The sequence below is a fragment of the Corynebacterium sp. HMSC072D12 genome, from assembly GCF_001813925.1.
GTDB lineage: Bacteria > Actinomycetota > Actinomycetes > Mycobacteriales > Mycobacteriaceae > Corynebacterium > Corynebacterium aurimucosum.
In genome coordinates this window covers 1-54,193 of record NZ_KV814416.1, presented here as the reverse complement: position 1 = coordinate 54,193, position 54,193 = coordinate 1, and the positions used below count along the sequence as shown (strand labels likewise).

60 protein-coding genes and 1 tRNA gene (1 of these 61 cut by a window edge) are annotated in these 54,193 nt (G+C 61.1%); 29 read left to right on the top strand and 32 right to left on the bottom strand.

What is annotated here, in order from left to right:
- Positions 1–656 carry the 3' end of an ATP-dependent Clp protease ATP-binding subunit gene (locus tag HMPREF2943_RS10675; protein WP_070711566.1) on the top strand. 2,122 nt of this gene lie to the left of the window's left edge, so only the last 656 of its 2,778 coding nucleotides appear in the window; the start codon falls outside the window, past its left edge; it ends in the stop codon at positions 654–656.
- A 126-nt stretch (positions 657–782) separates the two neighbouring features.
- Here the strand turns inward: HMPREF2943_RS10675 and HMPREF2943_RS10670 are convergent, their stop codons facing one another.
- The 3 genes from HMPREF2943_RS10670 to HMPREF2943_RS10660 form a co-directional block, all read right to left on the bottom strand.
- Positions 783–1,673 (bottom strand): cation diffusion facilitator family transporter, encoded by an 891-nt coding sequence (locus HMPREF2943_RS10670; protein WP_070711565.1) that lies wholly within the window; start codon positions 1,671–1,673, stop codon positions 783–785.
- An 80-nt stretch (positions 1,674–1,753) separates the two neighbouring features.
- On the bottom strand, positions 1,754–2,617 hold the full coding sequence (locus HMPREF2943_RS10665; protein WP_070711564.1) for a hypothetical protein: 864 nt from the start codon (positions 2,615–2,617) through the stop codon (positions 1,754–1,756).
- Positions 2,617–3,177 (bottom strand): hypothetical protein, encoded by a 561-nt coding sequence (locus tag HMPREF2943_RS10660; RefSeq protein WP_070711563.1) that lies wholly within the window; start codon positions 3,175–3,177, stop codon positions 2,617–2,619. The genes HMPREF2943_RS10665 and HMPREF2943_RS10660 overlap by 1 nt, the downstream gene beginning before the upstream one ends.
- A gap of 133 nt (positions 3,178–3,310) precedes the next feature.
- Here HMPREF2943_RS10660 and HMPREF2943_RS10655 point away from each other — a divergent pair, with 133 nt between their 5' ends.
- The 3 genes from HMPREF2943_RS10655 to HMPREF2943_RS10650 all read left to right on the top strand — a co-directional run bounded on the left by HMPREF2943_RS10655 (position 3,311) and on the right by HMPREF2943_RS10650 (position 5,792).
- Positions 3,311–4,144: a DUF1266 domain-containing protein gene (locus HMPREF2943_RS10655; protein WP_070711562.1), complete on the top strand. Its 834-nt coding sequence runs from the start codon at positions 3,311–3,313 to the stop codon at positions 4,142–4,144.
- 161 nt (positions 4,145–4,305) lie between these two features.
- Positions 4,306–4,476, top strand: a complete 171-nt coding sequence (locus HMPREF2943_RS12285) for a DUF4236 domain-containing protein (RefSeq protein WP_010188861.1) — start codon at positions 4,306–4,308, stop codon at positions 4,474–4,476.
- Positions 4,476–5,792, top strand: a complete 1,317-nt coding sequence (locus HMPREF2943_RS10650; RefSeq protein ID WP_070711561.1) for a threonine/serine exporter family protein — start codon at positions 4,476–4,478, stop codon at positions 5,790–5,792. The genes HMPREF2943_RS12285 and HMPREF2943_RS10650 overlap by 1 nt, the downstream gene beginning before the upstream one ends.
- Here the strand turns inward: HMPREF2943_RS10650 and HMPREF2943_RS10645 are convergent.
- The gene (locus tag HMPREF2943_RS10645) at positions 5,758–6,618 is read right to left on the bottom strand and encodes an HhH-GPD family protein (RefSeq protein ID WP_070711560.1); all 861 of its coding nucleotides are present in this window, start codon (positions 6,616–6,618) and stop codon (positions 5,758–5,760) included. The two genes, HMPREF2943_RS10650 and HMPREF2943_RS10645, sit on opposite strands and share 35 nt — an antisense overlap.
- Positions 6,619–6,659: 41 nt before the next feature.
- Here HMPREF2943_RS10645 and HMPREF2943_RS10640 point away from each other — a divergent pair, with 41 nt between their 5' ends.
- Both HMPREF2943_RS10640 and HMPREF2943_RS10635 read left to right on the top strand, forming a co-directional pair.
- Positions 6,660–7,283, top strand: coding sequence for a carbonic anhydrase (locus HMPREF2943_RS10640; protein ID WP_070711559.1), 624 nt, complete (start codon positions 6,660–6,662; stop codon positions 7,281–7,283).
- A 107-nt stretch (positions 7,284–7,390) separates the two neighbouring features.
- The gene (locus HMPREF2943_RS10635; protein ID WP_070711558.1) at positions 7,391–8,131 is read left to right on the top strand and encodes a hypothetical protein; all 741 of its coding nucleotides are present in this window, start codon (positions 7,391–7,393) and stop codon (positions 8,129–8,131) included.
- Here HMPREF2943_RS10635 and radA read toward each other — a convergent pair.
- Positions 8,118–9,500, bottom strand: coding sequence for a DNA repair protein RadA (gene radA / locus HMPREF2943_RS10630; protein ID WP_070711557.1), 1,383 nt, complete (start codon positions 9,498–9,500; stop codon positions 8,118–8,120). The two genes, HMPREF2943_RS10635 and radA, sit on opposite strands and share 14 nt — an antisense overlap.
- A gap of 208 nt (positions 9,501–9,708) precedes the next feature.
- Here radA and HMPREF2943_RS10625 point away from each other — a divergent pair, with 208 nt between their 5' ends.
- Positions 9,709–9,921, top strand: coding sequence for a hypothetical protein (locus HMPREF2943_RS10625; RefSeq protein ID WP_070711556.1), 213 nt, complete (start codon positions 9,709–9,711; stop codon positions 9,919–9,921).
- A gap of 39 nt (positions 9,922–9,960) precedes the next feature.
- Positions 9,961–10,197: a hypothetical protein gene (locus HMPREF2943_RS10620; RefSeq protein ID WP_070711555.1), complete on the top strand. Its 237-nt coding sequence runs from the start codon at positions 9,961–9,963 to the stop codon at positions 10,195–10,197.
- Positions 10,198–10,375: 178 nt separating this feature from the next.
- Here the strand turns inward: HMPREF2943_RS10620 and HMPREF2943_RS10615 are convergent, their stop codons facing one another.
- On the bottom strand, positions 10,376–10,951 hold the full coding sequence (locus HMPREF2943_RS10615; protein ID WP_070445962.1) for a hypothetical protein: 576 nt from the start codon (positions 10,949–10,951) through the stop codon (positions 10,376–10,378).
- Between the two features lie 288 nt (positions 10,952–11,239).
- Between HMPREF2943_RS10615 and HMPREF2943_RS10610 the strand changes: the two genes are divergently transcribed.
- The 8 genes from HMPREF2943_RS10610 (at position 11,240) to HMPREF2943_RS12280 (ending at position 17,482) form a co-directional block, all read left to right on the top strand.
- Positions 11,240–11,824: a CarD family transcriptional regulator gene (locus HMPREF2943_RS10610; RefSeq protein WP_010188874.1), complete on the top strand. Its 585-nt coding sequence runs from the start codon at positions 11,240–11,242 to the stop codon at positions 11,822–11,824.
- Positions 11,796–12,557: a 2-C-methyl-D-erythritol 4-phosphate cytidylyltransferase gene (gene ispD, locus HMPREF2943_RS10605; RefSeq protein WP_070445965.1), complete on the top strand. Its 762-nt coding sequence runs from the start codon at positions 11,796–11,798 to the stop codon at positions 12,555–12,557. The genes HMPREF2943_RS10610 and ispD overlap by 29 nt, the downstream gene beginning before the upstream one ends.
- The gene (gene ispF / locus HMPREF2943_RS10600) at positions 12,550–13,032 is read left to right on the top strand and encodes a 2-C-methyl-D-erythritol 2,4-cyclodiphosphate synthase (protein ID WP_070445968.1); all 483 of its coding nucleotides are present in this window, start codon (positions 12,550–12,552) and stop codon (positions 13,030–13,032) included. Before ispD ends, ispF begins: the two co-directional genes overlap by 8 nt.
- Positions 13,033–13,078: 46 nt before the next feature.
- Positions 13,079–14,485, top strand: coding sequence for a cysteine--tRNA ligase (gene cysS, locus HMPREF2943_RS10595; RefSeq protein ID WP_070711554.1), 1,407 nt, complete (start codon positions 13,079–13,081; stop codon positions 14,483–14,485).
- 59 nt (positions 14,486–14,544) lie between these two features.
- Positions 14,545–15,495 (top strand): 23S rRNA (guanosine(2251)-2'-O)-methyltransferase RlmB, encoded by a 951-nt coding sequence (gene rlmB, locus HMPREF2943_RS10590; RefSeq protein ID WP_070445974.1) that lies wholly within the window; start codon positions 14,545–14,547, stop codon positions 15,493–15,495.
- 18 nt (positions 15,496–15,513) lie between these two features.
- Positions 15,514–16,248 (top strand): AAA family ATPase, encoded by a 735-nt coding sequence (locus HMPREF2943_RS10585; protein ID WP_070711553.1) that lies wholly within the window; start codon positions 15,514–15,516, stop codon positions 16,246–16,248.
- Positions 16,245–16,895, top strand: a complete 651-nt coding sequence (locus HMPREF2943_RS10580) for an AAA family ATPase (protein ID WP_010188886.1) — start codon at positions 16,245–16,247, stop codon at positions 16,893–16,895. The genes HMPREF2943_RS10585 and HMPREF2943_RS10580 overlap by 4 nt, the downstream gene beginning before the upstream one ends.
- A gap of 305 nt (positions 16,896–17,200) precedes the next feature.
- The gene (locus HMPREF2943_RS12280; RefSeq protein WP_080550367.1) at positions 17,201–17,482 is read left to right on the top strand and encodes an ATP-binding cassette domain-containing protein; all 282 of its coding nucleotides are present in this window, start codon (positions 17,201–17,203) and stop codon (positions 17,480–17,482) included.
- Between the two features lie 33 nt (positions 17,483–17,515).
- Here the strand turns inward: HMPREF2943_RS12280 and HMPREF2943_RS10575 are convergent, their stop codons facing one another.
- From HMPREF2943_RS10575 to HMPREF2943_RS10560, 4 genes are read right to left on the bottom strand one after another with little or no spacing between them, the layout of a single operon-like run.
- Positions 17,516–18,355 carry a CE1 family esterase gene (locus tag HMPREF2943_RS10575; RefSeq protein WP_070524571.1) on the bottom strand — a complete coding sequence of 280 codons (840 nt, stop codon included), beginning with the start codon at positions 18,353–18,355 and terminating at the stop codon, positions 17,516–17,518.
- 9 nt (positions 18,356–18,364) lie between these two features.
- Positions 18,365–19,327, bottom strand: coding sequence for a metal ABC transporter permease (locus tag HMPREF2943_RS10570; RefSeq protein WP_198531109.1), 963 nt, complete (start codon positions 19,325–19,327; stop codon positions 18,365–18,367).
- Positions 19,305–20,006, bottom strand: coding sequence for a metal ABC transporter ATP-binding protein (locus HMPREF2943_RS10565; RefSeq protein WP_070711552.1), 702 nt, complete (start codon positions 20,004–20,006; stop codon positions 19,305–19,307). The genes HMPREF2943_RS10570 and HMPREF2943_RS10565 overlap by 23 nt, the downstream gene beginning before the upstream one ends.
- Positions 20,007–21,074: a metal ABC transporter solute-binding protein, Zn/Mn family gene (locus HMPREF2943_RS10560; protein WP_070711551.1), complete on the bottom strand. Its 1,068-nt coding sequence runs from the start codon at positions 21,072–21,074 to the stop codon at positions 20,007–20,009.
- A gap of 72 nt (positions 21,075–21,146) precedes the next feature.
- Here HMPREF2943_RS10560 and HMPREF2943_RS10555 point away from each other — a divergent pair, with 72 nt between their 5' ends.
- On the top strand, positions 21,147–22,232 hold the full coding sequence (locus HMPREF2943_RS10555) for a LacI family DNA-binding transcriptional regulator (RefSeq protein WP_070711550.1): 1,086 nt from the start codon (positions 21,147–21,149) through the stop codon (positions 22,230–22,232).
- Here the strand turns inward: HMPREF2943_RS10555 and otsB are convergent.
- Genes otsB through HMPREF2943_RS10530 form a run of 5 tightly spaced genes read right to left on the bottom strand, consistent with a single transcriptional unit; the run spans position 22,229 to position 27,023 of the window.
- Positions 22,229–22,972 (bottom strand): trehalose-phosphatase, encoded by a 744-nt coding sequence (gene otsB, locus HMPREF2943_RS10550; protein WP_070445997.1) that lies wholly within the window; start codon positions 22,970–22,972, stop codon positions 22,229–22,231. The genes HMPREF2943_RS10555 and otsB overlap by 4 nt on opposite strands.
- Before the next feature lie 31 nt (positions 22,973–23,003).
- Positions 23,004–23,528, bottom strand: a complete 525-nt coding sequence (locus HMPREF2943_RS10545) for a hypothetical protein (protein ID WP_070446002.1) — start codon at positions 23,526–23,528, stop codon at positions 23,004–23,006.
- Positions 23,525–24,946 (bottom strand): alpha,alpha-trehalose-phosphate synthase (UDP-forming), encoded by a 1,422-nt coding sequence (locus HMPREF2943_RS10540; protein ID WP_070711549.1) that lies wholly within the window; start codon positions 24,944–24,946, stop codon positions 23,525–23,527. Before HMPREF2943_RS10540 ends, HMPREF2943_RS10545 begins: the two co-directional genes overlap by 4 nt.
- A 2-nt stretch (positions 24,947–24,948) precedes the next feature.
- Positions 24,949–25,296: a hypothetical protein gene (locus HMPREF2943_RS10535; RefSeq protein WP_070711548.1), complete on the bottom strand. Its 348-nt coding sequence runs from the start codon at positions 25,294–25,296 to the stop codon at positions 24,949–24,951.
- 50 nt (positions 25,297–25,346) lie between these two features.
- On the bottom strand, positions 25,347–27,023 hold the full coding sequence (locus tag HMPREF2943_RS10530) for a threonine/serine exporter ThrE (RefSeq protein ID WP_070446073.1): 1,677 nt from the start codon (positions 27,021–27,023) through the stop codon (positions 25,347–25,349).
- Positions 27,024–27,208: 185 nt separating this feature from the next.
- On the opposite strand from HMPREF2943_RS10530, the gene HMPREF2943_RS10525 reads away from it, so the two are divergent.
- A tRNA-Thr gene (locus HMPREF2943_RS10525) sits at positions 27,209–27,281 on the top strand.
- 626 nt (positions 27,282–27,907) lie between these two features.
- Here HMPREF2943_RS10525 and HMPREF2943_RS10520 read toward each other — a convergent pair.
- From HMPREF2943_RS10520 to HMPREF2943_RS10460, 12 genes are all read right to left on the bottom strand, one after another.
- Entirely contained in the window at positions 27,908–29,038 is a 1,131-nt protein-coding gene (locus HMPREF2943_RS10520; RefSeq protein WP_070711547.1) for a head maturation protease, ClpP-related, read from the bottom strand.
- Positions 29,039–29,059: 21 nt separating this feature from the next.
- Entirely contained in the window at positions 29,060–29,440 is a 381-nt protein-coding gene (locus HMPREF2943_RS10515; RefSeq protein ID WP_070711546.1) for a capsid cement protein, read from the bottom strand.
- A 9-nt stretch (positions 29,441–29,449) separates the two neighbouring features.
- Positions 29,450–30,343: a major capsid protein gene (locus HMPREF2943_RS10510; protein ID WP_070711545.1), complete on the bottom strand. Its 894-nt coding sequence runs from the start codon at positions 30,341–30,343 to the stop codon at positions 29,450–29,452.
- Positions 30,344–30,577 (bottom strand): hypothetical protein, encoded by a 234-nt coding sequence (locus tag HMPREF2943_RS10505; protein WP_039673396.1) that lies wholly within the window; start codon positions 30,575–30,577, stop codon positions 30,344–30,346.
- A 37-nt stretch (positions 30,578–30,614) separates the two neighbouring features.
- Entirely contained in the window at positions 30,615–30,983 is a 369-nt protein-coding gene (locus HMPREF2943_RS10500) for a helix-turn-helix domain-containing protein (RefSeq protein ID WP_070711544.1), read from the bottom strand.
- On the bottom strand, positions 30,980–31,204 hold the full coding sequence (locus tag HMPREF2943_RS10495) for a hypothetical protein (protein ID WP_070711543.1): 225 nt from the start codon (positions 31,202–31,204) through the stop codon (positions 30,980–30,982). The genes HMPREF2943_RS10500 and HMPREF2943_RS10495 overlap by 4 nt, the downstream gene beginning before the upstream one ends.
- Positions 31,201–33,252, bottom strand: a complete 2,052-nt coding sequence (locus tag HMPREF2943_RS10490; RefSeq protein WP_083315677.1) for an AAA family ATPase — start codon at positions 33,250–33,252, stop codon at positions 31,201–31,203. Before HMPREF2943_RS10490 ends, HMPREF2943_RS10495 begins: the two co-directional genes overlap by 4 nt.
- 151 nt (positions 33,253–33,403) lie before the next feature.
- Positions 33,404–33,730, bottom strand: a complete 327-nt coding sequence (locus HMPREF2943_RS10480; RefSeq protein WP_039673388.1) for a hypothetical protein — start codon at positions 33,728–33,730, stop codon at positions 33,404–33,406.
- Between the two features lie 114 nt (positions 33,731–33,844).
- Entirely contained in the window at positions 33,845–34,396 is a 552-nt protein-coding gene (locus HMPREF2943_RS10475) for a hypothetical protein (RefSeq protein ID WP_070711540.1), read from the bottom strand.
- Between the two features lie 14 nt (positions 34,397–34,410).
- Positions 34,411–34,779, bottom strand: a complete 369-nt coding sequence (locus HMPREF2943_RS10470) for a hypothetical protein (RefSeq protein ID WP_070711539.1) — start codon at positions 34,777–34,779, stop codon at positions 34,411–34,413.
- Positions 34,780–34,790: 11 nt separating this feature from the next.
- Positions 34,791–35,126: a hypothetical protein gene (locus HMPREF2943_RS10465; RefSeq protein ID WP_070711538.1), complete on the bottom strand. Its 336-nt coding sequence runs from the start codon at positions 35,124–35,126 to the stop codon at positions 34,791–34,793.
- A complete protein-coding gene (locus tag HMPREF2943_RS10460; RefSeq protein WP_070711537.1) occupies positions 35,123–35,362 on the bottom strand; it encodes a hypothetical protein in 240 nt (79 codons plus the stop codon). Before HMPREF2943_RS10460 ends, HMPREF2943_RS10465 begins: the two co-directional genes overlap by 4 nt.
- A gap of 141 nt (positions 35,363–35,503) precedes the next feature.
- Between HMPREF2943_RS10460 and HMPREF2943_RS10455 the strand changes: the two genes are divergently transcribed.
- Entirely contained in the window at positions 35,504–36,037 is a 534-nt protein-coding gene (locus HMPREF2943_RS10455) for a helix-turn-helix domain-containing protein (protein WP_070711536.1), read from the top strand.
- Entirely contained in the window at positions 35,985–37,133 is a 1,149-nt protein-coding gene (locus HMPREF2943_RS10450) for a tyrosine-type recombinase/integrase (protein ID WP_168166190.1), read from the top strand. Before HMPREF2943_RS10455 ends, HMPREF2943_RS10450 begins: the two co-directional genes overlap by 53 nt.
- 209 nt (positions 37,134–37,342) lie before the next feature.
- Here HMPREF2943_RS10450 and HMPREF2943_RS10445 read toward each other — a convergent pair whose 3' ends face one another.
- Entirely contained in the window at positions 37,343–37,870 is a 528-nt protein-coding gene (locus HMPREF2943_RS10445; RefSeq protein ID WP_070446013.1) for a TetR/AcrR family transcriptional regulator, read from the bottom strand.
- Positions 37,857–39,356 carry an MFS transporter gene (locus HMPREF2943_RS10440; protein WP_070711534.1) on the bottom strand — a complete coding sequence of 500 codons (1,500 nt, stop codon included), beginning with the start codon at positions 39,354–39,356 and terminating at the stop codon, positions 37,857–37,859. Before HMPREF2943_RS10440 ends, HMPREF2943_RS10445 begins: the two co-directional genes overlap by 14 nt.
- A 168-nt stretch (positions 39,357–39,524) precedes the next feature.
- Between HMPREF2943_RS10440 and HMPREF2943_RS10435 the strand changes: the two genes are divergently transcribed.
- Positions 39,525–41,270 (top strand): pyruvate dehydrogenase, encoded by a 1,746-nt coding sequence (locus tag HMPREF2943_RS10435; protein ID WP_070711533.1) that lies wholly within the window; start codon positions 39,525–39,527, stop codon positions 41,268–41,270.
- An 81-nt stretch (positions 41,271–41,351) separates the two neighbouring features.
- On the opposite strand, the gene HMPREF2943_RS10430 is transcribed toward HMPREF2943_RS10435, so the two are convergent.
- Positions 41,352–42,641 (bottom strand): MFS transporter, encoded by a 1,290-nt coding sequence (locus HMPREF2943_RS10430; protein ID WP_070711532.1) that lies wholly within the window; start codon positions 42,639–42,641, stop codon positions 41,352–41,354.
- 80 nt (positions 42,642–42,721) lie between these two features.
- Here HMPREF2943_RS10430 and HMPREF2943_RS10425 point away from each other — a divergent pair, with 80 nt between their 5' ends.
- The 3 genes from HMPREF2943_RS10425 (at position 42,722) to HMPREF2943_RS10415 (ending at position 45,797) form a co-directional block, all read left to right on the top strand.
- A complete protein-coding gene (locus HMPREF2943_RS10425; RefSeq protein ID WP_070711531.1) occupies positions 42,722–43,495 on the top strand; it encodes a MerR family transcriptional regulator in 774 nt (257 codons plus the stop codon).
- A 131-nt stretch (positions 43,496–43,626) separates the two neighbouring features.
- Positions 43,627–44,331, top strand: coding sequence for a response regulator transcription factor (locus HMPREF2943_RS10420; RefSeq protein WP_070711530.1), 705 nt, complete (start codon positions 43,627–43,629; stop codon positions 44,329–44,331).
- A gap of 11 nt (positions 44,332–44,342) precedes the next feature.
- Positions 44,343–45,797 (top strand): sensor histidine kinase, encoded by a 1,455-nt coding sequence (locus HMPREF2943_RS10415; RefSeq protein ID WP_070711529.1) that lies wholly within the window; start codon positions 44,343–44,345, stop codon positions 45,795–45,797.
- Between the two features lie 3 nt (positions 45,798–45,800).
- Here HMPREF2943_RS10415 and HMPREF2943_RS10410 read toward each other — a convergent pair whose 3' ends face one another.
- Positions 45,801–46,229, bottom strand: a complete 429-nt coding sequence (locus HMPREF2943_RS10410; protein WP_070645602.1) for an HIT family protein — start codon at positions 46,227–46,229, stop codon at positions 45,801–45,803.
- 34 nt (positions 46,230–46,263) lie between these two features.
- On the opposite strand from HMPREF2943_RS10410, the gene purD reads away from it, so the two are divergent.
- Together purD and purB are read left to right on the top strand one after the other, a co-directional pair.
- Positions 46,264–47,538 carry a phosphoribosylamine--glycine ligase gene (gene purD, locus HMPREF2943_RS10405; protein WP_070711528.1) on the top strand — a complete coding sequence of 425 codons (1,275 nt, stop codon included), beginning with the start codon at positions 46,264–46,266 and terminating at the stop codon, positions 47,536–47,538.
- A 39-nt stretch (positions 47,539–47,577) separates the two neighbouring features.
- On the top strand, positions 47,578–49,017 hold the full coding sequence (purB, locus tag HMPREF2943_RS10400) for an adenylosuccinate lyase (RefSeq protein WP_070446043.1): 1,440 nt from the start codon (positions 47,578–47,580) through the stop codon (positions 49,015–49,017).
- A 221-nt stretch (positions 49,018–49,238) separates the two neighbouring features.
- Here the strand turns inward: purB and HMPREF2943_RS10395 are convergent, their stop codons facing one another.
- Positions 49,239–50,045, bottom strand: coding sequence for a serine/threonine protein kinase (locus HMPREF2943_RS10395; protein ID WP_246817307.1), 807 nt, complete (start codon positions 50,043–50,045; stop codon positions 49,239–49,241).
- A gap of 64 nt (positions 50,046–50,109) precedes the next feature.
- Here HMPREF2943_RS10395 and HMPREF2943_RS10390 point away from each other — a divergent pair, with 64 nt between their 5' ends.
- The 3 genes from HMPREF2943_RS10390 to HMPREF2943_RS10380 all read left to right on the top strand — a co-directional run bounded on the left by HMPREF2943_RS10390 (position 50,110) and on the right by HMPREF2943_RS10380 (position 53,886).
- Complete coding sequence (locus tag HMPREF2943_RS10390; protein WP_070645608.1) at positions 50,110–50,967, top strand: phosphoribosylaminoimidazolesuccinocarboxamide synthase; 858 nt, start codon at positions 50,110–50,112, stop codon at positions 50,965–50,967.
- A 9-nt stretch (positions 50,968–50,976) separates the two neighbouring features.
- A complete protein-coding gene (locus tag HMPREF2943_RS10385; protein ID WP_070711526.1) occupies positions 50,977–53,085 on the top strand; it encodes a S9 family peptidase in 2,109 nt (702 codons plus the stop codon).
- A 117-nt stretch (positions 53,086–53,202) separates the two neighbouring features.
- A complete protein-coding gene (locus HMPREF2943_RS10380) occupies positions 53,203–53,886 on the top strand; it encodes a DUF2334 domain-containing protein (protein ID WP_070446055.1) in 684 nt (227 codons plus the stop codon).
- The last annotated feature ends 307 nt before the right edge of the window (positions 53,887–54,193 follow it).

Here is a 54,193-nt window from a genome sequence, read left to right as displayed (position 1 = left end):
CGCAGTACGAGCGCATGAAGAACAAGGTCAACGACGAGCTGAAGAAGCACTTCCGCCCTGAGTTCCTGAACCGTATTGATGAGATTGTGGTCTTCCACCAGCTCACGCAGGAGCAGATTGTCGAGATGGTGGAGCTGCTCATCGCCCGCGTGGAGAAGCAGCTTTCCGAGCGTGACATGGGCATTGAGCTCACCCAGAAGGCCAAGGATCTGCTGGCTCAGCGCGGCTTCGACCCGGTCTTGGGTGCTCGTCCGCTGCGCCGCACCATCCAGCGCGAGATTGAGGATCAGCTCTCCGAGAAGATCCTCTTCGGCGAAATCGGTGCGGGCGAAATCATCACCGTGGACGTTGAAGGCTGGGACGGCGAGTCCAAGGACAACTCTTCTGCCACCTTCACCTTCACCCCGCGTCCGCGCCCACTGCCGGAGGACACCTTCGACAAGGATCTCGAGGAGACCGCCGTGCGTGAGGCCGATGAGGAACTGGCCACCGAAATCGACGCCGAAACTCACGGCCCAGACTCCGATGGCCCCGACACTGTCACCCCGGACGTCCTCGACGAGTCAGGTAGCGACTCCGCTGAGGAATCCCACAACGATGATGGTGATGACGGCAACCCGCCGCCGGCAGGTGCCGGTGCTGGCCAGCCGCTCTAAGCACTGACTCGGGACCCACACTGGGCCCATAAGGAATAGCCCCGAACCGCATGTGAACTTCGTGCGGATCGGGGCTTTCTTTGTGTGACCGGTGGGTGGGCTATCCCACCGACTAATTAAAAGGAATCAGCACACGGTCTCGTGGGATTCGTGCTCCGGGTGTTCGATCTGGATGGTGGAGTGCTCGATGCCGTGTTCACGCAGAGCCTGCTGGGCGGCATCCAACAGTGGGCCGGTGTCGACGGTGCCGTCGCGCACGATGTGCACGGTCGTGAGCACGTTTACACCATCCAGGCTCCACAGGTGCAGGTCATGGATATCGGCAACGCCCTCGACCTGCCGCAGCGCGGGCTCGATCACGCTGGCGTCGAAGCCCCCCGGAACCTGCTCGAGCAGCACGCTCGCCGACAACCGCATGAGCTGCCAGGCGCGCGGCAGCACCATCGCCGCGATCACGAGGGAGGCGATCACGTCCGCCGCCACAAACCCCGTGGTCAGCACCACGATGCCCGCCACAATCACGGCGACCGAGCCGAGCAAATCCACCAGCACGTGCAAGAACGCGCCCTCCACGTTAATTGAGGATTCGCGGTGCCGGTGGAGCACCCACGCCGACAGTGCATTCGCCACGAGACCGATGCCCGCGATGATCAGCATTGCCTCGCCCTGCACCTCGGCCGGGTTCTGTAGGCGACGCACAGCTTCGACGACAATCCATACCGAGATCGCCAGCACCATCACCGCATTTGCCAGCGCCGCAAGCACCTCCACTCGCCGGTAGCCGTATGTGGCCTGGGCTGATGCTTGTCGACGCCCAATCAACACCGCAATCACCGCAATGATGAGCCCGGCGGCGTCGGAAAGCATGTGCATCGCATCGGCCATCAGCGCCATTGAGCCCGCCAACCAGCCGCCGATCAGCTCCGCGAAGAAGACGGTGCCGGTAATGCTCAGCGCTATGAGGAGTGCGCGTAGCGGTGTGCCGGAGTGATCGTGGTCGTGGTGCTCGTGTGCCATGCACTCAGCTTATCACCACCGACTCTTATTGACAATAAAATGAAAACAGAAGGCGGCGGGTAGAAGTGCGCGTTCTAGCTCTACTTGGCCACGCCGAGGTCTACCAGAGCTTTCTTTGCCACCTCAGGGTCATTATTTTTGATCATGTACTCAACGATTCCCTTATCATCTGGGAGGATTTCCTGAACAGTGATGAGGGACTCGACTCGCTGTGCTTTGAATGTGGAGCCACGCGTTGATTCTGCCGGAATCTCAATGCCGTCTAGGACGGGCTTGCCGTCACGAACGGCGGCGGTGGCGGCAGGGTCATCGGTGAAGACCACGTAACCAACCTCAGGTGCTTTCGTCGTATCCACGGAGCAGTTGGTGCCCATTGCTTCTGGGGCAGGGGAGTTATCCGCGCCGTAGTAGCTGAACACCACTTCATAATCCGTGCAAGCCTCCACGAAGTCAGTAATCGGCTCGGGTGCTTGGTCAGCAGGGGTGAGGCCACTTTGAGTGTCGCCAGTGGTTGCTCCACCGGTCGCGCCGGTAGCGCCACCGTTGGAAGCCCCAGAATCGGCAGGTGTCTCAGCGGCCGGTTGTTCGGGAGCAGCCGAATCCTCTGATTTATCACCAAAGAGCGCGTCTTTAAGTGCAACGTAGCCAATCGCTACCACCACGATGACCGCGATCACGAGCGGAAGGAGCAACAGCTGCTTCTTAACGCTGAGACCCTGCTTTGAGTCATTGGAGTGGGTGCCTGTGGTTCCCGCGGTGGGGTTCGACGAGGGTGAGGCGGTGCCCGAGGCGCTCTTCGGAGACGTGCCGGCGTCTAGTGGTGAGCCGTGCTTGATGAAATGGCGGTAGCCATTATCCGCAATTACCTGGCCTTCTTCGATGTGTGAGGTGTCTTCTGCCCCGTTAAAGTGGTCGGGCGAACCCGGGTATGCAAGTCTGCTCATTATTCAGTCCACCACCGTGAATCAATGTCGGAATACAGGGAGTGCATCGACGCAACGCGCTCTTCCACGCTGTTGCGATTGAGACGGTGCTTGTTTTCTTTCCATCGCTTAAAAAGTTCTTCCGAAGACACCGCGCGCGAGGCCTCCGTTCGTGCCTCCCGGCCTGCGGTCAGGGCCCACTGGGCGGCAAACTGCACGCGACGCGCGGCCTTCTCCGTGAACCCGCTCCACACTTTGTAGGTGCTGTAGAGCTGAGCCACGACGGCCCAGCCACCCTTGTAGGGCAGAACTGTGACGTTGCCGAGGCTGTCCAGTTCAAGGAACTCAAAATGAGATGGATCCTTCTTATCGGCGGTCACGAGGATCCTACGGTTGGTGACAAACGCGGCACCATCCACCCCGCTTGCTTTCGTGGGGGCGGCTTCCAAGACAATCTCGTCGACACCAAGGCCTTCCACAACGGCTGCGGCGGCAGTGTGCACAATCTCGGAATCACCAGCACGTTTAAGCGCGGCGCCGAGATCTGGCCGGTCTGTCAATGCAATTTGGGGTCCTGTCATGCACACGAGACTAACAACACATCAAAAATGATGACTGTGTGTGCTGCGATATGGCGTCCGTCACTCCCCAACATAGGGGTGACGGAGGGGGCGCCACGGATCCACGTTGGGAACCTCGGTACTTTGTGAAGATATGAGCTCAACGTTCACGCCAGCAAAGTTTGATGATACTTGGATCTACCGCCTTACAAAGTTCCCGTGGCCGGAACCGGCGCCGAGCAAAGATGAAGTGCGCCGCCACTCTTGGGGAATGATATACAAGAGCAATAAGGCGTTTGCGACTCCGCTAGGGGTTGAGGACATCAATGCAAGGACGGCCAAGTACTACAAAGCATCTCTCGAGCAAAACTGGGGGGTCACTGGTGCACAGGAAGCGCACCAGGCTATTGACGTGTTGCTCGAAGGCAGTCAGCACGTGGAAAATGACTTTATTTTACCGCTCGCATACGCCGTGAAGGACGTCCCCGAGCGCGAGCTAGATGCGGAAGTGGAGGAAAAGGTCGAGTTCCTTAAAGACTTCTTTGTTGCCCAAGGCGCGGATCCGCGTCGTGGAGAACATAAGTTCCGCTACCTCGTAAGGATGTTGCGTTCGGAGGGCTTTGCCAAAGCAGCAGCCCCGGCATTGCCCGCCACGACTCGCGCATGGGACATCATCCGAATTCACAACGTTGGTGGGCCGGCAACGGAGCTGGGGTGGATCTCTCCAGAAGAGTTCCTTCAGATTTCCGATAAGGCCGTGGCGGCCCTGCAGCGCTACTTCGTGTCGTGGGCTGACGTAGCCGCAAGCTTCTGGTGGGGTCGAATGATCTGGGCAAGTGACGGTGAGCCCGACGTCGCCGCTGCGATGAAGGATCAATCGCAACGGCTCACCGAGTTGCTCGCACACAGTGATTCGCCTTGGGTACGCGTGCCCCTGCATGACATCGAGGCAGAGGAGCTCTTTTCATCCTTGGGCGGTCTGCACTAAGTCTTAGGAAGCCTGGCAGTTGGTGGGCGCCGCTGATGCCACTGCGGTAGCCGCGAGCGCGAGGGCCGCCACGAGTGCGCGAGGAGAGATCAGATTCGTGCCGTAAGGGTAATCGCTCTGTCGCCGGTGCGCAGCGACTTCGCTGCGCTAAGCTAGCGCGCATGGGAATCTATTTTCGCAAGCGCAAGAAGACCGGAAAGAATAGCTGGATCAACGTTTCCGGTTCCGGTGCGTCGATGTCGACGAAGGTTGGCCCCGTGACCTTTAACTCCCGTGGCGGCATGTGGGTCAACCTGCCCGGCGGACTGAATTTCCGGGGACGCTGGCGCTAATGACTTCTCACCCCAACAGCGACTATGTCCGCATGGGGTACGAGGCCGACGTCGTCTTGCGCTTAGGCATGATGCTCATGGGGGCGGGAACGTCCGGCTACCGCGTGCTACGCGGCATGAAACGTACCGCCCGCGCGCTCGGCTTTGATCGGCTCGACGCCAACGTTGGCGTCACCCAGATAACATGCACGTTTCACCGTGGCCGCGAGTTTCGTACCGTGGTGGCCCAGCAGCATTCGCCGGCAGTTGACGCCTCCCGCATTGAGGCGCTGGAGGACCTTACCCACCACAGGCTGTACGCGGGCATTACGGCCGAAGATCTTACAGAGATGCTTGATTCCATCGAGTCGACGGTGGTTAAGCGGTGGAATCGTTGGTTCTTGGCAGCCGCGGCGGCGATAGCGTGCGCCTCATTCGCGGTCCTGAACTTCTTCACGCCGCTGGCTATTCTGCTGGTGGCCCTCGCCGCCTTTTGCGGCCAGCTCACCCGCGCGGTCCTACACGGCAAGCACGTTCATCAGCTGGGCTGCATCGTGGCGGCCGGAACGGTGGCTAGCCTCGTGTACTTCTTCACCACCGAGGCCGTAGCCGTCGCCGGGGTGGCGGATCCGTCGGAGTTTTCCTCGGGCTACGTGGCCGCGGTGCTCTTCCTTATTCCCGGCTTCCCGTTGTTCTCCGCACTCATTGACCTCGCGCGCTTCGACTTCGAGGCTGGGCTATCCCGACTAACCTACGCACTGACAGTGATCACCGCTGCGACCTTCACCGTAGCCCTGGTCAGCTGGACCACGGAGCTCACTCCGGAACCGGGAATCCCAGACTATGCGCCCGTGTGGTACCTGGCTGCTGCTGCGGCCAGCTTCCTGGGCATTTCTGGATTCGCGTTCCTTTTTAACTCCTCGCGCCGCATGGTCCTCGTGGCGGCCGCGGTGGGAACGGTGGCCAACCTCGTACGCCTGCTCCTCATCGGGGTCGGGGCCACGGCCTACGTCGGCGCTTTCGCCGGCGGTGTCATCGTCGGGCTCTTGGGCGCGGTGGCCTCCACACGCGCACACCTGCCGCGCATCACCACGACGGTGCCCGCGTCCGTCATCATGATCCCGGGCACCTCCATGTTCCGCACCGTCTATCACCTCAACGTGGGCAACATGGACCAAGCGTTGAGCAACTTCGCTACCGCCTCGATGGCCGTGGCGGCCATCGGCTGCGGGCTTATCCTCGCCCGCTTGTTGACCGACCGCGATTGGACCTTCGGCCACCTCATCGACTTCTCACACGTGCCTAGTGCGGCAGGTGGAACAAACCCTCGTCGTTGACATCCATCAACCCGTCCTCGAGCAGTGAGGCTTGTGCGCGCGAGCGCTGTGCCGCGTCTGGCCATACCGCATCCAGGTCGGCTTGGGCAACTGGGTGGGGCGAGCCTCGGAGGACGTCGAGAAGCAGCCCCCGCACCTGCCGGTCCGTGCCGGTGAACTTTTGCACGCGTTTCCTAGCCCGCGCGGTCTCCTCCGCACTAGGTTCTGGGCAGCCCGCGAGCTGCCAGGCGCACGAGGCCTTAATGGGGCAGGCGGCACAGTCCGGGTTCTTGGCCGTGCACACCAAGGCACCGAGTTCCATGAGTGCGGCCGAAAAACGCGGGCCGTTCTCTTCCGGAAGCAAAGCTTCTACCTGTGCTAATTCGCGTTTCGCGGGCGTCGGGGCGAAGAAGCGCCCCTCCTCGGCGCGGGCATACACGCGGCGGACGTTGGTATCCACCACCGGAACGTTGTGGCCAAAATGGAAACAGGCCACAGCACGGGCGGTGTACTCACCAATCCCCGGTAACGCCAAAAGCTTGTCGACGTCCCCCGGGACCTCCCCCTCACCAATCTTCTTCGCGCACTCCCATAAGCGCAATGCGCGGCGCGGGTAGCCCAGCTTGCCCCACGCGCGCAGGACATCCGCCTTGGAGGCCGCCGCAAGGTCCTGTGGGGTAGGCCAGCGGCGCATCCACTCCTCCCACTGCGGGGCGACGCGCGCGACGGGTGTTTGCTGGCTCATGACCTCGCTTAAGAGCACGCCCCATGCCGAGGTACCCGGCCGGCGCCACGGCAGGGGGCGCTCATGAGCATCGAACCATTCCACGACAGCTTGGGTATCCATAGGCACCTCAGTGTAGGGCTCTGAGGACTAAGCTAAGAAACATGCCTCTAGCTAAAGTTCCTCAAAATCCACAGAAAGTGTGGGAAGCCCTCCAGAAAGGTAATCAGCGCCTCGTAACGGGCAACCTCATTGCCGTCAACCAGGATGCGAAGCTGCGCGCTGGCCTGACCCAAGGCCAAGACCCGCGCGTGATCGTGCTGGCCTGTTCCGATTCCCGCGCGCCCATTGAGCACGTGTTCAACATTGGTTTCGGCGATGCCTTCGTCATCCGCACCGCCGGTCACATCCTGGACAGCGCGGTGATGGCCTCGCTGGACTACGCCCTGGAAAACCTTAAGGCCAACCTGCTCGTGGTCATGGGCCATCAGTCCTGCGGCGCGGTGGGTGCAGCCTCAGACTTCCTGGCGGGCGGCGATCTGCCGACAGGCCTGCAGCGTCCAATCATCGAGCAAGTTGCCGCGGCCTCGATGGTGGCCAAGCGCGATGGCCGCGAAGACCGCGCTGACTTCGAGCGCGAAAACACCGCGCAGGTAGTCTCCCAGATCATCTCTGATATCCCGGCTGCACGCCAGCTTCTCGACGCCGGAACGCTCGGCATCGTCGGCCTGCGCTATCTCCTAGAGGATTCCAGCGTGGAGACCGTCGTCCTACACGGCGTTGAATAACCCGTGTGCTCAGCCGGTTCCTCGGGTGAGCACATAGAAGCCGCTGCTCAAGACACGCGGCTCCGGGCTGGCCCGGGTTGGGCTCTAGTCCCCTTAAACTAAGAGCTGTGACTGAGCCATCCCGTACCCCGAAGCAGCTGCCGCGAGAGATCTATGTTCGCCGTCGCGTCGCTGCGCTCGTGGCGATCTTGGTACTCGTGATCGTTCTTATTTGGGCTGCCACCGCGCTCTTTAGCGGTTCGGAGAAACCGGGAGCGGAATCACAGCAAGCAGCGGCTTCGGATACCTTGGCCCCGTCGGAGGAAGCAACCTCGGCGGTGGAGACAACCGAGTCCACTGCGGCCGAGGGCTCCGCTGAAGCCTCGGAATCGGCTGAGCCGAAGGAAGGTGAGCAGGACAAGGAAGCGCCATCCTCTGAGGCGAAGCCCGACGAGTTGACCGTTGATCCCACCAAGACGACGTGTTCCCTCCAAGACCTCAAGGTGCTGGCCAAGACCAACGAGGACAGTGTTCCGGCTGATAAGATGCCGACCTTCTACTTGGAGGTCTTTAACCCGACAACGGCAGATTGCTCCATAGATCTGGATGAGGAACAGCTGCGCTTCGAGGTCTACAAGATGGGCTCTAACGAGCGCGTGTGGGCCGATACCGATTGCTATGCCTCGGTGGAAACCGGCAAGCAGACCTTCAAATCCGGTGAGACCCGCTACTTCCAGGCGGATTGGTCCCGCAAGCGCTCCGAACCAGGCAAGTGCACCGAGCGCGAGGAAGCCGAGCCGGGTGCTTACTTCCTACACTCCGTCATCGGTGAGAATTACTCCCCAGCGCTCCCGTTTAATCTGCTTTAAGAGCAGCAATTGCTTCGCTTAGCGTTGCTGCTTGACGCACCTGCATGCTGCCGCTGACCTCCACCTTTCCGGGCGGGACTAGGGCATGGCGGTAACCCAAGCGGGCGGCTTCCGCCAAGCGACGGTCTAGGTTGGGCACGCGGCGCACCTCTCCGGCGAGGCCAACCTCCCCGATGACAACGGTCTTCGCCGGTAGCGGTTGCTCGTGCAAGGAGGACCACGTGGCAAGGGCTACGGCAAGGTCCGTTGCCGGCTCCTGAATTTTCATTCCTCCCACCGTGGCCACATAGGCATCCTTGTCGTTGGTGCGTTCGCCCGCGCGGGCCTGGAGCACTGCGAGCACCATGGGAACGCGGTTGGCATCAAGCCCCGTCACCACGCGCCGTGGGTTCTTCGCCACAGGATCCACGGTGAGTGCCTGGACCTCAGCCAGAATGGGGCGCACACCATCCATGGCGACGGTCACCGCCGAGCCATCCGGGGTGCTGCCGCGGTGGGAGAGGAAGAGGCCAGAAGGATCCGCGACCTCCCGGATTCCGGACGCTGTCTGCTCGAAGCACCCCATCTCATCGGTGGCGCCGAAACGGTTCTTCAGGCCCCGGAGAAGGCGCAGAGAGGATTGACGGTCACCTTCAAAATTCAGGACGACGTCCACGAGGTGCTCAAGCACGCGCGGTCCGGCAACGTTGCCGTCTTTGGTTACGTGCCCGACGAGGAGGATGGGGATGCCGGTGGTTTTGGCCAGCGTGGTCAGGGCAGCGGTCACCGCGCGCGACTGGGCCACGCCGCCAGCCACGCCTTCGACTCCGGCGGCGTGCATGGTTTGGACGGAGTCCACGATGAGCAGGCTGGGTTTGAGCTGTTCCACGTGCCCAAAGACGACGTCGAGATTCGACTCAGCCGCAAGGTAGAGCGTTTCGTGCAAAGCCCCGGTGCGCTCAGCGCGGGCGCGGACCTGACCGGCGGATTCCTCCGCGGTGGCATACAGCGCAGTGCGCCCTAGCTGCGCCCAGCGGGAAGCAACCTCGAGCAGGAGAGTGGATTTGCCGACTCCCGGTTCACCCGCCATGAGCACCACCGACCCGGGGACGATGCCGCGGCCCAAGACTCGGTCAAGCTCCCCAATTCCGGTATTGATGGCCTTCGTCGCTGACGCACCGACCTTCGTTATCGGCACCGCTGGGCTCGTCGGAGTCAAACCGGTGGGGCGCCGCCCAGACATGGCGGCTTGGGCGGCGGTACTGCTTTGGGCTGCCGCGGTTTCCTGCAGCGTCCCCCACGAGCCGCACTCAGGGCAGCGGCCAAGCCACTTGGGGGAGACGAAGCCACACTCAGAGCAGGTGTGGACGGGACGAACCTTTTTTGCCATGTCTCACACTCTAGTAAGCCGCGTGGACAGGCACGTGTTTGTGTTGCTCCATCAGCAGAAACAAGCGTTACCCCCGAGTGGAGAGAATCTAGCCTACGAGAGGCGTCCCACTAGTGATGGGGTAAACTACGCGGCGAGGGGCATACAACACAGTCCCAAGTTTGTGTGTCTCCGGTCCTATACTCTCCCGACCCGCGAAGGTGTTTTCATGAAGATCCGTCGTACTCTTGTCGCCGTTGGTGCTGCCGTAGCCGTTGCAACTGCTGGTACCCCCGCCGCTTCCGCTGCACAGGCTCCGGAGCCGCTGGCCTCCGTTCTGACCCAGATCGCCAACACTGCTGGCTACGAGGCTCAGAACGTTATTCTTGTTCCGGCAGCTTTGTCCTCCTTGGGCTTCCTGTCCAACCTGCTGTTCAACTAATCCGCCCCACACGTTCATCAGATTTTTCAAGGAGACATAATGAAGATTCGTCGCACCCTCGTTGCTCTGGCCGCTGCTACCTCTGTCGCATTTGCTGGCGCCCCGGCTGCTTCCGCAGCTACCTACCCGGAGCCGTTGAACCAGGTTATGGATCAGATGGTTAAGTACGGCGGCCCGCAGGCACCGAACCTTCTTCTGGTTCCGGCTGCTCTGTCCTCCCTGGGCATCGTGAACTCTATTGTTGTCCTCGCGCTCGCAGGCTCTTCTCAGGCCTAAGCGCCTCGCCGGCACCGTAGAAAAAGGCCACCGCGTGGTATCTCATGCGGTGGCCTTTGTGTATGTGCGAAAACACTAATACGAAACGCAGCTGCCCCAACTGACGAAGTTTTCCCGAATCTTTAAATCACGGGCTACAACTTTGGCAGCTGGGGCGGTTTATCTATGAAGAAAAGGCTTATTTGTTCTCGGCGTAGCCCTCGGTGGACTGCGGGTCGCGGTCATAGTTACCGGACTGCAGCGGGGAGGCCGACACGGTGGCATCAACCTCAATGGTGCCGGTGTTGAAGGTGAAGGTCACCGGGCGGGAGCCGCCAAAGGCGTAGTCCTCATTCTCCAGGGAGGTGGTCACATAAGTGATGTTCTTATCCTTGCCGTCCTTGGGGAGGCGGTCCAGGTTCTCCTGGGAATCGGCGTAGAGAGCATGATCGCGCGGAAGCGGCTCGACGCCCTCCAGGGGCACATCCTGGCCGTCAACGCTGACGGACTCGAGGGTAACGTCATCGACCTTGTAGCCCTGGTTCACGGCAACGAACTTCAGGGAGGTCTCACCGGTGTCCGGCTCAACCTGAATGGTGACGTCACGTACGGCCACCTTGCCATCTTCGGAGCTTGCGGATGCACCGTCGACAGCAATCACCTTTTCCGCGGTCTGCGCAACATGACCGGCCGAGCAGGACGCCAAGGCCAGCGCGGAGAGGGCGGTAACTGACATGATGGCACCGCAGCGAGCGGCGGACTTCAGGGACTGCACTGTGAGTGTCCTCCATTGAATTGCGATCACAAAGCTTATCAACGCTTTAGCCTAGTACCTCCGGGGGGAAAGCACACAGTTTCCGCTAAACCCCTTGGGTAGACCGGGGGTAGCCGGGCTTTATATCAGCCGCCATAGTGGTGTAGTGCAGCCAGTGCGCAGCGCCCGGGCGGGGCAGCAGGGGTAGAAAGCAGCGTGCTAGAATAGACTCCCTGTATATGCGGCCCACCGAGAGCACGCCGAGCGCACACGATGGGCATCGTCTCAAAGGCTTCACAAGGAGTGGCAATGGAATTTAAGGTCGGAGAGGTCGTCGTCTACCCCCACCACGGCGCCGCCAAGATTACGGCGATTGAAACGCGGGAGATGGGCGGCGAGGAGCTCGAATACCTCGTTCTCCAAATCAACCAGTCCGACCTGGTGGTGCGTGTCCCTTCCAAGAACGTTGAGATGGTGGGCGTGCGCGACGTTGTGGGCAAGGAAGGACTCGAGAAGGTTTTCTCCGTCCTGCGCGAAGTAGACGTCGAGGAAGCCGGCAACTGGTCCCGCCGCTACAAGGCGAACCAGGAGCGCCTCGCCTCCGGTGATATCAACAAGGTGGCAGAGGTCGTGCGTGACTTGTGGCGCCGCGATCAGGACCGCGGCCTGTCCGCTGGTGAGAAGCGCATGCTGGCTAAGGCCCGTCAGATCTTGGTGGGCGAGCTCTCCCTGGCTAAGCCGGTTGATGAGAAGAAGGCTGACACCATGATGGAGGAGATTAACGCCACCATCGAGCGCCACCGCGCCGCTGGCCTGGTGGAGGACAAGTCCATTACCACCGACATTGACAACGACGTCGATCTCGATGACCTCTCCTTCGACGACGAAGACTAATCAACGCTCCACCGCCCGCGTCATTGCTCTCGTCGCGGCTGCCGGTCAGGGAACGCGCCTCGGGGCCGAAGTCCCGAAGGCCTACGTGGAGCTGCGCGGGCGCACCTTGCTGGAGCGTTCTGTCCGGGCCATGATCACCTCAGAATTCGTCGATGAGATCATCGTTCTGGTCAGTCCCGCGATGGAGGGCTACGCCGCCAGTATCCTCGACCGCATCGATTCTGATGTTCCCGTACGTATCGTCCACGGCGGGGGTGAGCGCGCCGATTCCGTCTGGGCGGGATTGCAAGCAATCCCGGAGGAGGACGCCGTGGTGCTGATCCACGACGCCGCCCGAGCGCTGACGCCGCCGGGGATGATCGCGCGCGTCGCCAAGCGCGTGCTCGACGGTGCCACCGCAGTTATCCCGGTCCTTCCCGTGGCAGACACCATCAAAGAAGTCGAGGGGACCGCGGTGCTGTCTACACCGGACCGTTCCCGTCTGCGCGCTGTGCAGACGCCGCAGGGTTTTAGCCTGGCTGCGCTGCGCCGCGCCAACCTAGACTATTGGGCGCAGGACCCCGACTTCGTCGCCACGGACGACGCCAGCCTCATGGAATGGCATGGTGAGCGCGTGGAGACCGTGCAGGGAGATACCTTCGCGTTTAAAATCACCACCCCCATCGACCTCGTCCTGGCGAAAGCCGTGACGGATGAGGTCGAACCGACCATCTTCGAGGTGCCTAGTGACTAACCCCATCATCCCCCGCGTGGGAATCGCTACCGATGCCCACCAGATCGAGCCCGGAAAACCCTGCTGGATCGCAGGTCTGCTTTTTGAAGGCGTCGATGGCTGCGAGGGCCATTCCGATGGGGACGTGGTGAGCCACGCGCTTGTCGACGCTTTGCTCTCCGCCTCCAACCTCGGCGATTTGGGCTCCTTCGTTGGTGTAGGCCGTCCAGAGTACGACGGTGTTTCCGGGGCCCAGCTGCTGGGCGAGTGCCGCGAGCTGCTAGAAAAAGAAGGTTTCATCATCGGCAACGCCGCTGCGCAACTGGTTGGTCAGAGCCCCAAGATGGGCCCGCGGCGGAAGGAAGCAGAGGCCGTGCTGAGCGACATCCTCGGCGCCCCAGTATCCGTTTCGGCCACGACGACGGATCACCTTGGCTTCACCGGGCGCAAGGAGGGCCGCGCTGCCGTGGCTACGGCTGTAGTCTGGCGCGCCTAAGGAGTCCTGAACTTACCGGCTGGATGAGTCAATTAGACTAGGCCAGGTGAGTACTTTGCGCATTTTTGATACCGCCACCCGCAGCCAACGTGAGTTCGAGCCGGTTCGCCCCGGCCATGCGTCGATATACCTGTGTGGTGCCACCCCGCAGTCGCAGCCGCACATTGGGCACCTGCGCTCCGGCGTTGCCTTTGACATCCTGCGCCGCTGGCTGCTCGCGCAGGGCTATGACGTGGCCTTGGTGCGCAACGTCACCGATATCGATGACAAGATCCTCACCAAGGCCGCTGAGAATAACCGCCCCTGGTGGGAGTGGGTATCCACCTATGAGCGCGAGTTCACCAAGGCCTATAACACCCTGGGTGTTCTGCCCCCTTCCGTGGAGCCGCGCGCGACGGGCTTCGTCACCCAGATGGTGGAGTACATGCAGCGGCTTATCGACGCCGGCTTCGCGTATTCCGTGCCTGGCGAAGGTAATTCCGGTTCCGTCTACTTCGATGTCGCGGCGTGGAATGCCACGGAAGGCTCGGACTACGGTTCGCTGTCCGGCAACCGCGTCGAGGAGATGGAACAGGGCGAAACAGACAACGCTGGCAAGCGCAGTCCCCAGGACTTTGCCCTGTGGAAGGCGGCCAAACCGGGCGAGCCGTCCTGGCCCACCCCGTGGGGCCGTGGCCGTCCGGGCTGGCACCTGGAGTGCTCTGCCATGTCCACCTACTACCTAGGCGGCGAGTTCGATATCCACTGCGGTGGCTTGGACCTGCAGTTCCCGCACCACGAAAATGAGATCGCGCAGTCCCATGCGGCGGGGGATAAGTTCGCCAACTACTGGATGCACAACCACTGGGTCACCATGGCCGGTGAGAAGATGTCGAAGTCTTTGGGTAATGTGCTCTCCATCGCCAATATGCTGGAGATCGTCCGCCCGGTGGAGCTGCGCTACTACCTGGGCTCCGCGCATTACCGTTCGGTCCTCGAATACTCCGAGGCAGCGCTGACCGAAGCTGCGGCCGGCTACCGCCGCATCGAGGACTTCGTGGGCAAGTTTGAAAACGTAGAAAAGGGCGAGTGGACCCCGGCTTTCGAAGAGGCGATGAATGATGACATTGCTGTGCCGAAGGCGCTGGCGGAAATCCACACCACCGTGCGCGCGGGCAATAAGGCGCTGAGCGACGACAACCGTGCAGAGGCCGAGCGCCTCGCCGGGGCTGTGCGCGCCATGGCTGCGGTTCTTGGCTTTGATCCACTCGATGAACAGTGGAAAGATAGTGGCGAAGAGAGCGGCGCTGATGCAGCACTGGACGTCCTCGTCCGTGCCGAACTGGAGCGTCGCACTACCGCCCGCGCAGAAAAGGATTGGGCTACTGCGGACGCCGTGCGCGACCGCCTTGCAGCTGCGGGTATTACCATCACCGACACCGCCGACGGCCCCACCTGGTCCTTGGCGGATTAACCGTCCTTGGCAAAGGCCAAGGACAGCACAGAAGTCGAGGACAACAAAGGAGAAGAATTATGGCACGTACCCATGGCCGCGGCGGCGCGGGCGCCCGCAAGTCCAATAAGAAGGGGGCTACGAAGGGCTCTGGTGGTCAGCGTCGCAAGGGCCTGGCCGGCAAGGGCCCTACGCCCAAGGCGGAGGACCGCGTCTACCACGCCAAGCACAAGGCGAAGCTGGAACGCGAGCGCCGCAATTCGGGCCGCCACCAGAAGGAGACCGCGGAGATGGTCGTTGGCCGCAACCCGGTCATCGAGTGCCTGCACGCCAAGGTGCCTGCTACCTCCCTCTACATCGTGCAGGGCACGCGTAATGATGCCCGCCTGTCGGAGGCAGTGGCCATGTGCAATACCCGCAACATCCCGATTCTTGAGGTCCAGCGCCACGAGATGGATCGCATGACCGGCAACGGCATGCACCAGGGCATTGGCCTGCAGATTCCGCCGTACAAGTATGCCGACGTTCATGACCTGATGGATCGGGCCCGCGATGCTCAGGAACCGGGTATGTTCGTCATCCTCGATAACATCACCGACCCGCGCAATCTCGGCGCAGTCATCCGCTCCGTCGCGGCCTTCGGCGGCCATGGTGTCATCATCCCAGAGCGTCGCTCCGCCTCCGTCACCGCGGTGGCCTGGCGTACCTCCGCCGGCACCGCCGCGCGCTTGCCGGTGGCTCGCGTGACCAACGTGACCCGCACGGTCCAGGACTTCCAGAAGGCCGGCTACCAGGTTGTTGGCCTGGATGCGGGAGGCGAGCACACCCTCGATACTTACAACGGTGGCACCGACCCCGTTGTCATCGTCATCGGCTCTGAGGGCAAAGGCATTTCGCGCCTCGTCCGCGAGAACTGCGATGCCATCATGTCCATCCCCATGACCGACTGGGTTGAATCCCTCAACGCCTCCGTGGCGGCAGGTGCGGTGCTTTCCGAGTTCGCCCGCCAGCGTCGCGCGGCCCAGAAGTAGGCTCACGCTTTCGTCGCCATGTTCCTCACGAGTGTGCGTCCCGTCCCGGAGCTTATTGGGGAGGGACTGCCCGGCGTGCCGGAACACATGCGCCGCCTGGGCGTGCTCATCGCAGCGCTGCCCGGCGGCGCCTTGCGTTTGCCTACGCCCGTGACCGTCGTCGTGGGGGATAACGGCGCCGGAAAATCCACGCTGCTCGAGGCCATCGCCGTGGGGCTTGGCGTCAATCCCGAGGGCGGCTCGCGCCACGCCCGGTTTGCCACCGGCGACGAGGACTATCCCGAGTGGCTCATCTGCTCGCGGGCGCACAACCCGCGCGACGTGTACTTCTTGCGCGGCGAGACCTTCCTCAACTTGAGCGAGTATCACCACCAGATCCACAGCCCGGAGAATCCCGATCCGCTCAGTGACCTGCCGTTTCTCAGCCACGGCCAGGGTCTGCTCGCCCTCGTCGAGAGACGCTTCCATTCTGACGGAATGATCATTCTCGACGAGCCGGAAGACGGCTTGTCCTATCCCCGGCAGGTCGAGGTTGTCACGCAGCTCGAGCGCCTCGCCGCCCAGGGCGCGCAGGTCATCCTCGCGACGCACTCGCCAGTCTTCCTCAGCATGCAAGGCGCGACCGTCTACGCGTTCGGCGACAAGGGGATTGCGCCCGTCGCTCCCGAAGCGACGGAAGCTGTCCACGCCGCGCGCGAGTTCCTTGCCGATCCATTGGGGACCGCCGCGTTTCTTATTGGGGAGGGCGAATGAGAGACTTCTATGTCGACGCCTATGCCGCGCTGGACGGCGGCCACGGACCTGAGTGGGTGTCCTCCGTTCCTGGTTTCGTGGCGCTGCGACGCCAAGGACTGGACCTGCGTGCGCCGGTGACCGTGCTGACCGGGGACAACGGGGTAGGAAAGTCGACGCTCGCCGAGGGCATTGCCTTCGAGTACGGCTTTCCTGAGCGCGGTGGGATATGGGGTGTGCAGCGCTCCGCCGGTCCCATCAATCCCCTCCGGAGGTGGGCGAGCCTGCGGCTAGGTACCGCGCCCAAGGACGGCTACTTCCTGCGAGCGGAGGCGCACTACAACGTTGGTTCGACCGCGATGTCGCATGGCGAGTCCGTCATGGACGTCGTGCAGCGTTCCTTTGATGGGCGCGGGCTCTACATCCTCGACGAGCCGGAATCTGGGCTTTCGCTCGTGCGGCAGATGACGCTCATGGCGGAAATCCATCGCGCCGCGGAGGCGGGTGCGCAGTTCATCGTGGTGACGCACTCGCCGATTGTGGCAGCCATCCCCGGTGCGCGGATTGTTGAAATTACAGAAGATGGGTTCTTCCTTGAGCTGCGCGACGTGACACAGACGCTGGCGTTTCAGTCGTTGCGTGAGTTTCTCTACGCCTCCGGATGCTAGATTCAGGGCCGAGAAAGCTGGATGGCGATCTTTACTTCTTGGTTGCTGGCCAGTACTTCACATCTTGAACATTCAGATTGCGTGCGTGTGCCGAATACAAGGTTCTGGAGGATTGGGGTTCCACGGCTTAGAGACGAGGACGACTCGGTCCTTTGCCTGCCGTTTTCACCTTGTACAGATTCAGCTGCGGGTAACTTGAAGAATCTTCGCCAGCAAACCGTGACATCGAGAGTACATACATGCACAGACGTGTGCAACATCACGCTGGGACGTAATAATTCTCTAGATAACAACGGGTCGCAAGTGTGATTAGTCAGTACGCGAGAAAAGAAAACCTACGCGATGGAACGCGACCTCTACGCGATCGTCAACGACATTGCCGACCACTACAACAAGGTTCACTGAATGATGAACTGAAGGATCTTTTATCCCTTGTAGGCCTTTCATTGCACCACAGTGTTTCCTGCGAGCATGCTTCGCTCGGTATGAAACAGCGTCTAGGAATCGCCAAAGCACTGGTCGGTAATCCACAATTATTGCTTCTCGACGCTCACCTACGAACGGCCTCGACCCGAGGTTGGGGCTGAGTGGAGTGAGACACGATGGGGCGCACGTGCAGTCTAGAGCCCGAAGAATTCCTCCACGAGCTCGGCAGCGATGAAGGAATCCGTGTTTTTACCCAGGCGTGGGTCCAGCTCGTTGCCCGACGGGATGACGTGGCCCATGCCCTCGACGCTCACGAGCTCGACCGGCGCGCCGGTGGCGTCTGCCGGCTCCCAGCGGTCGACAACGGTGTCGGGGAAAAGGTGGGTGCGCTCTGGGCCGGCGGCATGGTTGAGCTCCGCGAAGCGTGCGGCGTTCTCCTGCGCGCCGGTGACGGCACCGCGGGTGCGCTTCGGGTCAATGCCCGCCGTTCCGCCCGTATAGGGCGCGAGCCGGTCGCCCGTGCCGTGGACGAACATGACCGGGGTGGGTTGGTACGCCGAGTCCGGATTGGTGGGCGCATGGTTGGCGCCGGCGCCGAGAGTGGAGGCGAAGACGCAGGCGGCATCGGCAAGCCCGGGGGCGTCGAAGAGCAAGCGGATAACCATCTGCCCGCCGTTGGAGAAGCCGCAGAGGAACACGCGGCCAATCTCCTGCTCCGCGCGCAGCTCGTCGAGGATGGCGCGCGTGAAGGCGACGTCATCGATGCCCAGCTCGCGCGCGGCGACGGGCAGGGTGGCGCGGGCATCGTTAAAGTGCTGTTCCACGCCGGTGGGGTAGACCGCAAGCATGCCGTGGCGGGTGGCGAGGTCATCGAACGTGCCGTTAGTGAAGCGGCGGATGACGTTCGCGGATTGCAGGGAGCCGTGGAAGAACAGGAGGAGGTCTCTCTGGCGCTCGACGTCATCATTCGGGCGGTACACGAGGTACGTGCGGGTGCGGTCTTGTAATTCGAGGCTACGGCGTTCCAAAGTCACGCATCTAGCCTAATCCTGATGCGCGCAGTGCTCATCGTGCGTCGAGGTGTGGTGTGTCTCGGCGTCGGCGCGATCGGTGGCGGCGCGGAAGTGTTCCTGGGAGGCGCGGCGGGCGGCGACGTCGTCGCGGACGGCCTTGCGGCTGCGAGCCCAGCCGATGCCGCGGCAGACCAGGTAAATAACAAAAGAGATGCTCGTGACGAAGACCGAGACGGGCAGGCCCGGCGCCAGGGAGAGGACCAGGCCGCCCACGGCGGAGACCTCCGCGAAGATGGTGGACCACACCACCGCGCGCAGCGGGGAGGAGGTAATCTGTACCGCCGCTGCGCCTGGGGTGATGAGCAGCGCCATGACGAGCAGGGAACCGACGATCTGTACGGATTGCGCGGCCGTCAGGCCCACGAGGATGGCGAAACACACCGCTAGAGACTTCACCGGCACGCCGGCGGCTTGGGCCATGACGGGGTCCGCGGAAGCGAAAAGCAGGGGGCGCCAGAAGAGCGCCACCACGGCGACGATGATGGCGGTGGTTGCGGCGAGCAGCCACACCGACGCGGAGGAGACACCGACGATCTGTCCCGTCAGCAGCGTCATTGCGGTCTTGGCGTTGCCGGGGTAGAGGTGTAAGAAAAGCACCGAGAGACCCAGGCCGAAACTCATGACCACGCCGATAGCGCTGTCTTGTTGGCCTTTCAGTCCCAGCACCGCCAGGATGATGGCGGCCACGATAGCACCGGCAATCGCACCGAAGCCGATGTTGAGACCGAACAGCAACGCTGCGGCCGCGCCCATGAGCGCGAGCTCAGAGGTGGCGTGCACAGAGAAGGACATGTGGCGCAGGACGATAAGTGAGGTCATCACTCCGGAAAGGATTCCGAGCAGCGCGCAGGCGATGAGCGAGGATTGCACAAAATCAACGCCCAGCAGGTACTGGGTATCTTCGATGAATTTAGACAACGATGAGCCTCCCATCGACGTTGAGAACAGTCACGGAGGAGCCATACAGTTCCGAGAGGACCTCGGAGCGCATGACCTCATCGACTGAACCGAACGTGTGGCCATTGGGCGCGAGGTAGAGCACTTTATCCACCACGCCCAGCACCGGGTTTATGCCATGGGTAACGAAGAGTACGGAGGTGCCGCGCTCGTGGCGCCACGCATTGAGCTTCTCGACGGTCGCCTGCTGCCGCGCTGGATCCAAAGACAACAGCGGCTCGTCTGCGAGGATGAGCTCTGGATCGTTGGCTAGGGCCTGGGCTTGGCGGATGAGCTGTTGCTGTCCACCGGAGAGCTGGCCCACGCGGCGGTCAGCGATGCCGGTGGCGCCAACTTCGGCGAGGAGTTCGTCGATACGCCCCCGCGCCGGCTTTCGCTTCCGGAGCACGCCATGGGCGAGGGACAGTGACACGAGATCCCGGGCGCGCAGGGGCAGGTCCTGGGGGAACATTCTTTGCTGTGGGATAAAGCCCACGCGGCAGTTGACGTCGACGCTGCCCGCGGTGAGCTGGCGGGTACCCAAGATTGTTCCCAGCAGCGTGGACTTGCCCACGCCGTTGGGGCCCAAAACGGCGATGAACTCGCCGCGGTCTACGGCGAGGTTCATGTCCGACCACAGTGGTTCTACTGCGGCATTCTTGAAAGAAATGAGCACTTACACAGCCTCGAGTGCGTTGACGACTTCCTCGTAGTAGTCAAGGAAGTTGGTGTCTTCTGGTGGGGTTTCACCAATCTCTACCACCGGGATGTTCTTATCCTCGGCGGCGGCGCGGATGCGCTTGGTCATGTCAGTTTCGGTCTGCGGGTTGAAGATGAGCAGGTCGATCTTGTCCTGCTTGATGTCCTCGAGGAAGCGGGCCAGGTCGGCGGCGGTGGGCTCGCCCTCAGCGACGGTGGCCTTGCGGTAGCCCTCCGGGGTGGCGTCGGTGCTATCGGTGTACTTGAAGATGTAGTCCGCGATGGGCTCGGTCTGCGCGTAGTTGCGCTGCGGGAGCTTCTCGATGCGTGCCTTCAGTCCTTCCACACGTTCCACGAGTGGGTCGGCGGTCGCCTTGGCTTCTGGGTTGGCCTCGTTAACGAGGGTGGCGACCTCCGTCGCCACCTTCTCGATGGCGGCGGAGTCGTACCACACGTGCTCGTTGCCATCGATGTTGGTGACCTGCTCGGGGTGCTCGGCGGCAATCTTCCTGGCCTCGTCCATGGTCACGGTTTCGCCTTCGTGAGCGTGGTCATGGTCATGACCTTCTCCATGGTCATGGTGGTCATGACCATGCTCATCATGCGCGTGGTCGTGTTCCTCGCCATGATCGTGCGCGGTGAGCGGCAAGGCGTGAATGATCTGGTCTTGGTTCTTGACGGCCTGGTAAAGCCAGGCGTCGTAGCCGCCGCCACCGGCGATGATGACGTCGGCCTCGTCGGCGCGGGCGATATCCGCGGCGGTGGGCTCGAAGTGGTGTGGGTCCACGCTGTTGCCGCTCACGATGGCGTGGACGTCGATATTGACGTCGGTCTGCGCGGTGTTGACGACCGCCTGGGCCACATCAGCCCAGATGGAGGTCGAGGCGACGACCTGAATGGTCTCCTTATCGGAACCGGCATCCGAGCCGCCATCGGCGTTATCGCCGCTGGAAGAACAGGCGCTCAGCGAGGCGGCGCCCAGCGTGGCAGCGAAGAGGAGGGCGGTGGGACGTCGGAAAGCGCGGCGTGAGAGGGAAGTGGTCATGTCCCTATTTCTACGCTTTAGTGAAAATTGTTGTCAAATGATAATAAGTTGAAAACGGGTAGTCTTACCGTCATGTCCAAACGCAGTACGACGCTGGCCTCCCTGGCCGCCGAACTCGGGGTTTCGCCCACCACGGTGTCCAACGCGTATAACCGCCCAGACCAGCTGGCGCCTGCCACTCGGGAGCGCATCCTCGCCGCGGCGGCTGAGCGTGGCTACACAGGCCCGGATCCCACCGCGCGCAGCCTGCGCACGCGCCGCCAGGGGTCGCTGGGCGTCCTGCTTACTGAGCACCTGTCCTATGCTTTCGAGGACATGGCCTCGGTAGATTTCCTCGCCGGCATGGCGGAGGCCTCGGCGGGGGCGAGCACGACGTTGACTCTCATCCCGGCCGGTCCAGATACCGTCGGTGCTCCCAATGACGCCCAGGCAGCGCAGCTCGTAGGGTCGGCGGCGGTTGATGGATTTGTGGTCTATTCCGTAGCGGCGGGTGATGCTTACCTTGACGCCGTGCGGCGCCGTGGCCTGCCGGTGGTGGTGTGTGACCAGCCCACGGATTCGGGCCTGCCCTTCGTGGGTATCGATGACCGCGCCGCGATTGCCCCGGCGGCGCAGGCGCTTGTCGACGCCTCCCATACCCGCATCGGCATCCTTGCCATCCGCCTATATCGCGAGCGCCTCGATGGTGAAGTGACGGCTGCGCAGCTGGCTGCGGCGGATATGCACGTGCAACGCTCACGTGTATTGGGTGCGCTCGATGTCTTTGCAGACGCGGGACTCGATCCCGCAAGCATCCCCGTGGTGACGCGCCACATCAATGATTCACGCACCGCTTATGCGGCCGCAGAGGAATTGCTGACTAGGCACCCGGATCTCACCGCGGTGTTGTGTACGACGGACTCGATGGCGCTCGGTGTAATCGCGTATGCACGCGATCATGGAATCGCGGTTCCCGAGCAGCTTTCTGTTACCGGCTTCGACGGCATTGCGCCCGCCTTGGCGCTGGGGCTGAGCACCGTCGTGCAGCCGAATAAGGAGAAGGGAGCGGCGGCGGGGCGCATGCTGGCCAGCCTCATCGATGGGCGCGGAGAGGTGCCGCGCGCGTTGTTGGAGACCACCTTCCATCCCGGGCGGACCGTGGCCCCGGCTGGGGCTTAAGCGCTGTGCTGCGCGCGGGCGGCGGCGAGTTCTTCGAGGAACTCCGTCACCGCCGCGATATCGGGCACGCGCAGCGCCGCTTGCGTTGCGCCCTCACCGACCTTGACGCCGAGGTCCGGCGGTTGGTTGAGCAGGGCGAAGCCGTCTTCATCGGTGGTGTCATCCCCCAAGAAGACCACTGCCGTGGCGCCGACGCGCTGGCGAAGCTTCTCAAGCCACGTGCCTTTCGTGGCCTGTGTAGCAGAAAACTCGACGACGCACTTGCCCGCTGTCTTGGGGAAACCATCGGCGCTGAGAGCCTCGCCTTCTGCATACGCCGCGGCCGCCGCGTCAGGATCCTGCAATTCTAGTGTCCGCAGGTGCAGCACGCGCTGGAAGGGTTTGACCTCCAGTTCCGCGCCGGGGTGGCGCGCGATGATTTCTCTGAGCTCTGCTTCTTTCTTCGCCAGGTGAGCTTCCATCTCCGGAGTGAGGGCGGAATCCTCCCACGAGGACTCGGCGCCATGCGAACCGCCCAAAAGTACCGGTTCGCGCAGCGGGCATACCTGTTTTAGGCCCTCGAGGTGCCGGCCGGAGAGCACCGCGGCGGTGGTGTTCGGGAGCTCCGCTAGGGTGGCCAGGGCGTCGAGCGAGCGCTGCTCCGGCTTTACGTCATACGCGTTGCGTGCGAAGCCCGCTAAGGTGCCATCAAAATCGGAAACAACCGCGAGGTGTTCTGCGGAGGCGAGAGCATCAATCATGCTTCCCACCCTAGCGCTGGAAACTTCAGGGCTACAGCGAGGCCATCCGGATGATCGGTGAGTCCACCTTGTCAGTGCGCAGCGTCAACACCAGCTGGTTGTTCGGGTTAAGCCCGAAATCGAATTCATGGCCCTCAGCAATGAGGTTGCGCATGAGTGAATCGGCCCACTGTATCGAGCCCTCGCAGTCAGCACTGCGCGGCGGGCTCTCATAAGTGGCTTTCTCCACCCGCATCACGTCGCCCTCCCAGATGGTGGAGGCCTTGTCATCCTTGTGGAAGGAAACCTCGGCAGTGAAGGAAACACAGCCGGTCGAGCCCACAGCGGTGTGTTCACCGAAGCTCATGTGCGGCACGTGTGCAGTATCGGCGGGCAGGGAGGAAGGAGCATCCGGAGATGTATAGAGGTTAATGACCTGCCAATCCTTGTCCAGGATGCGCTCATCGCCGCGCGGCGCAGGCTCCTCCTCGGCGGAGCCACACCCGCTCAGACCAAGCGTGAGCAGCGCCGTGCCGAGCACAGCGGTGAGCGCTGCGGCGGGCCGGCGCCGCATCATGCTTCCTCCTGGTTCAGTGCGCCGAGGAAGGACTGCGACCACAGTGCGATATCGTGCTGACGCACCTGCTCGTTCATCGCAATCATGCGCTCGCGCATGGTATCAGGAGATTCCTCCAGTGCCTTGACCGCGGAGAGTAGAGCACGTTTGATGGACTCGATGTCGAAGGGATTGCACAGGTTGGCTTGGGTAAGCTCTGCTGCAGCGCCCGCGAATTCGGAGAGCACGAGCGCGCCGGAGCCATCGCTGTGGGAAGCCACGTATTCCTTGGCCACCAGATTCATACCGTCCTTGAATGGTGTGACCAGCATGATGTCTGCGAGCCGGTAGTAGCGCCGTAGTACGTCTTTCGGGACTGAGCTGTGCTGGTAATGCACCACGGGTGCTCCTAAGCGCCCAAAGCGTCCATTGATGCGGCCCACGGCTTCCTCCACCTTCGAGCGCGTGGCGCGGTAGTGATCGATGCGCTCGCGCGAGGGAGTAGCTAGTTGGACGAAGGTCACCTCGTCCGGGTCCAGCGCCCCGGTCTCGAGGAGTTCCTCGAAGGCAGTGAGGCGCTGCAGGATGCCCTTCGTGTAATCCAAGCGGTCGACCCCCAAAATGACGTGTGCGGGGTTGCCCAACTCAGCGCGGAGCTGGGCGACGTCCTCTGCATCGCCACCCTCAGCGAACTCACTCGCTGCAATGGAGATGGGAAAGGCGCCGACCCCGACGGAATGACCGCTATTCGTCACGATGCGGGCGGTCACCTCGCGGGTGCTGACCTCACCTTCTACTGTGAGGCCCTGGGTGCGAGCCAGCTCCACGAAGTTGCGGGCGTTGGATTCGAGGTGGAAGCCGATCAGGTTGGCGTCGAGAAGCCCCCGCACCAACTCTTCACGCCACGGCAACTGGCGGAAGAGATCCGGGGAAGGGAAGGGGATGTGGAGGAAGAAACCGATAGTGAGATCGGGGCGCAGTTGGCGCAGGATGCCAGGCACCAGCTGCAGCTGATAGTCCTGCACCCACACCGTGGCATTCTCCGCAGCGACGGCCGCTACCTCGTTGGCAAAGCGCAGGTTGACCTCGCGGTAGGTGTCCCACCAATCGCGGTTATAGATGGGGGTGACGATGAGATCGTGATAGAGCGGCCACAGGGTGGCGTTGGAAAAACCCTCGTAAAAGGCCTCAAAATCCTCATTCGTGAGGCGTACCGGGTGAAGCAGAACGCCGTTGTCGGTGGTGAAAGGCTCGGGGGCTTCGTCGGCCACGCCCGGCCAGCCCACCCAGCAGCCCTGGTGCTCTTCTAGGACAGGGGAGAGCGCGGTGACGAGGCCGCCCGGGGAGGCCTTCCACTCACGGGTGCCGTCGGCGGCGGTTTCGAGGTCCACCGGCAGCCGGTTGGCCACGACTACGAAGCTATTGCTGCGCCCGGACATAACTAGGCCTTCTTCGTGGCCTTTTTAGTTGCCTTCTTGGTAGCTTTTTTGCTCGACTTCTTAGTGGCCTTCTTGGTGGCTTTCTTCGTAGCCTTCTTTGTCGTCTTCTTGGTGGACTTCTTGGAGGCCTTCTTGCTGCTCTTCTTCGGAGCGGCATCGGCTTGCTCAGCCAAAACCTTGCGGTGGACTAAGCCTTCTGGTTCGACGCCCAGCATCGACATGAGGGTCACGCCGTCGAGGAAATCCTCCGCATAGGTGGCGACGACGCGACGCGCGGCGCGGGCGGTCTCTTCCTCTACTGCATGAGTCTGATCAGCGGCGGGCTGAGTATCTGTGACCTTTGGTGGCACGGAGTCCTCCTGGGATGAAGTGTGAAAGCTTTCAGACCGGCTATTCTACGCTATTGCGAGTCCGTTGGGGCGCTCGGGTCATCTTTGCCGGGCACTGTGTAGGTGGGGCGCTGCGCTGGAAATTGCGTGGTGACGGGCCACATGTCCGTGACGGCATCGCCCTGCTGGAAGCGCGCCTGCTGTGCAGGCGTCGGCGGTTTGGGGCCGAACTGCGGCGGTGGGGCTGGCAGGTTGTGACGCGGAGCGAAGGGCGATAGGGGAACGCGCGGAATGCGGGCGCGCTGGGCCAAGCGGGTGGCACGCGAGAAGGAGAACGTGCCCAAGCGCTTGATCGAGTTATAAGGCCGGAAGTATTGCGGGCGGCGCAGGCGGCGGGCCACTCGCTCGCCGAAGACCACGCCAGCGGCTAGTGCACCGGAAATGGCGAGGGCGCTGGCCAGGTTGGTCAGGCCGGTAATGAGCTGTTCGTTGAGCATGGCGTACATGCCGCGGTACAAAGTCAGACCCGGCAGCATGGGGGTATAGCCCACGATCATGGTGATGAGCGGCGGCATCATGTAGCGGCGGGAGAGGAGACCACCGGCGAGGCCGACCGCCACGGCCGAAATGCCAGAGGCGACGACAGCTCCAACGCCTAATAAGACGACGAGGAAATAGTAGAAAATCATACCGGCGGCTGCGGTGAGCCCGGAGATGGTGACCTCGGACCACGACGCTCCCAGCGCTAGTGCGAAGGCGGCAGAACCGATTCCACCGCACAGCACCAGAAGGGGGATCTGGTGATAGACGGGCGGGGCGAGTGTCGCCAGTGGCGGCAGGCTGAAGCCCAACCACGAAGCCACCTGGATACCTAGACCGACGCCGGCGATGATAGCGCCGGTGGACATCAAAGCCTCAAAGAACTTGGCGGAGGAGGTCACGGGCGCGCGGGTGATCCCGTCCACCAAACACTGCACCAAGGTCAGGCCCGCCACCAGGATGATGATTCCGGAACCGATGATTTGGGAAGGTAGCATCTGGATGCCAAATCCCGCGAAGATGTTGTAGAGGATGGCCGCGGGGACAACGGCGAGTAGGCCGCCGACGAGGTTCTGATAAAAGGGCGGCAAGCGATAGTCCGCCAGGAACATGTTCGTGCCCATAATGAGTGCCGAAATGAGGAAGGTGACAACCCCGACGAGAAGGTCGCCGCCCAGCATCACGGCGATGAATCCACCCATGGCACCCCACGCGCTGACGATGGTGGTCTTGGAATAAGGGTTCTTCATCGCGTCGATGTCATCCAGGATTTTCTCCGCCATTGCCGGCGGGGTAGCACCGGAGTGGATGGAGCGGATGAGCCGGTCGACGGCGGAGAGTTTAGTGAAGTCCACGGCGATGCTCGGTGCCACGCGGAAGACATGGAGGTTGTGCCGCTCCGGTCCGGTGCCGATGGAGGTGTGGATGGTGATGGTGTTCATCAGAATCGACACGTGGCAGTAGTGCAGACCATAGGAGGAAGCGACGAGGTGAATCTGCGCTTGCACGTCGGTATTGGCTGAGCCCGCCGCAATGAGGATTTCACCAACGCGTGCGGCGATTTCCATGACGCCTGTGACCTGGGCCGGATCGGTGAGATCGACAGGGGCTAGAGGGGAGGGCGGTGGTGCGGCCTTTGCAGCGTCGATGGTGGCGACGGAGGCCGAACGGTACAGCAGGCGCTGGCGCAAGGAAGAAAGAACAGACACGGAAAAGATAGACCTCAACAACACTTCTGGGTTCGGTAAGTCAGCACTTTAGTAACTGCCGTCGATTTATGCACCTGCCAGTGCTTTTCGCGGCTTTTACGTTCACTTTTTCGCAGCGCAAGCACCCTGACTTTCTCTGTATGGGGTGGGCTCAGGTACGATTCCCCTAGCGGATGAGCCGCGGTGCTGGAGTGGCGCAATTGGTAGCGCAACGCACTTGTAATGCGTAGGTTGCGAGTTCAAGTCTCGTCTCCAGCTCAAATAGTCCCAGCTCAAGAGCGATTTATGGAAGAGTAACACTTGAGTATTTTTCTCAAAGTGTCCAAAAAATGTCCAAGAAATATCTCACACTCAATGGCTCCTGAAAATCTGTCAACAGTGTGCGGAGAGAGACGCGCTGACTCAGGCGAACGGGGCGGGGAGTCAGGTGACCAACCCGCTTAAGAAAACAGGCGGCACCGGAATGCTGGAACTCGTACACAGGCCCGGCCCCTATGCCTTCCGGCCCACCACATCGAGGCGGGGAGGGCATCCCCCAGGGTGCCGTTTCCTATAATCCCCCGACCTGTACACGAGGGGAGCAACAACGCCTTCCGGCGGTGCCAGCGGGTAGGGGTGGGAAAGATTCCCTGCCCTTCACTAGCCCACCTTCCTGTGACTGTGTTCAACGAGGTCACGCAAACTTTTGGCCTGTGTGTAAAAAATCCTCGTGCTCGGCGTCATGAGGGTAGGGGCACGCTGGGGATACGGCCTAAGATTCTGGCCACCCGGTCTATTTCCAAATAAACGCCGCGGTGGTGTCGTTCTGTCGGTCGCGGGGCGCAGGGGATTAAAAAGAGCTCCCGTGCCGGTGAGGCGCGAGAGCTCAGGGAAGGTGACTGTCGTTAGCGAACCCAACCTTGCGGAGTGTCGTTGTTCTCCCAGTCAGGTGAGCGGCCATGACCAGTCTCAACGCGGGGGATTTCCTCACGCCGGTTTATGGCGCGAACCGTGTTATCGGGGTCGTTGAGGTAGCTTTTAATCCAGTCTTCTCGTTGGGTGGGTGAGACCTTGCCGATTCGGATTGCTTGGTTAACGACTTGTTCAGCGGCCAGGCGGTCGTCTTGGTCGCGTGCTGTCACACCACGATGGATCGCTTCTTGCATCTCTCGCCAGACTCGTCGGTCGACGGTGACGGGTGCTTCGGCGGCGTGGTTGAGGATGTTTAGGGCCGCTTCTTCTTGAGTGCTTTCGGAGAGCTTCTTACCGGCGGCGATGATGTCCTTGATGGTGGTGATGACGTCGTTGATGGTGGCTGACTCAACGTCAAGGTTGAGTAGGCTGGCGAGTTCTTCCCACTGTCCTTCTTCAAACGACGGCGCTGTAGTCTCGGGCGTGGTTTCGTTGCGGGAAAAGTTATCGAAGATTCCCATTGTTCGGCTCCTTCGGAGTTGTGTCAGGTTTGGTTTGGGCGCGTTGTCGCGACCTGTGTATCGGTAGTTCTGCGCCAGGGCGTAGACCTTCGCGTCGTTGTGAGCGACGGGTGTTGCGTGTTGGTTGATGCCGTTAGCGAGTCCAGCTTCAACAGCTTCGCGAGCACTGAACCATGTTTCTTCCCTCATGAGTGCTCGCCACTGGTCGAGGGTGCCACCGGCTTTCTCTGCGTAGATTGAGGCGATGTTTGCCGATACGCGGTCGAGGTCAGCGGCGAGCTTCTCTAGCTGCGTGGCATTGCCGTTAGCAGTGCGGAAAGCTTCATGAATCATGAGTTCGCTGTTGGGTGCCATGAGTACGGTGTTGCCGCCACCGATAGCGATGTAGCTTGCGGCGCTGGCGGCGACTCCGTCGACGATGGTGGTCACGTGGCCGGGGTAGTTTCTCAGGGCGTTCATGATGGCGACTCCTTGGTAGGCGTCGCCTCCTGGGCTTGAGATTCGGACAGTGACCTTGCCGGTCATGGTGGACAGTTGCTTGCGGACACTGTGTGCGGTGCTGTCGCCTTCTCCGATGACGTCGTAGATAAGTATCTCGTTCATCTTGCTGTCCACTCCTTGGGGCTAGTGAGCCAGGCTAATGAGGGCGTCGTCGCCTTCGTCAGCGTCGTCGACAGCCCAACCAACAGTGATGCCGTCGCCAGCCGGGGCGGCCTTGCCGTTGGCTCCTACGGATACGGCGGCACCAGCGGTAAGAGCTGCGGCGGCGGTGACGGTGACGATGCGGCCGGATCCGCGTGCGACTCCTACGAGGTCGCCGGGCTTGGCGTCGTACTTGCATACACCGGCGACGGCTTCGCCAGGCTTGGCCGGGGCGACGGTGATGAGTCCGTTCTTCATGGCGGCGGCGTAGCCGAGGAAGGTCTTACCAGTGACGGCCTCGTCGACGTTGGCGGTGAGGTCGGTTCCGGGATTGAAGCGTTCTTTCATTTGGTTGGTGTACATCGTGGCCTCCTAGACGTTGGTGATGGTTGCGATGGCGGCGGGAAGGGTGATGCCCATGACTGGCATGGCGTAGCCCTGTACCCAGGTTTGGCGGTGGTGTTCGTCGCGCCAGGTGGTCACGGTGAGTGATTCTTCGTAGCGCACGAAGCCTGCCTTACCGGGGTCGACGAGGTAGGTCTTCTCCTTCGGGACGTAGTTCGACGAGATAAGTTCCAGTCCGAAGGTGTCGAGCATGGCCTTCATGTTGGGGCCGTATGCTGCGAGGATTCGGGACTTGGTGAGCGGGTTGACCAACATCTTCGAGTAGGTGATGCCCAGCTCCTTGGTCTCTGCGATGGCGAAGGCGTCAGCGATAGACGAGGTGGGGCGCTCGTTCGGGGCGGTGATGGTCGCCGGGTCGCCTTCGAGAACAAGGTCACTCCACTTGGTGCCGGTATGGGCGATGGAGTTGGTTTCGCCAGATTCGTCAGCGGCGGCGATGGTTTCCATGGCGCGCTGATTGAGCTTGCGGCGAATTGTGTTGGACAGTGCGGTGACGTCGTTGTCGAAGTCGACGGTGAGGTTACGTTTGCGGGCCTCGTCGGAGATAGCGAACTTGCCACCGTAGTCTTCTACGCGGGCGAGTTCAGCTTCGGGGCGCTCACGGTAGACGATGGCGTACTCGTCGCCGGGTTGGCGGGCGGTGACGTCGTTGTCGGTGTAGAAGTTCTTCTCGGTGGTCTTGGAGTAGATGACAGTGCCACCTTCAACCGGGCCAGCGTCGTTGGAGAAGATGGTGTCAACGAGAAGGTTGGCGGAGGCAATTTCAGCCACCCGTGATGCGATTACCGTTGGGTTGGCAAGCGCTTCATCAATGCTGATAACGCCATCGTTGTAGTCTGCGCGTGCAGGGTAGAAACTCATTTACTTATCTCCTTCGGTGTTGTTGGTCGCCTCGTCTTGGCCTGCCCAGTACCCGAGAAGCCAGGTCGCCAGGTAGGACGGATTCGAGTAGGCGGGAACTGACGGCGAGTCAACGATGTGCGGGGCGACGGTGAACGTGACTTCGCGGTTGACGCCGTCGGCGGGCTTGAGGTTTCGGTCAACTGGGCAGCAATTCATGATTTGCCGAAAGTCCAGCGGGATTGAGTAAGACATGAGTCTCCCTTCATAGTTGTTGTTGGTTGTGAGCACGTCACCTGTAGTCGCGATAGGCCTCAACGTCTTCGCGGTTGAAGTACCAAGGTTTGCCGTTTCGAACTCCGGGGAGTCTGCCTCGTTGCGCCAGGCGGCGAACGTTGCGTTCTGAGCACCCGAGGATTTCGGCGGCGCTAGCTGTGGTGATTTGCTCATACTCTGCAGTGTCTTCGAAGGTGGGGCGTACTGGTTCCGAATGTCCTGTTGCGGAATGAATCTGGGCCGCTAGGTGAAGAATCTTCGGGTTGAGGTTCGCCCCGTGCCGTTGAGCTAGGTCAGCGGCGGCAAGAACAGCGGTGGACAGGCGGCGGGCGTCGCTGTAGCCAAGAATCATGAAGTCTCCTGAGATGAAGAACGGCTTACTCATTGTTGGGCCTTCTTTCCCATTTCGAATGCTTCAATGTGGTCGACGATGCTGTCAGCGAAGCGATAGATGTCTTTGTCCTTGATTTCGAACGCAATTGATTTCCCATCGTGCGTGGTGATGATGAAGCTCATGCAGCGGTGCCGCTTGTCGTCTCTGACGTCGTTGATGCTGAGTTTCCCGGTTCGCCACGTGAGGCCTGGTGCTCTGAATCGTGTTCTCATGCTGTCTCCTTGCGTACGTACAGGCCGCGCTCGTTGATGCGGATAAGTCCCTTCATCTGAAGGCGTTCGATGATGGTGTAGAAGTCGCCCGCTTGGTCGAGCTGTTGCTTGGTGAGGTGTTTCTGAATTTGGTCGGTGGACTGTCCTCGGGTGGTGTCGAGGGCGTCGAGGACAGTGGCCTCAAGGTCGTCTTCTTGAGGCGTGTTGAGGGTGAAAAGTTCTCCAGTTGGGCCAGTGTGTGGCCCGTGGCCCGACTGTGATTTTTGCCCAGTTGGGCCATTGTGTTTTGCCTGCATATCGCCAGTTGGGCCAGTTGGGCCACGATTATTTACCCCTAGGGAGGCGTTGGCCCGACTGTCCCGACTGGGCAGCGACCAAGTTGCTACCCTTGGGAACCCCGCCTTATCGGACTTGCCACCAAGATTCTTGAAGGCTCGTTTGATGGTGCGCTCTGCTGCTACGTCGGCTTTCTTCGCGGCTTTCAGAACTTCGGCACGCGGGGTAGGGCCGCGTTCGGTGAGGTAATCTTCTAGCCACACTTCGGCGTCAGTGCGGTCGTCAGGGGTCTCGTCACTGTCGTTTCGTTCAAGAAGCTCAGTGGCGGGCGTGTCAGTGAACTCGCCCCACTCGATGACACCAAGCTCGGTGAGTTCTCCACCGTCGAGCTGAACTGGGCGGGACACGATGGACGCTTCGCGCGAAACAATGCCACGGGCTAGGTTGGCTTTCGTATTGGTGACGATAAGCCTGCCATCGTTGTCTATGGCGGCGGCGAGTACACTACGGGCAATCTGACTCCAGGCGATGGAACCTAGAAGAAGTCGACCCGTGTCGCTGCCTTCTTTTTTGCCGAAGTGCGCCAGCCCAACAATGGTGATGGCGTACTTGTCCGCGCCAGCTGCGAGCGGTTCAAGGAACTGGCGAACATGGTCATCCTTGTAGCCGTCGAGTTTCGGATCCATTGATGACTTCGCGGCGTCGAGGATGACGAACTTCACGCCCTGGTCGGAAAGCTCACGAAAGAGAAGGTCGGTGTCCTGAGGTAGGCGGAGGTGACCTTCGGCCCCGGTCTCTGTTTCCACGTCGATAAAGAAGACGTTGTCGAGGTTGGCCCCTGCAGCCTGCAGACGAGGTTTAACGGTGAAGGAGCGGGAATCTTCGGAGTTGAGGTAGGCGCATTTCATGCCAGCGCGGCTGAACTCAGCTACCCAACTACATGCGATAGTTGATTTTCCGATACCTTCACGCCCTGCGAGAAGAGTAAGCATGTTGGCGGGAATCCACTCAGGAATGAGCCAATCAACTTTCTCGGTTTTCACGCTGCTAGCTTTGACGAGCTTCACGCGGCGGCGACCAACCTTCTCACCAACCGCAACGAGGTCGTCGGAGGTGTGCCCGGCGGCGATATGGTCGGAGAGATCCTTACCTTCGGCGGCGTGAACGATACGCACAGATTCGGGGCGGGACTCCATGCCGGTGAGGTGGGTTAGAACGTTGTAGGCGCGCTTCTCGCCTTGGCTGTCCTTGTCGGCAACGATGATGACCTCACGGCCTTTAAGCGGCGTCCAGTCGGCCTTAGCGGGGCTAGTGCTTGCGCCTTGTGCTTGGGATACGGCGGCGGCTTGCCACACGGTAGCGGCGGTGGTGGCGTCCTTCTCGCCTTCCACTACGTAGACCGGGCCAGGTGTGGCCAACGAGGCCAGGCCGTAAAGGTTCGTGCCCTTCGTGTTGCCAGACTGTTTAAACAACTTCTCTGGCGAGCGGTGCACGAAGCGACCATCACCATAGTCATAGCGAACACCCTTCGGGCTATCGAAGAGATCTCGTGTGGTCATTCCCAGGGCGTCGAGAACTTCGTCAGTGTCGCCATTGTGGCAGTAGACAAGAAGTTGGTTCCCGTTGTAAGTGATGCTCGTTCCTCGGTCTTGGTCACTGTGGCCGGGTGTTTGCACCTGGGCGCGTTTACCGGATTCAAGTTCGCGGTAATTCAGGCCGCTTCGTTCTACGGCTTCAATGAATCGTTGATAAGAGTTGTCAGCGCTATGCACTTCGAGAATCTTTCTTTCATGGGGTGACAGGAGGAGAGACGAAATGGAGTTGCATTTGTCGGGGTGCCCACATCGTTGACACTGTGTGTGGGCCTGGTGCCCTCCAGCGGCTCGAACGCTGGCGCCTGCCAGTAGGGCTAATTGGGTTGGGCTAGCTTGCGATTAGGTCGAGGTAGGACTGATAGCAGTCGTTGAGGTAGTCACATGCCTCAAGCTCAGTTGAGAAGACGTAGAAGTCCTCACCTGAAAGCTCTTTGACGTGCCAATCTCCATCGCCGGGTCTGAAAGACACCATTTGTCGCGGTGGTGCGGCGAGGTAGTCAAACTGTCCACTCAGCACTGCGTTGGGGTACTTGATGAAGATTCCGATTGTCATTCCGTGGTAGATGACCTGAAAAGTTCTGACGTTAGGGTCGTCGGAATCGAAGTCGTCTGCGTGCGCTGAATAGTCAAGTTCCTTGAGCTGGTATTTGGTCACAGTGTGCTCCTTATGCTGCGAGGGGGTTGGGGAGGTCGAGGTGTTGGAGTAGGTCTTCGGCGTCAGCAACGAGAAGGAGATCCGCTACTGAGAGAAGCGCGTCAGCGTTAACGATCATTCGTCGTCACCTTCTCCCCAAGACGTGAGGCCAGCGCGCTCTAAGTCCAGGTCGTCGACGGCCTTCATCGCGTCCAGGATGGTCATGTAATCGCCGCCTTCGCGGTAGCGGTCTACAAGTTCGTATTGCAGGTCAGTCGGAAACAAGTCGTTCTGTCCGGTCACACGAATGATTTCCTCATGCTTGCGGGCTTCGTGACGCTCCGCTTCTTCCCGGCGCTTCTTCGCGGCGCGCCACTCTCGTTGAGTGGCTTCGTAGCACTCTTCAACGAGAGCACGAAGCTTCTTAATCAGCGCGGTGTTGAGCTTCTGGATTTCTCCAAACTGCTCGTCGAGTTCGCGGTACTCCTCCGGGGTGGCGTTGATTGCTTTCTCGTCGATGCGCTGGAGTTTCCAGTTGTTGTTGGTGATAGCGGCCTCAACCTTGTGGATAGCCCGGCGAAGCTCAATGCTGCTAGACTCATGTGTATTCGAGTTCATATCAACCTCGTTCTTTCCCTCGTTGGTGTTCGCAGCACCAGCGAGGGTCTTCTCATTTTTGATGGTCACTTTGGTTGGCCTCCTTATGCGGCGGTGTTCTGGTTCGGGATGGTGGCGTCAGGTGTGCCGTTCGGGTGCATCGTGGTGATGTTGTCCGGGCGGTAACGCACGCCTTCGGGGTCGGTAACGACTTCGCCCTTGTAGTGCAAGCGAACCGGAAGGCCGTTGCTGTAGTGAGTGGCGCGGTGCACGTTGTGATACATAGCCTCCTTGCGGACGGCGTCGCGGATACCGTCGAGGATGTAGATCGCGTTCTGCAGGTTGTCAGGCAGCTCGTCGAACTCAGGACAGCGACCGTTGATGTCCTGAATCTCTGTGTTAGCGGCGTCGAGCGAAGCGAGCACACTGTCAGCGAGATAAGCCAGTGAGTCTTCGGCGTGGTATTTCTTCATGATGATTCCTCCTAATCGGATTGAGTAGCGGCGATGATGTCTTTCTTGGCCAGGCCTGTTGTGACGATGCCTAGGCTTTCAGCGAACTTGCGCCACTCAGTGATGCTTGCGGCCTTGGCCGGTCGTTGAACCTCTGGTTCTTCGGTGTGTTCGTCGAGGGGCTTGGCCGGTAGTGCTGGTTCCTCATGCTCCTGGTGGTGCTCGGGAGACTCAGCCACGGCGAAGGCTTCGGGAAAGTTGCTGAGCACTTCGGCGCTGATTTCTGCGCGGGTGCCGGCGAGAAGCAATTCGTCATTTACAGTCGGGCGAATGCTCTGAGTGACCTTCACTTCAATTCGATCACTCATGCTGCGTCCTTCTCGGCGTTGGCAACGGCTTGGTTGAGCAATTCGAGGGCTTTATCGGCGGGCATACCGACAGCCTCAAGAAGAGGCATTGTTGGAATGACGATGCGGTTGTTGATGTGAAGAACACGGGACGGGAACGTGTTGTTTCGGATCGAAGCGTAGAACGTGCTCTTGCTTACGTTGCCGAGGAAGAGAAGTGCTTGGGATACGGAAAGAGATGGAGGAAGTATGTCCATTTCGATCTCCTAGTGTCAGTAGCGGTTAGGATGTCAACACAGTATGAAATGAACTATCAAGCTGTGTTACACAATCTGACACTAACACCACTTATCAACGTGTGCAACACAATTTGACACTATTTGGAAAGGTGTACCTCGATGGTGGATAAATCTTACGCAGCCATAAACCTGAAAGCGCTGCGTACGGCGGCCAATATGTCCAGGCAGGCACTAATTGATGGGCTTAAAGAAAAGAATGGTTTAACTCTCCATTCGACCTCCCTGAGACGAATTGAAGAAGGGGAGCAGCCAATGAAAGTCGATGAGGCGATGTACTTTGCTGACTTTTTTGACGTCCCCATTAACGCCTTTATCGAAGCTCCAATTGGACATTCGTATACCGAAATTCAAGCTGACTTGAAGACTTATTACTCTCGTCGCTACTCGCTGGGGTTGGAGTTGGGCGCATGGGCTGCTTGGCATGAAGTATGCACGGAAAAATATCGCGAGGACTATGTGGCAGAAAGTGATGACAATGAGGAATTGCAAGCGATCACTCGGGAATCGCATCGTTCTTTCCGTGCTCTCTTAAAACATGATTCGGCATTTGTAGAAGATGCGCGAAGGCTAGAGTCGAAGCTTGGAGGCTCTGGAGAGTTTGAAGAAACGACGCGTAACGATGGCACGCGGTAGGCCAGCAACCCCACCAGGCACCTACGGCGCTATCTCTAAACCGAAGCAACTGCCGAACGGGATGTACCAAGCCTCAACAAGATTGAGACTCTTCAACGGCAAGACAGTGCGCGTTAGGGCCACCGGAAAGACACCAACCAAGGCAGAACAAGCGCTCAAGGAACGATGTACTGCCAGGCTCCAGGGCGACGACAATGACGAGCTTCGCGTCACCTCAACACTCTCGTCGCTCATGAAGCTCTGGATAGCACAACACGACGTCACGGAATCCTCCAAGGAGACCTATCAAAAGTGCATCGACATGCACATTAATCCCGGTATCGGAAACCTGCGCCTCAACGAGTTCACGGCACAACGAGCACAGCACTTCCTCGGGTCTCTAACTCCAGGTACAGCACGAACTGCGCGGGCTGCGCTAGGTAGTGCATGTGGCTTGGCGGTTCGGTGGGGAGTGATGCCACGAAACCCAGTACGTGACACGAAGCTCAAGAAGAAGCGACGCAACGAGGTTCGCGTTCTGACAGACGAAGAGGCTCAAGAGTATCGCGATGCCGTCGAGAAGTGGTGTGGCGGCAACACCTCGGGAACCAAGCGCGGTGAGTCTCTTCTAGAGATCGTTGATGTGCTCCGAGGTAGCGGGATGCGGATTGGAGAGGTCTTAGCGCTTCGCTGGAAAGACGTAGACCTTGATGCTGGGATGCTGACTATCAGGGGCACGGTCGACAACAAGGGCGGGCGTAAGTCGTTCCCCAAGACCGAAACCTCACGGCGCACTATCCCAGTGAAGAAGTGCGCGCTCCAGGCGCTAGAACGACAGTGGGCCAAGGAGTACCGGCCCTACTTTGGTGAGATAGTGTTTCCCACTCGTAACGGTACGTATAGGACAGTTCCCAATGTGTCAGGAGACCTCAAGAAGGCGCGGGGCGACTTAGATATTCACGCTCATGATTTCAGGAAGACTGCAGCGACTCGGATTGAGGAGAAGCATGGAGTGATGGCGGCGTCGAGGTACCTAGGACACTCCTCAACGAGCGTCACGGAACAGTCCTATCTGGCGCGGCCTTCGGTACTACCTGACTACACGGATGCGTTCTAAGAGTGTCCAAAAAGTGTCCAAATAGTCAGTGAAAACATCGGGAATGTTCGAGTGTGTTAGGAATCATTAACTCGTCTGCCAGTAACGACAGGAAACCTCAACACTCCGCGTTCTAGTCAATATCGCAAAAACGTAAGCGTAGGTTGCGAGTTCAAGTCTCGTCTCCAGCTCAAAAGGGCCTTTTCAAGGCCCTTTTTTCATTCTGGGGGTTATTCGGCGAGGTGGCCTAAGGCGACGTCGATAAGCGCGCGGCGTCTCTGCGGCGGCAGGGGGCGGTCGGTGAGGTGATCGTGCACCCACAGGCCGTCTGCGATGATTGATGCCAGCACGACGGATTCATCCTCCGCGGCAGGATCAGGCAGCCAGCGCCCATCGACGTCCCTCCACACCTTTTGGAAGTCCGGATGGGACTGCGAGTGGATGGACATGAGCAATTCAATGAGCGGGTCATTCTTGCCCATCGACTCCAAGGTGGCGCGGTAGCGCTGGCGAGGACTCAACTGCTCCGCCGTTTTGCCACCGGAGAGACCGATGAGCTCTTCCTCCCAGCGCTCCGCGCACAGCTTATGGCAATCAATGAGCAGCTCGTGCCGGGTAGGAAAGTGGTAGATGAGCCCCGACTTACTCATGCCCGTGGCAGTGGCCAGGGAATCGTAGGTGAGGGCGTGAACGCCATCCTTCTCGATGATGGCGAGCGCCTTTTCGAGCGCCTCAACCTTTTTACTAATGCGTGGCATCGGCACCTCCGGAGGTTGGGTTGCTGCGGAAGCACCAGCCGGTGACCGCAGCAAAAATGAGCATGACTACGCCAAGTCCGGCGGCGGTGGCCAAGTAAGCATCGGTGTATGCGGGGCCGGCGGCCTCCGCGAGCGCGGGGTCGTGGAGTGCATCCATGCCTAGGTCCCGGATGTCCTCTGGCAGCCCGCTCTTATAGAGCATGGGCAGCACCGAACCGGTGACCGCAATGGACAGCAGCGTGCCGAATTCATAGGAAACTTCCTCCACACCCGCGGCCATACCGGAACGCGAGGCAGGCGCGGCGCCGATGATGGCGGTGGAGGATACCGACATCACGAACCCCGCGCCGAGGCCGGTGATGAACAGGCCAACCAGGTATGCGGGGAACACGTCGTGCGTGCCGCCCCACACCACGCAGCCAATGCCCGCTGCCATAGCGAGGAAGCCGCCGGCGATGATGGGCAAGAAGCCCCAGCGGTGCAGGTTAGCCCCGCCCAGCGCGGACATCGGCAGCGCGGCCAGCGCGATGAGGGAAATGATGAGCCCAGCGTGCAGTGGGGAGTAGAGGTCCACCAACTGCAGCTTCTGCGTGGTGGTCATTTCCAGCCCGGCCATGCCAAACATGGCGCCGGCTGCGGCCAACACGCCGCCGCTGAAGATGGGCGAGCGGAAGATATCGAAGGTGAGAAGCGGCTCTTCCAGTGTGTGCTGGCGGCGTGTAAAGAGGACAGCGCCTATGAGGCAGGCGGCCAGCGCGCCACCAATAAGCATGGCGTTGAGGTGGGAGCTGGCTACGGACTTGATGACGAGCACTAGAGAGGCCAGCGTGATCAGTGCGTAAAGGGAAGACAAGAAATCCCAATGCTTCGCTGGGTTCGCCACGTTCGGTGGGGCGAGGAAGGCAGTGAGGATGAGGGCGATGATCACGATGGGCACGTTGACCAAAAAGACCGATCCCCACCAGAAGTGCTCAAGCAAAAAGCCGCCCACCGTGGGGCCTGCGGCCGCGCCAACGACGGCAATGGAGCCCCAAATGCCGATGGCCGTGTTGCGCTCAATCTCATCTTCAAAGGTCAGACGAATCAGAGCCAGGGTAGCGGGCATCATGATGGAGGCGCCAAGACCCAAGAAGGCGCGGGCAGCGACGAGCTCCCACGCGCCGGGCGCTAGCGCTGCGGTCAGAGACGCGATGCCGAAAATCCACAGGCCGATGACGAACATGCGGCGGTGGCCAATTTTATCGCCCAGAGTTCCGGTGCCCAGCAGGAGACCGGCAAGCATGAGTGCATAGGCGTTGATGATCCATAGTTGCTGCAGCGAAGTGGCGTGGAGCTGCTCGGAGAGCTCCGGCAGGGCTGTGTAGAGGATTGAGTTATCCAAGCCGATCATGAGCAGGCCTAAAGAGACCACGCCAAAGAAGGTCCACCGGCGGGTCGCTGAGGTCCGAAGCATCTCTGCCGAGGTTTCCGTTCGTGCATCTGTCATGCTGCGAAACTATAGCGAACGGTCGTTACAGTTTCAAAGCTCAAGAAGCGTGTTTGTTGTCGAAGTCACAAAGCCTCTACTACGTGAGAAGGCAGCTTTAAGGTGGCGAAATGTGCCCGGCGCGGGGACACTGGGGGCCGTTAGCGATAAAAGTTAGAGAGGTACAACATGGCACGCAATTACGCCACGCAGCTCGTGGAAACTCTGGAAGCCCAAGGGGTCAAGCGCATCTATGGTCTCGTTGGTGATTCCCTCAACCCCATCGTGGATGCGGTGCGTCAATCCTCCATCGAGTGGGTTCACGTCCGTAACGAAGAGGCCGCGGCTTTCGCCGCTGAGGCCGATTCCCTCACCACTGGCAACCTTGCCGTGTGCGCCGCCTCCTGCGGTCCGGGCAATACGCACCTTATTCAGGGGCTTTACGACGCCCACCGCAACGGCGCCAAGGTCCTCGCCCTAGCTAGCCACATTCCTTCCCGCCAGATCGGCTCGAAGTTCTTCCAGGAAACCCACCCGGAGGCCATCTTCCAGGAGTGCTCCGGCTACTGCGAGATGGTCAACTCTGCTGAGCAGGGAGGCGTGGTTCTGCACCATGCCATCCAGAGCACCATGGCCGGCAAGGGCGTGTCCGTCCTCGTCATTCCGGGCGATGTCTCCACTCAAGAGGCGGAAGAGGACACCTTCACCTCCTCCGTTATTTCCTCCGGCCGCCCGGTTGTCTACCCAGACCCGGCAGAGGCCGCTGCGCTGACCCAGGCCATTAATGAGGCTAAGAACGTCGCTCTCTTCGTCGGTGCCGGCGTCAAGGATGCGCGCGAGCAGGTTCTTGCGTTGGCCGAGAAGATCAAGGCTCCCATCGGCCACGCCCTGGGTGGCAAGATGTACATCCAGTACGACAACCCCTTCGACGTCGGCATGTCCGGACTGCTCGGCTATGGCGCAGCCCACGAGGCTACCCATGAGGCGGACTTGCTTATCCTGCTGGGCACGGACTTCCCCTATAACGACTTCCTGCCGGATGCCAACGTGGCCCAGGTCGATATCGATGGCTCCCACATCGGTCGCCGGACCCGCATTAAGTACCCGGTGACGGGTGATGTCGCCGCCACCATTGAGAACATCCTGCCGCACGTCGATGAAAAGAAGGACCGCTCCTTCCTCGACAAGATGCTCAAGAATCACTACGACAAGCTGCACCACGTCGTTGAGGCCTACACCTCTGGCGTGGAGAAGCACACGCCAATCCACCCGGAGTACATCGCAGACCTCATTGACCAGCAGGCCGATGAAGACGCTATCTTCACCGTCGATACCGGCATGTGCAATGTCTGGGGCGCGCGCTACATCACTGCGAATGGCAAGCGCGAGCAGATTGGCTCCTTCCGTCACGGCACTATGGCCAACGCGCTGCCGATGGCCATCGGTGCGCAGGCGGCGCACCCAGACCGCCAGGTCATCACCTTCTCCGGTGACGGCGGGCTCTCCATGCTCATGGGCGAGCTGCTCACGGTGAAGCTGCACAACCTGCCGGTGAAGATGTTCGTGTTCAACAACTCTTCCCTCGGCATGGTCAAGCTGGAGATGCTGGTCCAGGGCCTGCCGGAGCATGAGACCGACCACGAGCACGTGAACTACGCCAAGATCGCGGAAGGCGCAGGCATCAAGCACTTCCGCATCGAGGATCCGAAGGACGCGCCGCGCCTTATCAAGGAGGCCTTGGCCTACGACGGCCCTGCGCTTATCGACGTCGTCACGGACCCGAACGCCCTCTCCCTGCCGCCGACACTCACCTTCGAGCAGCTGCTCGGCTTCTCCAAGGCAGCAACCCGCACCGTCTTCGGTGGCGGCGTGGGCCAGATGCTCTCCATGGCGAAGTCCAACCTGCGCAACATTCCGCGTCCACAGGACTTCTAGCGTGAGCGCTTCGCTCTCACGCTAGAAGGGACCTACGCACCACAAGGAACCCACGCCCTGCGGCTCCACCCCGCGACAGCGTTATGCTTTCGCGGGGTCTTTGACTGGGATGAGCACGATCGCTCCGACGAGGAGGACTAGCCCTATGGCGAGCACGCCTCCCCGGTCTCCTTGGCCCATCAGGGAGACGAAGACGCCGAACAGGAAAGGCGTCAACCACGCTACGGCACGCCCGGTTGTGGCGTAGAGGCCAAACATCTCGCCTTCACGTCCTGGCGGGGCAACGCGCGCCAAGAAGCCGCGGGCGGAAGCCTGGGCTGGTCCCACGCACAGGCACAGGATGAGCCCGCAGATCCAGAAGGCCGTCGGGCCTTGCGCGAAGAACATGATGCCCGCCATCAACGTCAGAATTGTCAGGCAGGTGAGGATGATGGCTTTGGGGCCCACGTGGTCGTCGATCAGCCCGCCCGCAACCGCGCCCAGTGCGGCCGCAACGTTGGCGGCAACGCCGAAGATGAGGACGTCGCCAGGCGAAAGCCCATAGACGGATACGCCCAACACCGCCCCGAAGCTGAATACGGCCGAGAGCCCATCACGGAAGATGGCAGAAGCGAAAAGGAAGGCAAAGGCGTTGCGATCCTCTCGCCACAGCGTGTGCACCGTGCGCCACAGCTCGCGGTACGACGCCGCAACGCCGCCCGCTGCTTCACCCGACGGTGCAATCTCCGGCACGCGCAGCAGCACGGGAATGGCAGATAGCCCAAACCACGCCGCGGCGAGCAGTGCCACGAGCCGAATATTCCAGCCGCCCTCCGTGGATAGCCCAAGTCCGCCTCCCTCTCCGGAGACGAAGCCGAAGTAGCAGATGAGCAGCAGCACGATGCCACCGAAATAACCCGCCGACCAGCCCAGGCCAGATACCCGGCCCACCTTGTCCTCGGTGGCCACCTGGTTGAGCTGGGCAAAATAATTGACTTCGGCGAATTGGATGGTCACCGAACCTACCGCCAAGCCGATAAGACCCAGCCAGAAATACGCGGGCGCATCGTTGCGAATGAAAAACAGGCTGGCCATGACCAGGAAGGTCAGCAGCGACCAGAAGCCCAGCGCGCGCCGCCGCGTGCCCAACCGGTCGGAACGCTGGCCCATCACGGGGGTGACCGCAAAAATCACCAGACCCGCCACCGTCATGGACCAGGACAACCACTGCGCCGGGGTGAACTGCGAGTCAATGTGTTGGCCCACCGAGTCGGTGAGATAGACCGAGAAAATAAACGTCACGAGAACCGCGTTGAAGGCAGCCGAACCCCAGTCCCACAGGGCCCAAGCAGCCACGGTGAGGCGGTCAGTGCGTTTCGAGGCTTGCGTCATGCTTCATTATCGTAGGCAAAAATATGTGCTGAGTGGTAGGAGTTGCACTTAACGCGACGTCAACTTTTAGGCTCAACGTCATGCGTAATGACTACAGCATCGGCGACGTTGCCGAAATCCTCAAAGTCACCACCCGCACGTTGCGGCACTGGGATGACATTGGGTTGCTCAGCCCACAGTGGCGCACTGGGGGTGATCACCGCCTGTACACCGAAGATGACGTGCAGCGCGGGATGGACATCCTGATATATCGCAGCGTGGGAATTGAGCTGAAGGACATCGCAGTGCTTCTCGATGCCCCTTCCTCCGCCACTCTGGCCCGCCTCCGAGGCCAACACGAGGCTTTACAGAAGCGGCGAGCCGACGTCGATGCGATGTTGTACGCAGTGGAAAGACTGATTGAGGAGACCGAAATGGATAAGAACCTAAGCCCCAGCCAAAAAGTGCGCAATCTGGGTGATGCATGGCCCCAACTGCAGGAAGAAGCCCGCGAGAAGTGGGGAGACAGCAAAGAATGGGCGGCGAGTGCGGCCGCTGCGGAATCGATGGGGAAGAAGGATTGGGAAGGATTCTCCGTGGATCATGAAAACTTTGCGGCCGAGCTAGAGGAGTCCGCGAACGCAGGGCTTGAACCGGGCAGCGAGGGGGCGAAGGAAATCGTTGACAAGCACCGCGACCTCATTGCTCAGTGGTACCCAGTGTCGAGGTCCAAGCAAGTGATCTTGGCTCGCATGTACTGCGAGGATCCGCGCTTCGATGAGACCTATCGCGGTAATGCCGGCTACTTGCGTCAGCTGATTGAAGCACAAGCCCAGGCAGAAGGGCTGGATCTGGGTAATCTCGTGTGGGACTGATTTGTTCACAGCGCACGTCCAGACTCCGCTCAGTACCCTGGGAAGGCGTAGTGCAATACTTCTCACTTTGAATGAGAAACCCCCACGCCACCTAGTCATAGGAACAGCGGAGAAAGGACCAAAGCGGGACCATGGATGATTCAAAGGACGTCAAGGTACTTGTCGTCGATGACGAGCCCAATATCGTTGAACTACTTACTGTTTCCCTGAAGTTTCAAGGTTTCGACGTGCACAGCGCCAACTCCGGCAACGAAGCCCTGCGCATCGCGCGGGAGATCAACCCTGATGCCTACATCATGGACGTCATGATGCCGGGCATGGATGGTTTTGAGTTGCTGGGCAAGCTGCGCGCGGAAGGCCTCGACGGCCCCGTCCTCTACCTCACCGCCAAAGACAGCGTGGATCAGCGAATCCATGGCCTGACCATTGGGGCGGATGATTACGTCACCAAGCCCTTCAGCTTGGAAGAGGTCATCACCCGCCTGCGCGTGATCCTGCGCCGCGGCAGCACGGTGGATGACCAGAACGGTGACGCCACCATGACCTATGCCGACCTCACCCTCAACGATGACACCCACGAGGTCACCAAGGCAGGGGAGATCGTGGAGCTTTCGCCCACCGAGTTCAACCTGCTGCGCTACCTCATGCAGAACCGCGAGGTGGTGCTGTCCAAGTCCAAGATTCTGGATAACGTCTGGCACTACGACTTCGGCGGCGATGGCAACGTGGTCGAGTCCTACATCTCCTACCTGCGCCGCAAGATTGATACCGGCGATACACCGCTCATCCACACCGTCCGCGGCGTTGGTTATGTGCTGCGCACACCGCGCACGTAGGCTCATCCACTATGAGCGAATCCCCCGCGAACACTCAGGGCTCGGATTCCGGATCCACGCCGGTGCGCAATAGCGCCTTGCGCCGGCGCATGCAGCGCCCTAAAGCGCTGCCCTTGCGCACGTGGCTGCTCGTCTTGATGGTGCTGGTTTCGGGCCTGGGCCTGGCTATGTCCTCCTTGGCGGTCTCGTCGATCATGCGCAACGTGCTCTACACCCGCGTGGACACCGAGCTGAATGATGCCCTGAGTTCTTGGGCCAGCAATCTCGACGCGACTTTCTACACGCCGCAGGACGGGAGCCGCCGACCCCCGACGGACTATGTAGCACTGGCGTATTATCCCGATGGCTCCGTGGTAACCACGCGGCCGACGGCGGCGTTGCCGGATGCTCGTTCGGTGGTCGTTGGTGGTGAACCTAGCACCGTTCGCTCAATTCAAGGCGAAACCGAATGGCGTGCCGTGGCGCAGCTCAAGACGGATGGCTCCGTGGTGGTCGTCGCTAAAGACATGACGACGGAAAACTCCATTCTGAAAGGCCTCGCTATAGTCCAGGTCATCATCGCGGCGCTGGTCATGCTCATTATCGCGCTCGTGGGTATGTGGCTGATCCACCGGGCGCTGCGGCCGCTGCGCGTGGTCGAGAAAACGGCCTCCCAAATCGCGGCCGGCAACCTGGACAAACGCGTGCCAGAGTGGCCACTACATACCGAGGTAGGCCAGCTCGCCGCGGCGCTTAACGTCATGCTGGGACAGTTGCAGAACTCCGTCGTCCATGCGCAGGAAAAGGAGCAGCAGATGCGCCGCTTCGTCGGCGATGCCTCCCACGAGCTGCGCACGCCGCTGACCAGCCTGCGCGGCTACACGGAGCTGTACCGTTCGGGGGCGACTAAAGATCCGGAATTTGTCTTCAGCAAGATCGATGCCGAGTCGCAGCGCATGTCGCTGCTGGTGGAGGACTTGCTAGCCCTGACGCGTGCGGAGGGATCGCGCCTCGATATGCGCGAGGTAGACATGCTGGAGCTCGTGCTTTCCGTGGGCTCTTCGGCACGCGCGGCCTTTTCTGGCCGCACGATCAACGTCAACAATGAAGCCTCCGAGATTCCGATAGTCAACGGTGACGCGGACCGCCTGCACCAAGTGTTGCTCAACTTGGTATCTAACGGTATCCGTCACGGTGGTGAAGAGGCATCGGTGACGCTGACTTTGCGGGATGATGAGGAGAACGTGCTTATCGACGTCGCCGATGACGGCAAGGGCATCTCCCCCGAAGATGCAGCCCATATCTTTGAGCGCTTCTACCGTGCGGATACTTCACGAACCCGCGATACGGGTGGCTCGGGCTTGGGCTTGGCCATTGTGAAGTCCCTCGTGGAACAGCACGGCGGTTCGATCTCTGTGGACTCTGAGCTGGGCAGCGGATCGGTCTTTACCGTCCGCCTCCCCAAGGCGCCGACGAGCGGGAGCTAGCGCCTAGTTGCTGCGGCGGCCGTCCTCATCCGTGCCGAGGTGCTGGCGGATGCGCGCGGCGGCCTCGTCCATGGCGGCGGGGTCGGTGGCGTCGGCAGCGAAGGCCTTGGCGAAGTCGTAGTCTTCCATCTTCTCGGTGGGGAAGAGGTGGATGTGGGTATGCGGCACGTCGAAGCCGGCGATGATGTAGCCGGTACGTGGGGTATCAAAGGCCGTTTTAATGGCGCCACCGATCTCTAGAGCAATCTCGTTGAGGTGCGCCCAAGTCTGAGAATCGAGGTCAGTCCACTTATCGACCTCCTCGACTGGCACGACCAAGGTGTGGCCATAACGTAGCGGCTCGATGGACAAAAATGCCACGCATTTCTCGTCGCGGTAGACAAAGCGAGCTGGCAGCTCGCCCTCGATGATCTTTGTAAATACGGAAGACATGGCCCCTAGGCTACCGCCAGTTAAGATAGACGGCATGCGCATTCTCGTTATTGGCTCGGGCGGCCGCGAACACGCCCTGCTCACTGGCCTTAAATCTGATCCCTCTGTTACCGATTTGCACATCGCCCCGGGTTCCCCGGCACATGCCAAGCAAGCCACCATTCACCCGGAGTATTCCCAGGTGGACGATCCTGCGCGTATGACGGAGCTGGCGGTTGATATTGACGCGGATCTGGTGGTCATCGGGCCGGAGGTGCCGCTGGTGAAAGGCGTGGCGGACGCTTTGCGTGAGCGCGGCATTGCGGTCTTCGGGCCGTCGGCAAGCGCGGCACAGATCGAGGGATCCAAGGCCTTTGCCAAGGATGTCATGGCGGCCGCCGGCGTGCGCACCGCACGCGCGGAGCAGCTCGCCCCCGGCACCAGCGATGAGGACATCGAGGCCGCCCTCGATCGTTTCGGCCCGCACTTCGTGGTTAAGGATGATGGCCTGGCCGGCGGCAAGGGCGTCGTGGTGACCGAGTCCCGCGACGCGGCCCGCGCGCACGTCGATGCGGTTCATGCCGTGGGCAACCCAGTGCTGCTCGAGTCCTTCCTCGACGGCCCCGAAGTGTCCCTGTTCTGCTTGGTGGACGGCGAAACTGTCGTCCCGCTGCTCCCGGCACAGGACCACAAGCGCGCCTATGACAACGATGAAGGCCCCAACACCGGCGGCATGGGTGCCTACACCCCGCTGCCGTGGCTGCCTGCCGACGGGGTCCAGCGCATCGTCGACGAAGTCTGTGTTCCCGTGGCCAAGGAAATGGTCAAGCGTGGCACTCCCTACTCTGGCTTGCTCTACGCCGGCCTGGCGTGGGGCAAGGAAGGCCCAGCCGTGGTGGAATTCAATGCCCGCTTTGGAGACCCGGAGACACAGGCGGTGCTCGCTTTGCTGAAGTCTCCGCTGGGTAAGGTTTTGAATGCCACTGCCACCGGACAGCTGGCGGAACTTGCGCCGCTGGAGTGGGAGGAAGGCTACGCCGTTACCGTGGTGCTGGCTGCCGAGGGTTACCCGGCTTCCCCGCGCAAGGGTGATTCGATCACCTCGCCGGATCTTGACGATCCCACCCGCGTCCTCCATGCTGGCACCACCACGGGGGAGGGCGGCTACGTCTCCAACGGTGGGCGCGTCCTCAACGTCCTCGGTCGCGGCGCCACCCTCGCCGATGCCCGTGCTGCCGCCTACGAGATTCTCGGCGGCATCGAGCTGGAGGGCAGCTTCTTCCGCACAGACATCGCACTGCCAGCGGAGAAGGGCCAGATCAGCATCTAATCCGCTGATAATGCCTCCTTTGGGGCGAGGCGTGGAATAATGAGCGACGTGGCTGAAAAGAAGAACATTTCCAACGTCCTGTCCGCTCGATACGCCTCCCCCGAGATGGCTGAAATCTGGTCCCCAGAACACAAGATCATCCTGGAGCGCCAGCTGTGGATTGCGGTGATGAAGGCGCAGAAGGATCTCGGCGTAGACATCCCAGCTGCGGCTATCGCCGCTTACGAGGCGCAGGTTGAGAACGTCGACCTCGCCTCCATCGCGGAGCGTGAGCGCGTCACGCGCCACGACGTTAAAGCTCGCATCGAAGAGTTCAACGCCCTGGCCGGCTGCGAGCACATTCACAAGGGAATGACCTCGCGTGATCTGACGGAGAACGTGGAACAGCTGCAGATCCTGCGTTCTTTGGAGCTGACCCGCGATAAAGCCATCGCGGTGGTCTCCCGCATCGGTGAGCGCGCCGCGCAGTACCAGACTCTGGTGATGGCGGGCCGCTCCCACAACGTCGCCGCCCAGGCCACGACCCTGGGCAAGCGTTTCGCTTCGGCTGCCGACGAGCTCCTGCTCGGCATCGAGCGCGTGGAGTCTCTGCTGAGCCGTTACCCGCTGCGCGGCATCAAGGGCCCGATGGGTACCTCGCAGGACATGCTTGACCTCATGGGCGGATCCGAGGACAAGCTCGCGGCGCTAGAAACGCGCATTGCGGATCACCTGGGCTTCTCCCGCGTATTCAACTCGGTGGGCCAGGTTTACCCGCGCTCCCTCGACTTCGATGCTGTTTCCGCGCTGGTGGAGCTTGGTGCTGCGCCCTCCTCACTGGCGACGACCATCCGCCTCATGGCCGGCAACGAAACCGTGACTGAAGGCTTCAAGGAGGGCCAGGTTGGTTCCTCCGCGATGCCGCACAAGATGAATGCCCGCTCCTGCGAGCGCGTCGGCGGTTTCCAGGTCATTCTGCGCGGCTACCTGACGATGGTGGCGGACCTGTCCGGCCAGCAGTGGAACGAGGGCGACGTCTTCTGCTCGGTGGTGCGCCGCGTTGCCTTGCCGGATGCTTTCTTTGCCATTGACGGCATGTTCGAAACCTTCCTCACCGTGCTGGCAGAATTCGGTGCTTTCCCGGCGATGATCGACCGTGAGCTAGAGCGCTACCTGCCCTTCCTCGCCACCACCCGCATCCTCATGGCGGCGGTGCGCGCGGGCGTGGGCCGTGAGACCGCGCACGAGGTCATCAAGGAAAACGCCGTCGCTGTAGCACTCAACATGCGCGAGAATGGCGGGGAGCAGGACCTGATTGAGCGCCTGGCTGCCGACGAGCGCCTGCCGCTCGATGCCGCCGCTCTCGAGGCCGCGCTGTCGGATAAGCACGCCTTCATCGGTGCTGCCGAGTCGCAGGTGAGCCAGATTCTGGGCCGCATCAAGGCGATTGCTGACCAGCACCCGCAGGCCGCGGCCTACACCCCGGGCGAAATCCTCTAGCTCACGCGGCCGGGGGATCCCCTGTGAAGGGACGACCCGGCGCGGTACGTTTTCGCAGACAAGCCCTCTCAAACGCGAGTTTTTGAGGCTCTATTTACGAAAACGTACCGCGCTGGCCCGGTCCATGTACGTTTCGATCAATTAAGGTTGCCCGAATTTTCTGGTCCCTATTTGATCGAAACGACCTTCTATCGACGTCCCGGGCCACCCGGCACTAGCTTTTAGGCCATCCCGGGGATGCGCAGCACCGGCAACTCGAAGCCGCCGAGGGATTTCCCGTTGGAGGCGAGGTAGCCGCCGATCATCAGCGCGGTGAGTACCGCCATGATGCCGAGAACCGCAGCACCCGTGGACGAGGTTTGCTGCTGCGTCGTCTTGCCCGGAATGGGCAGCTCCGGCACCGGCTGGATGCCTTCTTGCGCACCGCGGCTGCGCAGTTCCTCGACGCACTCAGCGAAAGACTGCACCTGCGCTGCGTTGAAGGCGTCAACGGCTTCTTTCTCCTGTGCCTGGTTTTCTGCCAGAGCGGCGCGCAGCTTGGGGCTGAAATCGCTACCCGTCGACAGTAGTGGCGCCGGTCCCTTCTTTGCGCGGGCGGCAGCAGCATTGATGGAGTACTCGGCGTCCTGCGGCAGCAGCACCGACTCATCCGCTACGAGCGCCTCCGGAGCGGCGGCGCCGACCATGATGATGACCATATCCGCGCCCGTGTAGCCGGCCTTGGCCAGCGCGGCCACCGTCGCCGCATAGCCCGGAGCCTTGCTGATATCGCGCGAGGTATACGCGGAGAAATCCAGCTTCGGGAACTGCGCTTGAATCTGCTCGGAAGTCGCCTTAATCGTCGCGATATATCCAGCGCGGACGTCCCGGGCTAGCTCGCGATCCGTGGCCGAGGCCGACATCGTGCACAGCCATTGGCCGTGGTCAGATTCGCGCACGGAGATATCGGCAGCCTGCGCCGCCGGCACGCTCAGGGCACCGCCCACCAGTGCAGCGGAGGTCAAAAGGGAGATCATGCGAGAGTGCACAGGCTTAACTCCTCATGCTTGGGATGTATCTTGAAGCAGTCTAGACGGGTCTAGGATGTATGTCATGCGTCCAGAACTTTCTTCCTATGCCCACATCGCCTCCGGCAAGGTGCGCGATATCTACGAAATCGACGACAATACCCTGCTCATGGTCGTCTCCGACCGCATTTCCGCCTACGACCACGCCCTGGAGCCCGCCATTCCGGACAAGGGCCGTGTGCTTACGGCGACCTCGAAGTTCTTCTTCGACGTCATTGATTTCCCTAACCACCTCGCCGGCCCGCTCGATGATGAGCGCATCCCCGAAGAGGTACTCGGCCGCGCCATGGTGGTGCAGAAGCTCGACATGCTGCCCTTCGAGTGCGTCGCCCGCGGTTACCTCACCGGCTCCGGGCTGAAGGAATACAAGGCATCCGGCAGCGTATGCGGCGTCGGGCTGCCGGAGGGGCTGACCGAGGCCTCCCGCCTGCCCGAGCCCATTTTCACCCCGGCCACCAAGGCGGAGCAGGGCGACCACGATGAGAACGTCTCCTTCGACGTCGTTGTGGAGAAGCTAGGCCGCGAGCGAGCTGAGCAGCTGCGCGAAGCCACCCTGCGCATTTATGCCACGGCCGCCGCGCTGGCGGAGGAGAAGGGCATTATTTTGGCGGATACGAAGTTCGAGTTTGGCGTCGATAAGCACGGCACTTTGGTCTTAGCTGATGAGGTCCTCACCCCGGACTCCTCGCGCTACTGGCCGGCCGATACCTACGAGGAAGGCAAGGTCCAGCCTTCCTTTGATAAGCAGTACGTGCGCGATTGGCTCACCGACTCCGGCTGGGACAAGGAGTCCACGCCGCCGCGCCTGCCGGATGACGTTGTCCAGGCCACCCGCGCGCGTTATGTTGAGGCCTTTGAACGCCTGTCCGGGACCACTTTTTAAGGAGGCTGAATGAACGCACCACACGCAGCGAAACGCCCGGTCACCCGTGAGTTCCATGGCCGCAGCTTCATCGATAACTACGAGTGGCTGCGTGAGAAAGACTCCCCGGAGACCCGCGAATACTTGGAGGCTGAAAACGCCTATACCCAAGAGCGCACCGCGCACCTGGAGACCCTGACGGAGAACATCTTCACCGAGGTCAAGTCCCGCATTAAGCAGACGGACATGTCCGTGCCCCAGCGCCGCGGTAAGTACTGGTACTACGGGCGCACCGAGGAGGGGCAGGAGTACGGCTACAGCTGCCGCATCCCGGTGTCGGAAGGTTCTGATCCGTGGACTCCGCCGACCATCCCGGAGGAGGGGGCGCCGGAAGGGGAGCAGGTGCTTCTCGACGTCAACGCGCTCGCCGAAGACCACGACTTCTTCGCCCTGGGCGCGTCCACGGTGAGCGATTCCGGTGACCTGCTGGCCTATTCCGTGGACGTGGCCGGCGACGAGCGCTTTGAGCTCTTCATCAAGGACCTGCGCACAGGAGAGCTGTTGGAGGACCGCCTGGAAGGCATCTTTTATGGTGCGACGTGGGTCGGGGAGGAGTTCATTTTCTACACCACCGTCGATGACGCCTGGCGGCCGGACACCGTGTGGCGCCACCGTGTGGGAACCCCGCAGTCAGAGGACGTCGTGGTCATGCGCGAGGAGGATTCGCGTTTCGGCATTGGCGTGGGGACGACCCGCAGCGAGAAGTACATCATGATTGTGTCCGGCTCGAAGACGACGAATGAGGCGTGGGTGCTCGAGCAGTCCAACCCCGAGGGGGAGTTCCGCTGCCTCTGGGAGCGGGAGACCGGCGTGGACTATGACGTCGACCATGCGGTGGTGGACGGCACCGACTACTGGGTTGTCACGCACAATGCCACCGGCCCCAACTTTGCCTTAGGCTACTGTCCTGTCTCCGATGACCTTCCAGCCTTGCGCGAACTCACCGTCCTCATGCCGCATGATGACACCGTGCGCATTGAAGGCGTGGATTGTTACCGCGACCAGATCGTCGTGGGCTACCGCCGCGGCGGCATTGGCCGTGCCGCGGTAATGGATGTGCGGGAGGGGTGGGCGCGTTTCGACGAGCTCAACTTCAACGAGGAGCTCTACACCGTTGGCGTGGCCGTCAACCCGGAGTGGGATGCGCCGGTGCTGCGCGTGAGCTATACCTCCTTCATCCAGCCAGCCCAGCTCTTTGATTACCGCGTGGCCACCGGCGAGTACACGCTGCTGAAGGAACAGGAAGTCCCTGGCGGCTATGACAAGGATGAGTACGTGGCTTACCGCGTCTGGTCTGAAGCGCCTGACGGGACGAAGGTGCCGGTGTCCATCGTGCACCGCGCGGACCTCGACCGCACGCAGCCGAACCCGACGCTGCTGTATGGCTACGGCTCCTATGAGGCGAACATGGACCCGTATTTCTCGGTCTTCCGTTTGTCTCTCATGGACCGCGGCATGATCTTTGCCATGGCGCACGTGCGCGGTGGTGGTGAGATGGGCCGCAACTGGTACGACGACGGCAAGATGCTGGCTAAGAAGAACACGTTTACGGACTTCATCGCGGTGGCCGATGACCTCATCGCGCGCCGGGTGACCACGCCGGACACCTTGGTGGCTGAGGGCGGCTCCGCCGGTGGACTGCTCATGGGCGCGGTGGCGAACATGGCGCCAGATCGGTTTAAGGCCATCGAGGCCAACGTGCCCTTCGTGGATCCGCTGACCTCGATTCTCATGCCGGAGCTGCCGCTTACGGTGGTGGAGTGGGAAGAATGGGGCGACCCGTACCACGACCCGGAGGTCTATGACTACATGGCTTCTTACTCACCGTATGAGAACATTGCGCCGCAGAAGTATCCCAATATCCTGGCGCTGACCTCGCTTAACGACACCCGCGTGCTCTACGTGGAGCCGGCGAAGTGGGTGGCCAAGCTTCGTGACGTCGCCACCGGTGGCGAGTTCCTCCTCAAGACTGAGATGGCCGCCGGCCATGGTGGTGTGTCTGGCCGCTATGCCAAGTGGCGGCAGGCGGCATTCGAGTATGCGTGGTTGATTAACCAGGCCACGGGGGTTGAGTCTTAGGCTCCCCGCTTGAGCTGTGTGGCTAATGAGCCGCACAGCGTCCTAGGCCGCCCATGTGGGGGAGTGAGGCTTCCCCTCGGCGCGCGACGGGACGGTGGCTGTGCGATAATTTTCCTTATGCATGGCCACCTTTTGGTTTCGATTTCCAGTATCTTCGACGACACCCGAAGGCAGGCCGCTGACCTGCTGGAGCAGTTCGATAAAGCGGATATCCCGGTGTCCTTGCTCGTAGCGCCACACATCGATGGCAATTGGCACCTGGCTAAGGATTCGGCGACACAGTCGTGGTTGCGTGAGCAGGCCGAATCGGGCCGAGTGCTCATTCTCAACGGCTTCGACCAAGCAGTTCAGGGCCGCCGTGCGGAATTCGCAAACCTGGATGCACACGAGGCGCGTCTGCGCCTCAAGGGGGCGACGCGGCAGATGGCCAGAATCGGCTTTGAACCCACTATCTTTGCGCCGCCGCGCTGGCGTATGTCGGAGGGAACTCTAGAAGTTCTTCCTGAGTTTGATTTTGACTTTGCTGCATCCACCCGCGGCATCCATGACCTGCGCACCGGCGAGCTCCACCAAGCCCGCAACTTGTCCTTTGGTGAGGGTTTCGGTTCGGCCAAGTGGTGGCGCCGCAACATCATCCGCGCTGCCGAGCGCTCCGCGCAGCGCGGCAACACCGTGCGCCTATCGATTTCCGGCCGTAACCTCGATGACCGCAAGGTAGTGTCCGATTTCCTTAAGGCCGCCGAGCGCGCCGTTGGAGCAGGCGCCAGTCCCGCTGACTATACGGCCTTCGCACCGCGCTAGCCGTGCCCACTCGAATGCTCACGACACGTTAAACCATCCGCATATCCCGGTGTCCGTTGGCCTGTATAGAAAGGGAGACGCGTCTTCCAGGAACGACGGAGTGCCCGTAAACCTTCATCCGGTTGGCAGGTTTCGCTCTTTAAGGGCTTAAGGATCCCGTAGCTCTTGCTGCTTCCGGCAGCACGTGAAGCCGGACTTGGGGTCGCCGGATTGCCCGTTAGTCTGGCTTTGGATGATGGGTGGCGCTGGCATAAGGCTCGCAGGTTTTCCTGCGTACTGGGGTTGCCCCCAAATCGTGGACACGTAG

Excerpts from the sequence above, each read along its gene's own strand:
- HMPREF2943_RS10670 (WP_070711565.1), bottom strand. The coding sequence starts at position 1,673 with ATGGCACACGAGCACCACGACCACGATCACTCCGGCACACCGCTACGC.
- HMPREF2943_RS10665 (WP_070711564.1), bottom strand. The coding sequence starts at position 2,617 with ATGAGCAGACTTGCATACCCGGGTTCGCCCGACCACTTTAACGGGGCA.
- HMPREF2943_RS10660 (WP_070711563.1), bottom strand. The coding sequence starts at position 3,177 with ATGACAGGACCCCAAATTGCATTGACAGACCGGCCAGATCTCGGCGCC.
- HMPREF2943_RS10655 (WP_070711562.1), top strand. The coding sequence starts at position 3,311 with ATGAGCTCAACGTTCACGCCAGCAAAGTTTGATGATACTTGGATCTAC.
- HMPREF2943_RS12285 (WP_010188861.1), top strand. The coding sequence starts at position 4,306 with ATGGGAATCTATTTTCGCAAGCGCAAGAAGACCGGAAAGAATAGCTGG.
- HMPREF2943_RS10650 (WP_070711561.1), top strand. The coding sequence starts at position 4,476 with ATGACTTCTCACCCCAACAGCGACTATGTCCGCATGGGGTACGAGGCC.
- HMPREF2943_RS10645 (WP_070711560.1), bottom strand. The coding sequence starts at position 6,618 with ATGGATACCCAAGCTGTCGTGGAATGGTTCGATGCTCATGAGCGCCCC.
- HMPREF2943_RS10640 (WP_070711559.1), top strand. The coding sequence starts at position 6,660 with ATGCCTCTAGCTAAAGTTCCTCAAAATCCACAGAAAGTGTGGGAAGCC.
- radA (WP_070711557.1), bottom strand. The coding sequence starts at position 9,500 with ATGGCAAAAAAGGTTCGTCCCGTCCACACCTGCTCTGAGTGTGGCTTC.
- HMPREF2943_RS10625 (WP_070711556.1), top strand. The coding sequence starts at position 9,709 with ATGAAGATCCGTCGTACTCTTGTCGCCGTTGGTGCTGCCGTAGCCGTT.
- HMPREF2943_RS10620 (WP_070711555.1), top strand. The coding sequence starts at position 9,961 with ATGAAGATTCGTCGCACCCTCGTTGCTCTGGCCGCTGCTACCTCTGTC.
- HMPREF2943_RS10610 (WP_010188874.1), top strand. The coding sequence starts at position 11,240 with ATGGAATTTAAGGTCGGAGAGGTCGTCGTCTACCCCCACCACGGCGCC.
- ispD (WP_070445965.1), top strand. The coding sequence starts at position 11,796 with ATGACCTCTCCTTCGACGACGAAGACTAATCAACGCTCCACCGCCCGC.
- rlmB (WP_070445974.1), top strand. The coding sequence starts at position 14,545 with ATGGCACGTACCCATGGCCGCGGCGGCGCGGGCGCCCGCAAGTCCAAT.
- HMPREF2943_RS10585 (WP_070711553.1), top strand. The coding sequence starts at position 15,514 with ATGTTCCTCACGAGTGTGCGTCCCGTCCCGGAGCTTATTGGGGAGGGA.
- HMPREF2943_RS10580 (WP_010188886.1), top strand. The coding sequence starts at position 16,245 with ATGAGAGACTTCTATGTCGACGCCTATGCCGCGCTGGACGGCGGCCAC.
- HMPREF2943_RS10570 (WP_198531109.1), bottom strand. The coding sequence starts at position 19,327 with ATGGGAGGCTCATCGTTGTCTAAATTCATCGAAGATACCCAGTACCTG.
- HMPREF2943_RS10560 (WP_070711551.1), bottom strand. The coding sequence starts at position 21,074 with ATGACCACTTCCCTCTCACGCCGCGCTTTCCGACGTCCCACCGCCCTC.
- HMPREF2943_RS10555 (WP_070711550.1), top strand. The coding sequence starts at position 21,147 with ATGTCCAAACGCAGTACGACGCTGGCCTCCCTGGCCGCCGAACTCGGG.
- otsB (WP_070445997.1), bottom strand. The coding sequence starts at position 22,972 with ATGATTGATGCTCTCGCCTCCGCAGAACACCTCGCGGTTGTTTCCGAT.
- HMPREF2943_RS10545 (WP_070446002.1), bottom strand. The coding sequence starts at position 23,528 with ATGATGCGGCGCCGGCCCGCCGCAGCGCTCACCGCTGTGCTCGGCACG.
- HMPREF2943_RS10540 (WP_070711549.1), bottom strand. The coding sequence starts at position 24,946 with ATGTCCGGGCGCAGCAATAGCTTCGTAGTCGTGGCCAACCGGCTGCCG.
- HMPREF2943_RS10520 (WP_070711547.1), bottom strand. The coding sequence starts at position 29,038 with ATGAACGAGATACTTATCTACGACGTCATCGGAGAAGGCGACAGCACC.
- HMPREF2943_RS10515 (WP_070711546.1), bottom strand. The coding sequence starts at position 29,440 with ATGTACACCAACCAAATGAAAGAACGCTTCAATCCCGGAACCGACCTC.
- HMPREF2943_RS10510 (WP_070711545.1), bottom strand. The coding sequence starts at position 30,343 with ATGAGTTTCTACCCTGCACGCGCAGACTACAACGATGGCGTTATCAGC.
- HMPREF2943_RS10505 (WP_039673396.1), bottom strand. The coding sequence starts at position 30,577 with ATGTCTTACTCAATCCCGCTGGACTTTCGGCAAATCATGAATTGCTGC.
- HMPREF2943_RS10500 (WP_070711544.1), bottom strand. The coding sequence starts at position 30,983 with ATGAGTAAGCCGTTCTTCATCTCAGGAGACTTCATGATTCTTGGCTAC.
- HMPREF2943_RS10495 (WP_070711543.1), bottom strand. The coding sequence starts at position 31,204 with ATGAGAACACGATTCAGAGCACCAGGCCTCACGTGGCGAACCGGGAAA.
- HMPREF2943_RS10470 (WP_070711539.1), bottom strand. The coding sequence starts at position 34,779 with ATGAAGAAATACCACGCCGAAGACTCACTGGCTTATCTCGCTGACAGT.
- HMPREF2943_RS10465 (WP_070711538.1), bottom strand. The coding sequence starts at position 35,126 with ATGAGTGATCGAATTGAAGTGAAGGTCACTCAGAGCATTCGCCCGACT.
- HMPREF2943_RS10460 (WP_070711537.1), bottom strand. The coding sequence starts at position 35,362 with ATGGACATACTTCCTCCATCTCTTTCCGTATCCCAAGCACTTCTCTTC.
- HMPREF2943_RS10455 (WP_070711536.1), top strand. The coding sequence starts at position 35,504 with ATGGTGGATAAATCTTACGCAGCCATAAACCTGAAAGCGCTGCGTACG.
- HMPREF2943_RS10445 (WP_070446013.1), bottom strand. The coding sequence starts at position 37,870 with ATGCCACGCATTAGTAAAAAGGTTGAGGCGCTCGAAAAGGCGCTCGCC.
- HMPREF2943_RS10440 (WP_070711534.1), bottom strand. The coding sequence starts at position 39,356 with ATGACAGATGCACGAACGGAAACCTCGGCAGAGATGCTTCGGACCTCA.
- HMPREF2943_RS10435 (WP_070711533.1), top strand. The coding sequence starts at position 39,525 with ATGGCACGCAATTACGCCACGCAGCTCGTGGAAACTCTGGAAGCCCAA.
- HMPREF2943_RS10430 (WP_070711532.1), bottom strand. The coding sequence starts at position 42,641 with ATGACGCAAGCCTCGAAACGCACTGACCGCCTCACCGTGGCTGCTTGG.
- HMPREF2943_RS10425 (WP_070711531.1), top strand. The coding sequence starts at position 42,722 with ATGCGTAATGACTACAGCATCGGCGACGTTGCCGAAATCCTCAAAGTC.
- HMPREF2943_RS10420 (WP_070711530.1), top strand. The coding sequence starts at position 43,627 with ATGGATGATTCAAAGGACGTCAAGGTACTTGTCGTCGATGACGAGCCC.
- HMPREF2943_RS10415 (WP_070711529.1), top strand. The coding sequence starts at position 44,343 with ATGAGCGAATCCCCCGCGAACACTCAGGGCTCGGATTCCGGATCCACG.
- HMPREF2943_RS10410 (WP_070645602.1), bottom strand. The coding sequence starts at position 46,229 with ATGTCTTCCGTATTTACAAAGATCATCGAGGGCGAGCTGCCAGCTCGC.
- purD (WP_070711528.1), top strand. The coding sequence starts at position 46,264 with ATGCGCATTCTCGTTATTGGCTCGGGCGGCCGCGAACACGCCCTGCTC.
- purB (WP_070446043.1), top strand. The coding sequence starts at position 47,578 with ATGAGCGACGTGGCTGAAAAGAAGAACATTTCCAACGTCCTGTCCGCT.
- HMPREF2943_RS10390 (WP_070645608.1), top strand. The coding sequence starts at position 50,110 with ATGCGTCCAGAACTTTCTTCCTATGCCCACATCGCCTCCGGCAAGGTG.
- HMPREF2943_RS10385 (WP_070711526.1), top strand. The coding sequence starts at position 50,977 with ATGAACGCACCACACGCAGCGAAACGCCCGGTCACCCGTGAGTTCCAT.
- HMPREF2943_RS10380 (WP_070446055.1), top strand. The coding sequence starts at position 53,203 with ATGCATGGCCACCTTTTGGTTTCGATTTCCAGTATCTTCGACGACACC.